The organism is Thermus oshimai DSM 12092, assembly GCF_000373145.1.
Classification (GTDB): Bacteria; Deinococcota; Deinococci; order Deinococcales; family Thermaceae; genus Thermus; species Thermus oshimai.
The window spans coordinates 127,982-182,573 of sequence record NZ_KB890619.1 but is presented as its reverse complement, the minus strand read 5'-3'; the positions used below and the strand labels follow the sequence as shown (position 1 = coordinate 182,573).

General features: G+C 68.3%; 53 protein-coding genes, 1 tRNA gene and 2 CRISPR repeat arrays (1 of these 56 only partly in view). Of the genes, 16 read left to right on the top strand and 38 right to left on the bottom strand.

Going from position 1 to position 54,592, the window contains the following annotated elements; translation table 11 throughout:
- From B043_RS0108345 to hpaI, 15 genes are all read right to left on the bottom strand, one after another.
- Positions 1–1,346 carry the 5' portion of an MDR family MFS transporter gene (locus B043_RS0108345; protein WP_018461645.1) on the bottom strand. 505 nt of this gene lie to the left of the window's left edge, so only the first 1,346 of its 1,851 coding nucleotides appear in the window; its start codon is at positions 1,344–1,346; its stop codon lies beyond the left edge, outside the window.
- Positions 1,343–1,747 (bottom strand): MarR family winged helix-turn-helix transcriptional regulator, encoded by a 405-nt coding sequence (locus tag B043_RS0108340; protein ID WP_018461644.1) that lies wholly within the window; start codon positions 1,745–1,747, stop codon positions 1,343–1,345. Before B043_RS0108340 ends, B043_RS0108345 begins: the two co-directional genes overlap by 4 nt.
- A gap of 77 nt (positions 1,748–1,824) precedes the next feature.
- Positions 1,825–2,247: a thioesterase family protein gene (locus tag B043_RS0108335; RefSeq protein WP_016329225.1), complete on the bottom strand. Its 423-nt coding sequence runs from the start codon at positions 2,245–2,247 to the stop codon at positions 1,825–1,827.
- A gap of 4 nt (positions 2,248–2,251) precedes the next feature.
- The gene (locus B043_RS0108330; protein ID WP_018461643.1) at positions 2,252–3,586 is read right to left on the bottom strand and encodes a phenylacetate--CoA ligase family protein; all 1,335 of its coding nucleotides are present in this window, start codon (positions 3,584–3,586) and stop codon (positions 2,252–2,254) included.
- On the bottom strand, positions 3,543–3,947 hold the full coding sequence (paaI, locus tag B043_RS0108325; RefSeq protein ID WP_018461642.1) for a hydroxyphenylacetyl-CoA thioesterase PaaI: 405 nt from the start codon (positions 3,945–3,947) through the stop codon (positions 3,543–3,545). Before paaI ends, B043_RS0108330 begins: the two co-directional genes overlap by 44 nt.
- Entirely contained in the window at positions 3,944–4,666 is a 723-nt protein-coding gene (locus B043_RS0108320; protein ID WP_018461641.1) for an ABC transporter ATP-binding protein, read from the bottom strand. Before B043_RS0108320 ends, paaI begins: the two co-directional genes overlap by 4 nt.
- Complete coding sequence (locus B043_RS0108315) at positions 4,667–6,409, bottom strand: branched-chain amino acid ABC transporter ATP-binding protein/permease (RefSeq protein ID WP_018461640.1); 1,743 nt, start codon at positions 6,407–6,409, stop codon at positions 4,667–4,669.
- The gene (locus tag B043_RS0108310) at positions 6,409–7,377 is read right to left on the bottom strand and encodes a branched-chain amino acid ABC transporter permease (RefSeq protein ID WP_018461639.1); all 969 of its coding nucleotides are present in this window, start codon (positions 7,375–7,377) and stop codon (positions 6,409–6,411) included. Before B043_RS0108310 ends, B043_RS0108315 begins: the two co-directional genes overlap by 1 nt.
- Positions 7,378–7,380: 3 nt before the next feature.
- Positions 7,381–8,553, bottom strand: coding sequence for an ABC transporter substrate-binding protein (locus tag B043_RS0108305; RefSeq protein WP_018461638.1), 1,173 nt, complete (start codon positions 8,551–8,553; stop codon positions 7,381–7,383).
- A 114-nt stretch (positions 8,554–8,667) separates the two neighbouring features.
- The gene (gene hpaD / locus B043_RS0108300) at positions 8,668–9,627 is read right to left on the bottom strand and encodes a 3,4-dihydroxyphenylacetate 2,3-dioxygenase (RefSeq protein WP_018461637.1); all 960 of its coding nucleotides are present in this window, start codon (positions 9,625–9,627) and stop codon (positions 8,668–8,670) included.
- A complete protein-coding gene (gene hpaC, locus B043_RS0108295) occupies positions 9,624–10,067 on the bottom strand; it encodes a 4-hydroxyphenylacetate 3-monooxygenase reductase subunit (protein WP_018461636.1) in 444 nt (147 codons plus the stop codon). Before hpaC ends, hpaD begins: the two co-directional genes overlap by 4 nt.
- A complete protein-coding gene (gene hpaB, locus B043_RS0108290; RefSeq protein ID WP_018461635.1) occupies positions 10,064–11,518 on the bottom strand; it encodes a 4-hydroxyphenylacetate 3-monooxygenase, oxygenase component in 1,455 nt (484 codons plus the stop codon). The genes hpaC and hpaB overlap by 4 nt, the downstream gene beginning before the upstream one ends.
- Before the next feature lie 2 nt (positions 11,519–11,520).
- Entirely contained in the window at positions 11,521–13,074 is a 1,554-nt protein-coding gene (gene hpaE, locus B043_RS0108285; RefSeq protein WP_018461634.1) for a 5-carboxymethyl-2-hydroxymuconate semialdehyde dehydrogenase, read from the bottom strand.
- Positions 13,071–13,811: a fumarylacetoacetate hydrolase family protein gene (locus tag B043_RS0108280; protein WP_018461633.1), complete on the bottom strand. Its 741-nt coding sequence runs from the start codon at positions 13,809–13,811 to the stop codon at positions 13,071–13,073. The genes hpaE and B043_RS0108280 overlap by 4 nt, the downstream gene beginning before the upstream one ends.
- Positions 13,808–14,698 carry a 2,4-dihydroxyhept-2-ene-1,7-dioic acid aldolase gene (gene hpaI, locus B043_RS0108275; RefSeq protein ID WP_018461632.1) on the bottom strand — a complete coding sequence of 297 codons (891 nt, stop codon included), beginning with the start codon at positions 14,696–14,698 and terminating at the stop codon, positions 13,808–13,810. Before hpaI ends, B043_RS0108280 begins: the two co-directional genes overlap by 4 nt.
- Before the next feature lie 146 nt (positions 14,699–14,844).
- Between hpaI and B043_RS0108270 the strand changes: the two genes are divergently transcribed.
- Entirely contained in the window at positions 14,845–16,230 is a 1,386-nt protein-coding gene (locus B043_RS0108270; RefSeq protein ID WP_018461631.1) for a PucR family transcriptional regulator, read from the top strand.
- Positions 16,231–16,282: 52 nt separating this feature from the next.
- Here B043_RS0108270 and B043_RS13335 read toward each other — a convergent pair whose 3' ends face one another.
- Genes B043_RS13335 through B043_RS0108240 form a run of 6 tightly spaced genes read right to left on the bottom strand, consistent with a single transcriptional unit; the run spans position 16,283 to position 21,289 of the window.
- Positions 16,283–17,056, bottom strand: a complete 774-nt coding sequence (locus B043_RS13335; protein ID WP_018461630.1) for a hypothetical protein — start codon at positions 17,054–17,056, stop codon at positions 16,283–16,285.
- Between the two features lie 10 nt (positions 17,057–17,066).
- Positions 17,067–17,750 (bottom strand): ABC transporter ATP-binding protein, encoded by a 684-nt coding sequence (locus B043_RS0108260; RefSeq protein WP_018461629.1) that lies wholly within the window; start codon positions 17,748–17,750, stop codon positions 17,067–17,069.
- Between the two features lie 12 nt (positions 17,751–17,762).
- A complete protein-coding gene (locus tag B043_RS0108255) occupies positions 17,763–18,959 on the bottom strand; it encodes an ABC transporter permease (protein ID WP_018461628.1) in 1,197 nt (398 codons plus the stop codon).
- On the bottom strand, positions 18,960–19,649 hold the full coding sequence (locus B043_RS0108250) for an outer membrane lipoprotein-sorting protein (RefSeq protein ID WP_018461627.1): 690 nt from the start codon (positions 19,647–19,649) through the stop codon (positions 18,960–18,962). It lies immediately after the preceding gene.
- A gap of 3 nt (positions 19,650–19,652) precedes the next feature.
- Positions 19,653–20,849: an FtsX-like permease family protein gene (locus B043_RS0108245; protein ID WP_018461626.1), complete on the bottom strand. Its 1,197-nt coding sequence runs from the start codon at positions 20,847–20,849 to the stop codon at positions 19,653–19,655.
- A complete protein-coding gene (locus tag B043_RS0108240; RefSeq protein ID WP_018461625.1) occupies positions 20,846–21,289 on the bottom strand; it encodes a GbsR/MarR family transcriptional regulator in 444 nt (147 codons plus the stop codon). Before B043_RS0108240 ends, B043_RS0108245 begins: the two co-directional genes overlap by 4 nt.
- 86 nt (positions 21,290–21,375) lie before the next feature.
- On the opposite strand from B043_RS0108240, the gene B043_RS0108235 reads away from it, so the two are divergent.
- Together B043_RS0108235 and B043_RS0108230 are read left to right on the top strand one after the other, a co-directional pair.
- Positions 21,376–21,777 (top strand): HEPN domain-containing protein, encoded by a 402-nt coding sequence (locus tag B043_RS0108235; RefSeq protein WP_018461624.1) that lies wholly within the window; start codon positions 21,376–21,378, stop codon positions 21,775–21,777.
- Positions 21,762–22,100: a nucleotidyltransferase domain-containing protein gene (locus B043_RS0108230; RefSeq protein WP_016329204.1), complete on the top strand. Its 339-nt coding sequence runs from the start codon at positions 21,762–21,764 to the stop codon at positions 22,098–22,100. The genes B043_RS0108235 and B043_RS0108230 overlap by 16 nt, the downstream gene beginning before the upstream one ends.
- Before the next feature lie 27 nt (positions 22,101–22,127).
- On the opposite strand, the gene serA is transcribed toward B043_RS0108230, so the two are convergent.
- Positions 22,128–23,693, bottom strand: coding sequence for a phosphoglycerate dehydrogenase (serA, locus tag B043_RS0108225; protein ID WP_026234193.1), 1,566 nt, complete (start codon positions 23,691–23,693; stop codon positions 22,128–22,130).
- Between the two features lie 97 nt (positions 23,694–23,790).
- On the opposite strand from serA, the gene B043_RS0108220 reads away from it, so the two are divergent.
- The 3 genes from B043_RS0108220 to dtd are packed head-to-tail and all read left to right on the top strand — an operon-like array spanning position 23,791 to position 25,921.
- Entirely contained in the window at positions 23,791–24,633 is an 843-nt protein-coding gene (locus tag B043_RS0108220) for a DegV family protein (RefSeq protein WP_016329202.1), read from the top strand.
- Positions 24,608–25,459: a DegV family protein gene (locus B043_RS0108215; RefSeq protein ID WP_038036985.1), complete on the top strand. Its 852-nt coding sequence runs from the start codon at positions 24,608–24,610 to the stop codon at positions 25,457–25,459. Before B043_RS0108220 ends, B043_RS0108215 begins: the two co-directional genes overlap by 26 nt.
- A 3-nt stretch (positions 25,460–25,462) precedes the next feature.
- Positions 25,463–25,921, top strand: a complete 459-nt coding sequence (gene dtd, locus B043_RS0108210) for a D-aminoacyl-tRNA deacylase (RefSeq protein WP_018461621.1) — start codon at positions 25,463–25,465, stop codon at positions 25,919–25,921.
- On the opposite strand, the gene B043_RS13330 is transcribed toward dtd, so the two are convergent.
- Positions 25,908–28,925, bottom strand: coding sequence for an EAL domain-containing protein (locus tag B043_RS13330; protein WP_018461620.1), 3,018 nt, complete (start codon positions 28,923–28,925; stop codon positions 25,908–25,910). The genes dtd and B043_RS13330 overlap by 14 nt on opposite strands.
- Before the next feature lie 109 nt (positions 28,926–29,034).
- Between B043_RS13330 and B043_RS0108200 the strand changes: the two genes are divergently transcribed.
- From B043_RS0108200 to B043_RS0108170, 7 genes are read left to right on the top strand one after another with little or no spacing between them, the layout of a single operon-like run.
- Positions 29,035–30,063 carry a fatty acid desaturase gene (locus B043_RS0108200; protein ID WP_018461619.1) on the top strand — a complete coding sequence of 343 codons (1,029 nt, stop codon included), beginning with the start codon at positions 29,035–29,037 and terminating at the stop codon, positions 30,061–30,063.
- Positions 30,064–30,075: 12 nt separating this feature from the next.
- Positions 30,076–30,828 carry a triose-phosphate isomerase gene (tpiA, locus tag B043_RS0108195; RefSeq protein ID WP_016329197.1) on the top strand — a complete coding sequence of 251 codons (753 nt, stop codon included), beginning with the start codon at positions 30,076–30,078 and terminating at the stop codon, positions 30,826–30,828.
- Between the two features lie 47 nt (positions 30,829–30,875).
- A complete protein-coding gene (locus B043_RS0108190; protein ID WP_018461618.1) occupies positions 30,876–31,091 on the top strand; it encodes a DUF433 domain-containing protein in 216 nt (71 codons plus the stop codon).
- A 31-nt stretch (positions 31,092–31,122) separates the two neighbouring features.
- Complete coding sequence (locus B043_RS13425; RefSeq protein WP_342664379.1) at positions 31,123–31,449, top strand: DUF5615 family PIN-like protein; 327 nt, start codon at positions 31,123–31,125, stop codon at positions 31,447–31,449.
- 46 nt (positions 31,450–31,495) lie between these two features.
- On the top strand, positions 31,496–32,617 hold the full coding sequence (locus B043_RS0108180; RefSeq protein ID WP_018461616.1) for a pyridoxal phosphate-dependent aminotransferase: 1,122 nt from the start codon (positions 31,496–31,498) through the stop codon (positions 32,615–32,617).
- Positions 32,614–33,654, top strand: a complete 1,041-nt coding sequence (pdhA, locus tag B043_RS0108175) for a pyruvate dehydrogenase (acetyl-transferring) E1 component subunit alpha (RefSeq protein WP_018461615.1) — start codon at positions 32,614–32,616, stop codon at positions 33,652–33,654. Before B043_RS0108180 ends, pdhA begins: the two co-directional genes overlap by 4 nt.
- Positions 33,648–34,643 (top strand): alpha-ketoacid dehydrogenase subunit beta, encoded by a 996-nt coding sequence (locus B043_RS0108170; RefSeq protein ID WP_016329192.1) that lies wholly within the window; start codon positions 33,648–33,650, stop codon positions 34,641–34,643. The genes pdhA and B043_RS0108170 overlap by 7 nt, the downstream gene beginning before the upstream one ends.
- A gap of 74 nt (positions 34,644–34,717) precedes the next feature.
- Here B043_RS0108170 and B043_RS0108165 read toward each other — a convergent pair whose 3' ends face one another.
- Positions 34,718–35,101 carry an HI0074 family nucleotidyltransferase substrate-binding subunit gene (locus tag B043_RS0108165; RefSeq protein WP_026234192.1) on the bottom strand — a complete coding sequence of 128 codons (384 nt, stop codon included), beginning with the start codon at positions 35,099–35,101 and terminating at the stop codon, positions 34,718–34,720.
- A 49-nt stretch (positions 35,102–35,150) separates the two neighbouring features.
- Between B043_RS0108165 and hemL the strand changes: the two genes are divergently transcribed.
- Genes hemL through B043_RS12360 form a run of 3 tightly spaced genes read left to right on the top strand, consistent with a single transcriptional unit; the run spans position 35,151 to position 37,960 of the window.
- Positions 35,151–36,425: a glutamate-1-semialdehyde 2,1-aminomutase gene (hemL, locus tag B043_RS0108160; protein WP_018461613.1), complete on the top strand. Its 1,275-nt coding sequence runs from the start codon at positions 35,151–35,153 to the stop codon at positions 36,423–36,425.
- The gene (gene mnmE / locus B043_RS0108155; protein WP_018461612.1) at positions 36,425–37,723 is read left to right on the top strand and encodes a tRNA uridine-5-carboxymethylaminomethyl(34) synthesis GTPase MnmE; all 1,299 of its coding nucleotides are present in this window, start codon (positions 36,425–36,427) and stop codon (positions 37,721–37,723) included. Before hemL ends, mnmE begins: the two co-directional genes overlap by 1 nt.
- 21 nt (positions 37,724–37,744) lie before the next feature.
- Positions 37,745–37,960, top strand: coding sequence for a hypothetical protein (locus tag B043_RS12360; protein ID WP_018461611.1), 216 nt, complete (start codon positions 37,745–37,747; stop codon positions 37,958–37,960).
- Here the strand turns inward: B043_RS12360 and purH are convergent.
- From purH to B043_RS0108080, 14 genes are all read right to left on the bottom strand, one after another.
- The gene (gene purH / locus B043_RS0108145; protein ID WP_018461610.1) at positions 37,950–39,440 is read right to left on the bottom strand and encodes a bifunctional phosphoribosylaminoimidazolecarboxamide formyltransferase/IMP cyclohydrolase; all 1,491 of its coding nucleotides are present in this window, start codon (positions 39,438–39,440) and stop codon (positions 37,950–37,952) included. The two genes, B043_RS12360 and purH, sit on opposite strands and share 11 nt — an antisense overlap.
- Positions 39,441–39,449: 9 nt before the next feature.
- Complete coding sequence (coaD, locus tag B043_RS0108140; RefSeq protein WP_016329187.1) at positions 39,450–39,932, bottom strand: pantetheine-phosphate adenylyltransferase; 483 nt, start codon at positions 39,930–39,932, stop codon at positions 39,450–39,452.
- On the bottom strand, positions 39,933–40,448 hold the full coding sequence (locus B043_RS0108135) for an RsmD family RNA methyltransferase (RefSeq protein WP_016329186.1): 516 nt from the start codon (positions 40,446–40,448) through the stop codon (positions 39,933–39,935). It abuts the gene before it with no gap.
- Positions 40,449–40,458: 10 nt separating this feature from the next.
- Complete coding sequence (locus B043_RS0108130) at positions 40,459–41,937, bottom strand: Na/Pi cotransporter family protein (RefSeq protein WP_018461609.1); 1,479 nt, start codon at positions 41,935–41,937, stop codon at positions 40,459–40,461.
- Positions 41,938–41,981: 44 nt separating this feature from the next.
- Positions 41,982–42,058: transfer RNA gene (locus B043_RS0108125), tRNA-Pro, on the bottom strand.
- 105 nt (positions 42,059–42,163) lie between these two features.
- Positions 42,164–44,083: direct repeats of the CRISPR family, unit length 29 nt; unit sequence CGGTCCATCCCCACGCGTGTGGGGACTAC.
- Between the two features lie 57 nt (positions 44,084–44,140).
- Positions 44,141–44,497 carry a type I-E CRISPR-associated endoribonuclease Cas2e gene (cas2e, locus tag B043_RS0108120; RefSeq protein ID WP_016329184.1) on the bottom strand — a complete coding sequence of 119 codons (357 nt, stop codon included), beginning with the start codon at positions 44,495–44,497 and terminating at the stop codon, positions 44,141–44,143.
- Positions 44,457–45,428 (bottom strand): type I-E CRISPR-associated endonuclease Cas1e, encoded by a 972-nt coding sequence (gene cas1e, locus B043_RS0108115; protein ID WP_018461607.1) that lies wholly within the window; start codon positions 45,426–45,428, stop codon positions 44,457–44,459. Before cas1e ends, cas2e begins: the two co-directional genes overlap by 41 nt.
- A gap of 3 nt (positions 45,429–45,431) precedes the next feature.
- The gene (gene cas6e, locus B043_RS0108110) at positions 45,432–46,049 is read right to left on the bottom strand and encodes a type I-E CRISPR-associated protein Cas6/Cse3/CasE (protein WP_018461606.1); all 618 of its coding nucleotides are present in this window, start codon (positions 46,047–46,049) and stop codon (positions 45,432–45,434) included.
- On the bottom strand, positions 46,024–46,710 hold the full coding sequence (cas5e, locus tag B043_RS0108105; protein ID WP_018461605.1) for a type I-E CRISPR-associated protein Cas5/CasD: 687 nt from the start codon (positions 46,708–46,710) through the stop codon (positions 46,024–46,026). The genes cas6e and cas5e overlap by 26 nt, the downstream gene beginning before the upstream one ends.
- Position 46,711: 1 nt before the next feature.
- Positions 46,712–47,836, bottom strand: a complete 1,125-nt coding sequence (cas7e, locus tag B043_RS0108100) for a type I-E CRISPR-associated protein Cas7/Cse4/CasC (protein ID WP_018461604.1) — start codon at positions 47,834–47,836, stop codon at positions 46,712–46,714.
- Positions 47,833–48,333, bottom strand: coding sequence for a type I-E CRISPR-associated protein Cse2/CasB (gene casB, locus B043_RS0108095; RefSeq protein ID WP_018461603.1), 501 nt, complete (start codon positions 48,331–48,333; stop codon positions 47,833–47,835). The genes cas7e and casB overlap by 4 nt, the downstream gene beginning before the upstream one ends.
- Positions 48,330–49,808: a type I-E CRISPR-associated protein Cse1/CasA gene (gene casA, locus B043_RS0108090; RefSeq protein ID WP_018461602.1), complete on the bottom strand. Its 1,479-nt coding sequence runs from the start codon at positions 49,806–49,808 to the stop codon at positions 48,330–48,332. Before casA ends, casB begins: the two co-directional genes overlap by 4 nt.
- Before the next feature lie 57 nt (positions 49,809–49,865).
- Entirely contained in the window at positions 49,866–52,616 is a 2,751-nt protein-coding gene (locus B043_RS0108085) for a CRISPR-associated helicase/endonuclease Cas3 (protein WP_018461601.1), read from the bottom strand.
- Positions 52,617–52,630: 14 nt separating this feature from the next.
- Positions 52,631–53,602 carry a helix-turn-helix transcriptional regulator gene (locus B043_RS0108080; RefSeq protein WP_018461600.1) on the bottom strand — a complete coding sequence of 324 codons (972 nt, stop codon included), beginning with the start codon at positions 53,600–53,602 and terminating at the stop codon, positions 52,631–52,633.
- 163 nt (positions 53,603–53,765) lie between these two features.
- Positions 53,766–54,587: direct repeats of the CRISPR family, unit length 29 nt; unit sequence GTAGTCCCCACGCCCGTGGGGATGGACCG.
- Between the last annotated feature and the right edge of the window lie 5 nt (positions 54,588–54,592).

Below are 54,592 nucleotides of genomic sequence, written 5' to 3'. Positions count from 1 at the left end.
TTGAGGTCCAGGGCCATCCCCTCCCCCACCTGGGCCGGCCGGCCCACCGAAGCCCCTTGGGGGAAGGCCTGGGCGAAGCTTTGGCTGAGGTGGGAGGAGAGCACCGTGCCCAGGAGGGCAACGCCCATGGTGGAGCCGATCTGGCGCACGAACTGGACCATGCTGGTGCCGCTCCCGATGCGGTTTGGGGGGAGGTCCGTCTGGGCCACCACGTTGAGGGCGCTCTGCGCGGGCCCAAGACCCAGGCCCAAGAGGAAGAAGAGGAGGACCGCGGCCCACAAGGGGGTGCCCACCTGGAGGAGGAAGTGGAGGGCGAGGAAAAGGCCAAGGAGGAAAAGGGTGCTTCCCAAAAGCAAGGGCTTGTACCGGCCGGTGCGGGCCAGAACCTGTCCACCCCCCACGCTCCCCAAGACCACCCCCAGGGTAAGGGGGAGGACGGTCACCCCGCTTTGGCTGGCGGAAACCCCCTTCACCACCTGAAGGTAAAGGGGCAGGAAGGCCACCGCCCCCAGGAAGGCGGGGCCGTAGAAGAAGGCCGCCACCGAGGAGAGGCGGAAGGTGGGAAGGGCGAAGACGGAGAGGTCAAAGAGGGGGTGGGGCATCCGCTGTTCCGCCCAGATCCATAGCCCCAGGGCCAAAAAGGCCAGGAGGAAAAGGCCCAGGATCTCCGGGCTCCCCCAGGGGTAGGTGCTCCCCCCAAAGGAGAAGGCCAGCATGAGGGGCACGGTCCAGAGGACGAGGAGGAAGGCCCCCAGGAAGTCAAAGGGCTCCCGCCGTTCCGGGCTTAGGCGGGGCATGTAGCGCAGGATGAACCAAAGGGCCACCGCCCCCACGGGCATGTTGATGTAGAAGACCCAGCGCCAGGAGAGGTGGTCGGTGAGGAGGCCCCCAAGCCAGGGCCCCACCGCGGAGGAGAGGCCGAAGATGGCCCCGAAGGCCCCCGCCAGCCGGCCCCGTTCCCGGGGGGGGAAGAAGACGGCGATGGTGGTGAGGGCCAGGGCAAAAAGGGCCCCACCCCCCACCCCCTGGAGCCCGCGGAAGAGGATGAGCTCAGGCATATTCCGGGCCTGGCCGGAGAGGGCCGAGCCCAGGAGGAAAAGGGCCACCGCCCAAAGGAGGACGGCCTTGCGGCTGAAAAGCTCCGTAAGCCGCCCGAAGATGACGGAGAAGACGGTGGAGGTGAGGAGGTAGCTGGTGGTGACCCAGGCGTAGTACCCGGCCCCCCTAAGCTCCCCCACGATGCGGGGCATGGCGGTGGAGACGATGGTCTGGTCCAAGGCGGCCAGGAAAAGGCCCAGGAAAATGCCGATCATGGTCAGGCGGACTTCCTTGGGGGTGGCGTTCATGCGTCCTCCAGCAGGCGGTCTAAGAGCTTCAGCAAAAGGGCTTCCTCTTCCCCATCCAGGCGCTTCAGGCGCCGCCTTAAGGCCTCGGCGAAAAGCCGCTCCGCCTCCTCCAGCGCCGCCTCCCCCTTGGGGGTTAGGAGGAGGCGATAGCGGCGGAGGTCCCCCTCCTCCCGGGCGCGGAGGAGGAGGCCTTGGGCCTCGAGGCGGCGCACCATGTGGCTCACCGTGGGCAGGGGCAGGCCCATGCGCCGGGCGGCCTCCGTGGGGTGGGGGTGGTGCTTCAGGACCCGGAGGAGCCAGGCCTCGAGGCCCGAGATCCCCCTCGCCTTCAGGCCCGCCTCCGCCTCCTCCTTAAGGAGGCGCTGGAGGCGCCAGATGCGGGCCAGGAGCTCCCAGACCATGGGGGGATTATACTTTCAAAAGAAACCTTTTGACTGTAAAGCAACCCACCAAAGGACCAGCAGGTCCCTTCGGGCGCCTAGCCTTCCCGCGCCGCCTGCCAGCGCGCCTTAAGCCGGGCGAAGAGGGCCTCCACCTTGGCCTTGGGGAGGATGACCTGCTCCGTCCGCCCCTCCCCGATGAGGTCCCCCAGCTCGTTGAAGGCCTGCATGGTGGCGTAGACCCGGTTGCCCACCGTCTTCTCGTGCCGGGCCACCACCCTAACCCGCATCCCCGGGAGGGCGGAGGCCAGGTGGCGCACCTCCACGTAGCTCCCGATCCCCTCCTCCCCCTCCTCCAGGAAGGGGAGGATGATCTTCCGCCCGGCCAGCTCCATGTGCTTGGCCATCCAGTAGGTGGCGTAGACGGGGTGGACGGGGCCCAGCTCCTCAAAGTTCACCGTCATCTCCTCGGTGACCACGGTCTCAAAGACCGCCTGGTAGCCTTCCGGGATGGGGCGCATGGGGCTATTTTCTGAGGTCCAGGACCCGCTTAAGCTTCCCCCCCTCGCTCCTCGGGGCCTCCCCGGGGGCGAGAAGGGTGACCCGCATGGTCACCCCGATGGTGTCCTTGATCTTGTGGGCCACCTTCTCCCTTAGGGCGTGGAGGCGGTGGTCCGCCTCTATGACCTCGTCGGACAGGGCCTTTTTGCCGATCTCCTGGAAGAAGGCCTCGGAGACCTCCACCTTGAGCTCGGCCTCGTCCAGGGTACCCTCCCGCCGGAGGACGATCTGGTAGTAGGGCTCCACCTCGGGGATGCCCAGGAGGACCGCCTCCACCTGGGTGGGGTAGACGTTCACCCCGCGGATGATGAGCATGTCGTCCGTGCGGCCCAGGATGGGCCCCATGCGCACATGGGTGCGGCCGCAGGTGCAGGGCTCGTAGGTGAGGAAGGTGAGATCCCCCGTCCAGTAGCGGAGGAGGGGCATGGCCTCCTTGGTGAGGGTGGTGAAGACCAAAACCCCCACCTGCCCCTCAGGGAGAGGCTCCCCCGTGTCCGGGTCCACTACCTCGGGGAGGAAGTGGTCCTCCCAGATGTGGCTCCCCCTTCGCTCCTCCACGCACTCGTTGGCCACCCCGGGGCCGATGATCTCGGAAAGGCCGTAGATGTTGGTGCTCCGCACCCCCAGCCCCTCGTCCACCTGCTTGCGGATGGCCTCCGTCCAGGGCTCGGCCCCCAGGACGGCGTACTCCAGGGAAAGGTCTTCCGGGCTCACCCCCCGCTTCCGGAACTCCTCCGCCAGGGTCTGGGCGTACGAGGGGGTGCAGGAGATGACCTCGGGGCGGAAGTCCTGGATGAGCATCACCTGGCGCTCGGTCATGCCCCCGGAAACGGGCACCACGGTCATGCCCAAGGCCTCCGCCCCCCCGTGGAGGCCCAGGCCCCCGGTGAAGAGGCCGTAGCCGTAGGCGTTGTGGAGCATCATCCCCGGCCTGGCCCCGGCCGCGGCCAGGGAGCGGGCCACCACCTCGGCGAAGATCTGGAGGTCCCTCTTGGTGTAGCCCACCACCGTGGGCTTCCCCGTGGTGCCGCTAGAGGCGTGGATCCGGGCCACCTCCTCCCGGGGCACGGCGAAGAGGCCGAAGGGGTAGTGGTCCCGGAGGTCGGTCTTTCGGGTAAAGGGGAGGCGGTGGAGGTCCTCCAGGCCCCGGAAGGCCTTGGGGTCCACCCCCGCCTCGTCCAGGGCCTTCCGGTAGAAGGGGACCCTTTCGTAAAGGTAGGCCACCACCCGCTTAAGCCGTTCGTCCTGCAAGGCCCTAAGCTTCTCCCTGGGTAGGGTTTCCAGTTCCGGCTGGTACATCCTCACCTCCTAAGCGAAACACGGTGCCCGTGAAGAGGGCCACCAGCTTGCCCAAAGCGCGCACCTCCACCCGGTAGGTGGCCGTGCGCCGGGAGAGGTGGACCTCCTCCGCCACCGCCTCCACCCTGGCCCCCAGGGGGACGGGGCGGAAGTAGTCCATGCGGCAGGAAAGGGCCACCGCCGGGCCCCGGCTGTTGGAGGCTAGGGCGAAGGCCGCGTCCGCCAGGGCGTAGAGGAAGCCCCCGTGGGCGGTGCCGTGGAGGTTCAGGTGCCCCTCCCCCACCACGCCCCCCACCGCCGCCTCTCCCGGGCCCTGGCGGAGCACCTGGAAACCGAGGGTGGTCATGAAGGGGTCCTTCACCCTTCCTCCACCTCCTTGAGGCCCAGGTAGGCCTCCACCACCTTGGGGTCCTGGGCCAGGGCCTTAGCCTCCCCCTCCAGGACCACCCGGCCGGCCTCCATCACGTAGGCCCGGTCGGCCAGGGCCAGGGCCACCTTGGCGTTTTGCTCCACCACGAGGAGGGAAACCCCCTCCGCCTTGAGCCTCGCCAGGATGCGGTAGATCTCCCGCACCATGAGGGGGGCGAGGCCCAAGGAGGGCTCGTCCAGGAGGAGGAGCTTGGGGCGGGCGAGGAGGGCCCGGCCGATGGCCAGCATCTGCTGCTCGCCCCCCGAGAGGGTACCCGCCCGCTGGCCCCGCCGTTCCTTAAGCCTGGGGAAGAGCTCGTACACCCTTTCCAGATCGGGCCTTAAGTCCTCCCGGCGGCGGAAGCGGAGGAAGCCCCCGAGGAGGAGGTTCTCCTCCACGGTAAGGCCCCCGAAGAGGGCCCGGCCTTCCGGGACGAGGACCACCCCCAAGGGGAGGAGGGCCTCGGGGCTCCTTTTGGGGCAGGGCCGCCCAAAGAAATGGACCTCCCCCTCCGCCCGGGCCAGGCCCAAAAGCCCCCTTAGCACGCTGGTCTTCCCCGCGCCGTTGGGGCCGATCAAGGCCACGGCCTCCCCTTCCTCCAGCCGGAGGCTTACCCCCTGCGCCGCCTCAAAGGCCCCGTAGCGCACGGAAAGGCCCTCGGTTCGGAGCATCTAGGCCACCTCCTCCCCCAGGTAGGCCGCCCGCACCAAGGGGTTTTTCTGGACCTCCTTGGGCGTGCCCTCGGCGATCTTCTCCCCGTAGTTCATCACCACCACCCGGTCCGCCAGGCCCATGACCAGGTCCATGTCGTGGTCCACCAGGAGGAGGGTGTACCCCTCCCGGGCAAGGCCCTTTAGGAGGTGGGCGAGCTCCCGCTTCTCCCCCGCCCTAAGCCCCGCCCCCGGCTCGTCCAGGAGGAGGATCTCCGCCCCAGAGGCGAGAAGGCGGGCGATCTCCAATAGGCGCTGCTGCCCCGCGGTGAGCCGGTCCGCCCGCTCCAGGGCGAGGCCCTCCAGGCCCACCCGCTTCAGGGCGTGGTAGGCGGTGGAAAGGGCCCTTTCCTCCTCCTTCCGGTAAAGGCCGAGGAGGACCTGGAGGAAGCCAGCCCGGGTGCGGGCGTAGGTGCCGAGGGCGGCGTTTTCCAGCACCGAAAGCTCGGGGAAAAGGTGGGGGTGCTGGAAGGTGCGCCCCAGGCCCAAGGGGTGGATGCGGTAGGGGGGGAGGCCCGTGACCTCCCGGCCGAAGAGGAAGACCCGGCCCCCATCGGGGGGGATGGCCCCGGTGACCAGGTTGAAGGTGGTGCTCTTCCCCGCCCCGTTGGGGCCGATCAAGGCCAGGATCTCCCCCCGCCGCAAGGCGAAGGACACCCCCGCCACCGCAAGGAGCCCCCCAAAGGCCTTCCTGAGGCCCTCCACCCTTAGGACCTCCTCCCCCCGCACCCCCGAGGGAGGCTTGAGGGGGAGGGGCTCCGCCTTGGGCAGGGCCCCTTTGCGGGCCGGGAGGGCCCTTTCCAAAAAGGCCCAGAGCCCCTTGGGGGCGAAGAGGAGGATGGCCGCCAGGATGAAGCCGTAGGCGATGGTCTCGTAGTTCCCCTCCCGCCCGAGGAGGAGGGGGAGGAGGTCTTTCAGCCAGTCCTCGAGACCCGTGAAAAGCCCGGCCCCCAGCAGCACCCCGGGGATGGACCCCACCCCCCCGGCCACGGCCATGACCAGGTACTTGATGGAGGCCTCCAGGGAGAAGGGGGTGGGGTTCACGAAGCGGAGGAAGTGGGCGTAGAGGAACCCCGCAAGCCCCGCGATGACCCCCGAGAGGAGGAAGGCCTTAAGGCGCAGGCGGGCGGGGTCCACCCCGAAGCTGGCCGCGGCCAAAGCGTCCCCCCTTAGGGCCAGGAGGGCCCGGCCCAGGCGGCTTGGCCTGAGGTTCCCCAGGGCCCCGATGAGGAGGAAGAGGAGGAAGAGGCTGAAAAGGGCGTAGGCGAAGCCCTCGAGGGGAAGGCCCAAGAGCCTTAGGGGGGGGAGATCCGTGAGGCCCGTGTGCCCCCCGGTGAGGCCCACCAGGTTCCCCGCCAGGATGTAAAGGGCCACCTGCCAGGCGATGGTGGCGAGGGGGAGGAAGTGCCCCTTAAGCCGCACGGTGAGGGCCCCGATGAGGAGGGCGAAGAGGAGGGAGAGCCCCAGACCCGCAAGGAGCCCAAGCCAAGGGGAGGCCCCAAGCCGCAGGGTGAGGAGGGCGGTGGCGTAGGCGGAAACCCCCATGAAGGCCGCCTGGGCGAAGCTGGTCATCCCCGCAAGGCCCGTGAGGACGTGGAGGGACAGGGCCACCATGGCCGAAAGGGCGAAGAAGGTGAGGAGGGTGAGGTAGTAGGGGAAGGGCAGGAAAAGGAAGGGGAGTAGGAGAAGCCAGGCGTAGCGCATCATTCCTCCACCGCGTGGGCCCTCAGGCTCTGGTAGAAGAGGGCGGGCAGAAGGAGGAGGAAGACCAGAGCCTCCTTGTAGGCGCTGGCAAAAAAGCTGGTGAAGCTCTCAAAAAGCCCCACCAGGAGGGCCCCTAGAAAGGCCACCGGGTAGCTCACCAAGCCCCCCAGGATGGCGGCCACGAACCCTTTAAGGCCCAGCATGAAGCCCATGAAGTAGGCGGCGTTGGTGATGGGGGCAAGGAGAAGCCCGGAAAGGCCCGCCATGAGCCCCGCGATGGCGAAGGCCACCATCCCCGCCTCCTCCGGCCGGATGCCGTAGAGCCTGGCCCCAAGCCGGTTCTCCGCCGCCGCGAGAAGGGCCTTCCCGTAGAGGGAAAGGCGGAAGAAGAGGTAAAGGGCGAGCACCGCCAGAAGGGCGTAGAGGAGGACCAAGACCCCCTGCCAGGAAAGCCCCACCAGGACCTCCCCCCTAAGGAGGGGCTCGGGCCGGTGCTGCTCGGGGCCGAAGAAGACCAGGCCCAACCCCTGGTAGGCCACGTGCAGCCCCACCGCGAGGATCAGGAGGGCGAGGACCGTGGCCTCCTTGAGGGGCTGGAAGAAGACCCGGTAGGTGGCGAGGCTTAAGTAGACCACCAGGAGGAGGGCCAAGGGGTAGGCGAGGGGAAGGAGGCCCCGGGCGGGCAGGGCCAGGAGGAAAAGCCCCCCGGCGAGGAGAAGGGGCCAGGGCCTACGGTCCAAGAGGCTCCAAAGGAGGCCCAAGGCCAGGGCCAGGGCCAGGGTGCCCGGGAGCTTTCCCGCCATGAGCCAGACCAGGGAAAGGGGGGCGAACATCATGAGCTCCCCGATGGGCACCAGGATGACCCGGGTCACGGCGAAGACCAGGACCATGGCCAGGGCCAGGAGGCCGTAGACCACCCCGCTTTGCACCCCGTCCAGGAGGAGAAGGCCGAGGATGGTGGCGTCCATGGCCTAACGGAAGGTGCGGATGAGCTTCCAGCGGCCCCCCTCCACCTGGACCATCACCGCGGCGTCCTCAAAGCGGAGGCCCAGGTGGTCTTCCTTGGAGAAGGTGAAGACCCCGTGGGTGGCCACGAGGCCCTTGGTGGCCTCGATCTCGTCCCGGAGGGCGGCGCGGAAGGCCGCGAGGTCCTTGTCGGGGTCCGCCTTCTTGAGGGCCCGCTCCAGGGCCGGCTTCAGGATGAGCCAGGCGTCCCAGGCGTGGGCCCCGAAGGTGGAGTAGCTCCCGATGCCGTGCTTGGCCTCGTAGCGCTGGATGTAGTCCAGGGCCACCCGCTTGCTGGGGAAGGCGGAGGGGAGCTGCTCCGCCACCAGGATGGGCCCCGCGGGGAGGAGGGTGCCCTCCACGTCCTTGCCGCCCACCCGGAGGAAGTCGGGGTTGGCCACCCCGTGGGTCTGGTAGATGAGGCCCCCGTAGCCCCGCTCGCGAAGCGTGCGCTGGGGAAGCACCGCGGGCGTGCCGCTTGCGCCCACCAGGACGGCCTCCGGCCGGCGGGCGATGATCCTTAAGGCCTGGCCGGTGACGGAGGTGTCCGTGCGGTTGTAGCGCTCGCTCACCACCACCTGCAGGCCCTTGGCCTTGGCCTCCGCCTCAAAGAAGCGGGCCCAGCCCTCCCCGTAGGCGTCGTTGAAGCCGATGTAGCCCACCGTCTTAATCCCCCTAGCCACCATGTCCGCCACGATGGCCCGGGCCATGAGCTCCTCCGTCTGGGGGGTCTTGAAGACCCAGAAGCGCTGGGCGTCCACCGGGTGGATGATGTCCTTGCTGGCCGCCAAGGAGATCTTGGGCACCTTGGCCTCCGCCACCACGGGGATCATGCCCAAGGAGGCGGGGGTGGTGGTGGTGCCGAGGATGGCCACCGCGCCCTCCTCCACCAGCCGCCTGGTGTTCCGCACCGCCTGGGTGGTGTCGGAGGCGTCGTCCAGGATGACGAACTGCACCTTCCGCCCCGCCACGCCCCCGGTGCGGTCCAGGATCTCCTGGATGAGGAGGAAGGTGTTCCGCTCGGGGATGCCCAAGGAGGCGGCGGGGCCGGTGGCCGAGACCACCACCCCCACCTTGAGCGTCCCCTGGGCCAGGGCCGAAAGGGCCAGGAAAAGGGCTGCCAAGATTAAGCGCTTCATCCCAAAACCTCCTTTTTCCCACGGGCCAAAGCCCGGCTGGGCCAAGCTAACGAACGTTTGGTCTAAGCATAGATAGGGACCTTTGTCCCGTCAACGGGGCGGGGGTGGGACCCGCTAGATCACGTGCTGGGGCATCCCCTCCAGGGAAGAGGCCCGCGTGGGAAGGGGGCGGTCCTCCAGGTCCAGGAAGGGGCTTCCCTCCAAAAACCAGCTCTTAGGGGTCCGGTGCCCCCAGAGGGTCTGGCGGCGGGGGTCGTTGAGGCTCCAGCGCAAGGGGGGGTGGTCGGGGTCCACGGTGAGGTAGTCCGAAGTGTAGAGCTCCATGCGGTGGCCGTCGGGGTCCCTTAGGTAGAGGAACATGGCGTTGGAGATCCCGTGCCGCCCGGGGCCCCGTTCGATCCGGTCCGTTTCCATGGCCCCCGCCAGGATGTCCGCGGCCCTCAGGATGCTTAGGGCATCGGGGAGCCAGTAGGCGAAGTGGTGGAGCCTAGGGCCCTCCCCGTTGGTGAAGGCCAGATCGTGGACGTTGCCCTTGCGGTGGAGCCAGGCGGCCCAAAGCCTCCCCTCCTCGTCCTCCGTGTACTCCGTGAGGCGGAAGGCCAGGGCCTCCCGGTAGAAGCGCACCGCCTCCGCCACCTCGGGGGAGAAGACGTTCAGGTGGTCGATGCGCAGGATCCCCGGCCCCCGGTGCTCGTGGTAGCGCTGGAGGACTCGAGGGAGCTTTTCCGCCTGGAAGTAGAAGGCAAGGGGGTAGCCGAAGGGGTCCTGGAGGCGGAGGATCCGGGGCCTGCCCCAGTCGGACTCCAGCGCGTGGGGAAGCCCCCTTTCCTCCGCGAAGGCCTTTAGGGCCGAAAGGTCCTCCTCCGAGGCCACCTTGAAGCCCAGGGCCCGCACCGCGGGGAAAGGGGCCTCCTTCAGCTTGAGGCTCCACTCCAGCTCCTCGTAGCCCCGGAGGTAGGCCACCCCGCCTTCCCGGCGCTCCAGGCGGAAGCCCAAAAGCCCCTGGTAGAAGGCCAGGCTCCGCTCCAGATCCCGCACCCAAAGCTCTATGAAGCCCACCCGCACCACGTTCATACCACCCTCCTGTACCCCCGGGCCCAGTACACCAGGGGGGGCCCGGGGGCAAAGAGCTCCACCCGCTCCACCCGCCCCACCACCAGGCGGTGGTCCCCGCCCTGGTGGAGGGCCTCGAGGCGGCACCACAAGGCGGCCAAGGCCCCCTCCACCCGGCCCTCCACCAGGGCCACCCCGGGGCTCGGGCGGCCCGCGAAGTGGTCGGCGATGGCCTCCTGCCCCTCCCGGAGGAGGCTTACGGTGAAGGCCCCGCTCCGTTCCAAAAGGGGCAGGAGCTTGGCCTTCTCGGAGATCCCCAGGGCCACCAAGGGAGGGTCCAGGGAAAGGGACATGAAGGCGGTGGCGGTCATGCCCCGCTCCTCTTCCCCCAGGCGGGCGGCCACCACCGTGACCCCGGCGGCGAAGCGGCTTAGGGCCTCCTTGAAGGCCTCCGCCGTCACGCCTCCACCTCCTCCCCCACCGCCTTCAGGGCCTCTTCCAGGTAGGCCCGGATGCGGGCCTTGTAGGGCTCCTTGTCGTAGACGCTGTAGAGGGTCTGGTACATGCGCACGGGGTCGCCGAAGAAGAAGCGCTCGTAGAGCTCCTGCCGGGCCCCGAAGCCCGAAAGGGTCATGTCCCAGGCCAGGCGGAAGAGGGCCACCCGCTCCCGGGCGTCCAGGGTGGCCCCCTGGAGGAACTTTTCCAAGAAAGGCGCCAAGGGCCCCTTGAAGTCCTTCTCCGAAGGCAGAGTGATGAGGCCGGAGGCCCCGATCTGCTCGATGATCTCCCGGATCCTGGGGTAAAGCCTCGGGTAGAGGTTCCGCGCCCCGTCCAAAGCCCCCCGGTCGGGGCAGAGGAGGCCGTAGGCGTTCTCCTTGGCCTCCTCCTCGGCCCGGGTCCAGAAGGCCCGCATGGCCTCGAGGTAGACGATGATCTCCGCGATCTTCTCCTGCACGTGGCCGTAGGCGTCGGCCCCGATGCCCTCGGCCATGAGGGCCGCCACCCCCAAGAAGGCCTCCGTCTTGGCGGTCTTCAGGGCCACCACCTGGTGGGCCATGTGGTGGAGGGCCCCGGTGGCCGCGTAGGCGTTGTTGCACCGCTCCACGTCCCCCAGGATGAAGACCCGCTCCCAGGGGACGAGGACGTCGTCAAAGACCACCAGGCAGTCCATCTCCTCCAGGCGGCTAGAAAGGGGGTAGTCAAAGGGGCTATCCCCCCCCACCAGGGCCTCCCGGCAGACGAAGTGGAGGCCGGGCGTGGAGGTGGGCAAGGCGAAGGCGATGGCGTACTTCTCCGCCCCGGGGCCCTCCTTGAGGAGGGTGGAGGGGAAGATGAGGACCTCGTCCGCCAGGGGGAAGGTGGCGGTCATCCGGGCCCCCCGCACCACCACGCCCTTCTCCGTCTGCCGCACCACCCCCACGGGGATGTAGGGGTCGGGCTGGGCGGAAGGGGGCCTGGCCCGGTTCACCTGGGGGTTGGTGAGGGCGTGGGTGGTGGCGAGGTCCTTGTCCCTGAGGAGCCGGTAGTAGGCCCGGACGTTCTCGGCGAACTCCCCGAAGAACTCGGCGCTCGCCGCGTAGGCCATGACCACCGCGTTCAGGTAGTCGGGGCTCCGGCCCATCATCCCCAGGTTCTGGTCCGCCCAGAGCTTGTAGGCCCGTCCCCGGCGCTTCAGGTCCTCCTTCGTCTTTGGGATGAGGAAGCTCATCCCGTGGCGGCGCCCCTCCTCCTCGTAGGTGAGGGCCTCCCGGTGGCGGGGGTCGTGCTGGAGGTCGTAGAGGGCGGCCATGGTGCGCACGATGCCCCGGAAGACCGGGTGGGTGGTGGGGTCCTCCACCTTTTCCCCCTTGTACCAGAGGTTGGGGGGGCGCTCCCTTAGGGCCTCGAGGTACTCCTGTCCCGTCCTGGCCATGCCTAGCCTCCTTTCCCGAACTTGGGCACGTGGGGGGGCCTTAGGGGAAGCCCCACGGCCTTGAGGTCGGTGTAGAACTCAAAGGCGTAGTGGCCGCCTTCCCGGCGGTCCCCGCTCCCCTTCACCCCGCCGAAGGGGGTGGGGAGGTGGCGGACGTTGTGGCTGTTGAGGTAGATGAGCCCGGCCTGGAGCTCCAGGGCCAGGCGGTGGGCCCGCTCCAGGTCCCGGGTGAAGACGTAGGCCGCAAGGCCGTACCTGGTGTCGTTGGCAAGCCTTAAGGCCTCCTCCTCGTCCCGGAAGGGGATGGCCACGAGGACGGGCCCGAAGATCTCCTCCTGGGCGATGCGCATGCGGTTCTCCCCCACGAAGAGGGTGGGGAGGAGGTAGTTGCCCCGGGAGAGGTCCTCCCCCCGGAAGGAGCGGAGGGCCCTTTCCCCGCCCACGAGGAGCTCCGCCCCCTCCTCGAGGCCCAGCCGGACGTAGCCCAAGACCCGTTCCAGGTGCTCGGGGTGGATGAGGGGGCCCACCTCCGTCTCCGGGTCCAGGGGGTGGCCCACGCGGATGGCCCGGGCGCGCTCCGCCACCTTCCCCACGAAGTCCTCAAAGATGGAGGCCTCCACGAGGAGGCGGGAGCTTGCCGTGCACCGCTCGCCGTTAAAGGAGTAGATCTGGAAGACCACCGCGTCCAAGGCCCGTTCCAGGTCCGCGTCGGCAAAGACCAGGGCCGGGCTTTTCCCCCCAAGCTCCAGGGAAAGCCGCTTGAGGTGGCGGGCGGCCTCCCGCATGACGATCTTCCCCGTCTCCGTCTCCCCCGTGAGGGTGATGAGGGGGACGAGGGGGTGGGCCACCAGCGCGGCCCCCGCCTCCTCCCCGAAGCCCTGGACCACGTTGAAGACCCCCGGGGGAAGGTCCGCCTCCTGGACGATCTCCGCAAGCTTGGAGGCGGTGAAGGGGCTCCACTCCGCGGGCTTCAAGACCACGGTGTCCCCCGCGGCCAGGGCGGGGGCGATGCGCCAGGTGGAGAGCATCAGGGGGGCGTTCCAGGGGGTGATGATGCCCACCGGCCCCGCGGGGACCCGAAGGGCGTAGTAGAGCCAGTCCCGGTCCACGGGGTAGGTGCGGTCCTCCATGGCGTGCTCGGCGTACTCCGCGTAGAAGGCGAAGTTCTCCGCCGCCCGGGCCACCTGGGCCCGGACGATCCTCAAGACCTGCCCCGCGTCCAGGCACTCCGTGACCGCAAGCTCGTCCGCCCGCTTCTCTATGAGCTCGGCGATCTTCAGGAGGTAGCGCTTCCTTTCCCGGGCCGGGGTGCGGCTCCAGCGCTGAAAGGCCTCGTGGGCCGCCCGGGCCGCCCGCTCCACCTCCTTTTCCCCACCCCGGGCCGCCTGGCCCAGGACCTCCCCCGTGGCGGGGTCTAAGGAGGGGAAGGTGGCCCCGTCCTCCGAAGGGGCGAAGGCACCGCCGATGAAGTGCAGGGCGGGCCTCTCCTTTAGGGCCTTCCGGATGGCCTCAATGGTCTCCCAAGGGATGCCCGCCACCTGGTCTGCGTACCTCATGCTCCCTCCACCACCGGGTTTTCCAAAGCCCCGAGCCCCTGGATCTCCAGGCGCATCACGTCGCCGGGGAGGACCCGGCTAATCCCCTTAGGGGTGCCCGTAAGGAGGACGTCGTAGGGCTCCAGGGTCATGAACTCCGTGATGTACTCCAAAAGCTCGGCCACGCTGAAGAGCATCCTCGAGGTGTGCCCCTCCTGCCTCAGCTCCCCGTTCACGTAGGCCCTGAGCCAGAGGTTCTGGGGGTCTTCCACCTCGCCCACCACCAAAAAAGGCCCCAAAGGGCCGAAGGTGTCCCGCCCCTTAGCCCGGATGGGGGGGCGGAAGGTGTTCGTCACGTGGTCCCGGGCCACCAGGTCGTTGGCGATGGTGTAGCCCAGGACGTAGTCCAAAGCGTCCTTCGCCCGGACGCGGCGCATAGGCCGGCCCACCACCACCGCCAGCTCCACCTCGTAGTGGACGAACCCCACCCCCCTGGGGTAGCGCACGGCCCCCTTGTGGGGGAGGAGGCTGCTATTCGGCTTCCAGAAGAGGGCGGGCTCCTCGGGGCGCCCTAAGCCCAGCTCCTCCGCGTGGTCCGCGTAGTTCAGGGCCACCCCGATGACCTTCCCCGGGCTGAAGGGGAGGAGCCAGGTGACCCCCTCGGGGTCGTGGGCCTCCCCCGCCTCGTCCAGGAGGAGGCCCTCCCGGTAGACCCCGTGGTGCACCCGGCCCTGGGCGATGAAACGGCAAAGCTTCACGCCCGCACCTCCAAAAGCCCGTAGCGCTCGGCCATGGCCCTAAGGCGGGCCTCGATCTCCGGGGTGGTGGGGCCCAAGGGCAGGCGCCACTCCTTCTCAATAAGGCCCATCCAGGCCAGGACGGTCTTCAGGGGGATGGGGTTCGTGTCCCAGAAGATGGCCTCGTTGGCCTCGAGGAGGTGGTAGTGGAGCCTTCTTGCCCCCGCGTAGTCCCCGGAAAGGGCCTTCTCGCAGAGGAGGGCCACCTCCTTGGGGAGCCAGTTGGCGGTGGCGGCGATGGTGCCCACCGCCCCCAGGCTCATCATGGGGAGGGTGAGGCTTTCTAGGCCGCAGAAGACGAGGAAGTCCTCCCCCGCCTCTTGGAGGAGGTGGGAAACGTACTCCAGGTCCTTGGAGGAGTGCTTGAGGCCCACGATGTTGGGGAAGTCCCGCCGCAGGCGGGCCACGGTGGCGGGGGCGATCTCCACCCCCGCGCGGCCCGGGATGTTGTAGATCACCAGGGGGAAGTCCGGCACCGCCCGCGCCACCTCGGCGAAGTAGCGGTAAAGGCCCTCCTGGTTGGGCTTCACGTAGTAGGGGACGATGACCATGGCCCCGTCCGCCCCCACCGCCTTGGCGTAGCGGGTGAGCTCCAGGGTCTCCTCCAGCCGCAAGGCCCCGGTCCCCGCCAGGACCGGCACCCGCCCCGCCACCTCCTCCACCGCGATCCGGATCACCCGCTTCCTTTCCTCCAGGGTCTGGGTGCCGGGCTCGCCCGTGGTGCCGCCCACGCTCACCCCGTGGGAGCCCGCCTCCACCACCCGGCGGATGAGCCGCCTTAGGGCCGCCTCGTCGATCTCCCCGTTGCGGAAAGGGGTCACCAGAGGGGGGATGGACCCGCGAAACATGCGCCTCCTTTCGCCCCTCAGTCTTGGGGCGTGGAGCAGGGGGAGCAAGTGTAGGTATAGACGAAGAAAGGGGAAGTTTTTGTCTCAACGAACAAGAGAAGGGGGCTTTCCCTCTTCTTTCCCGAAGGGTATGGTGAGAATAAACAATGAAGGCGGGAGAATTTGTACCCCCAGACCTATCCTTCAGCGCCCTGGTGGGAGACCTGGGCCTCCCCCTCCTCCACCCCTCGGACCGGCCGGTGCTCCACCTTCTGGAGGCCCCAAGGCCCGTGCCCGTGGAAGGGGCCTTGGTCCTCTTCCCGCCCCCAAGCCTCTACCCCTACCGGGGGGCGAGCGGTTTCCTGGTGCGGGAACCCACGGAGGCCCTTCTGGCCTTTGCCCAAAAGGAGGGCCTAGGGGTGGCGGCCTACCCCCCCTGGCTGGCCCAGGAGGAGCTGGAGAAGGCCATCCGGCAGAGGCTTTTCCAGAAGGCGGGGGGGATGGCCCTGGCGGGGCTTTTGGACCTCTTCCTGAAGCTTCCCGACCGGGCCCTTCTGGAGGTCCTTCACCAGGCCACGGGGCTGGCCCTGGCCCGGGTGGCCCCCTGGGGGGAGGTGCTGGGCTTCGCGGGGCCCGTGCCCCCCAGGCACCCCCAGGAGGCGGGGGCGGGGCCGGGGTGGCTGGCCCTGGAGGCGGGGGAGGGGCTCCTTGTGGCCTACGGGGAGGAGGCCCTTCTGGGAAGGGCCCGGGGGCTTTTGGAGGTGGCCTCGAGGCTCCTCAGGCTCCGGGGCCTAGAGCGGAGCCTGGAAAGGATGCAGGAAGAAAGCCTGGGGGCGGCCCTTCTGGAGGGCCTCATCCTGGGGGAGGCGGAACCGGAGCGCCTTTTCGCCTTCGGCTTCGCGGAAGGGGTGGAGTGGGTCCTGGCCCTGGCCGAGCCCCCGCCCGTCCCCGGGCGGCACCGCCTGGCGGAGGAAAGGCGGCGGGAGGCCACCTTGGAGCTCAGAAGGCGGGCCGGGGCCTTCCTGGACCGGCTGGGCGTCCCCTACCTCCTCGCCCCCCGGGGGAACCGGGTGGTGGCCCTGTGGCAGGTGCACCACCCGGGGAGGGAGGCGGAGGGGCTCCTAAAGACCCTCCTTCCCGGAAGCCGCCTGGGCTACTCCGCGGTGCACGCGGGGGCCGAGGTGGAGGAGGCCTACCGGGAGGCCCTGATCGCCCTCAAGGCCGCCCGGAGCGGGGAGGCCCTGGCCTTCACCGCCTTGGACCCCGTGGCCTTCGTCCTCCTGCAGCAGTCCCCGGAGGACCTCAAGGCCCTGGTGGAGCGCTACCTGCCCCTCCCCCCCAAGCTCCTCAAGACCCTCGAGGTCTACCTGGACACCGCCGCCACCTCCCGGAAGGAGCACCTCCTGGAGGCCGCGGAAAAGCTCCACATCCATCCCAACACCCTCCGCTACCGCCTAAAGCGGATAGAAGCCCTCCTCGGGCCCCTCACCCGCCCCGAGACCCTGGCCCGGGTGCACCTGGCCCTTAGGGCCCGGGACCTGCTGGCGGGGTAGACCCTGGGGCTGGCCCTTCTTGTGTTTTTCTTCACGATTTTTCCAGCTCGTGCTAAAAGTCTCCCCTATAGCTCACCCACCCCAGGAAGCGCCCTCCCACCCCGCTCAGGCCCAGGCTCCAGGCCTCCCACCGGAGGGTAAGCCCCCCGAAGAGGCCCTGGCGCACCCCAAGAAGGCCCTGGAGGGCCAGCCCCTCCCCCTCCCAGGCCAGGGCCAAGGCCGCCCCCAAAGGGTAGACCCCTTCCAGGGTAAGGAGCCAGGGCCCCCAAAACGCGGTGTAGCCGAGAAGCCCCCGGGGGCCATCTTGGGTCCAGAAGGCCTCCCCGTACCCCACCCCCTCCCCCAGGGGCCAGCTCCCAAGGAGCCCCGCCCCCTCCCGGAAGAGGAAAAGCCGCCCCTCCTTCAGGGCCAGCTCGGCGAAGGGGCCCTTTTCGGTAAGGCCCAGGCGCAGGCGGTGCTCCGGGCCGTAGTGGGTGAGGAGGCCTCCCAAGACCCCGGTGCTTCCTCCCAAGGGGTTGGGGGCGTTCCAGGTGTAGGGGAAAAGCCGCCCCTCCCCCGGGGTGAGGGGCAGGCGGCCCAGGGTGAGGGCCCAGTCCCCCTCCTGGGCCTCCAAGAAGGCCCGCTCCAGGAGAAACTCGCCTTTCCCCCCGGGCAGGAGGAGGTAGGGGGCCAGGGCAAGGCCCAGGCGCACCCCCTCCAGGGTCCAGACCCCCTCCAGGCGCAGGTAGGCCACCCCCACCCCCCCTCCGCCCCTCAGGCCCACCTCCAGCCCCTGGCCCAAGGCCAGGCCCAGGAGGAGCCCCAAAACCCCCAAAGCCCTCCCCATGGCCAGGCCCCTAGCGGCGCTCCTCCCCCACGATCCGCCCGTCCTCGAGGCGCACCACCCGGCCCACGTGGGCGAGAAGCCGGGGGTCGTGGGTGGAGAAGAGGAAGGTCACCCCCCGCTCCCGGTTCAGGGCCTTCATGCGCTCAATGAGGGCCAGGCCGTTCTGGGAGTCCAGGTTGGCCGTGGGCTCGTCCGCCAGGACCAAGAGGGGCTCCGCGGCCAGGGCCCGGGCCACGGCCACCCGCTGCTGCTCCCCCCCGGAAAGCTGGTGGGGGCGGCGGTGGGCCTTGTCCTTGAGGCCCAAGGCCTCCAGGGCCCAAAGGGCCTTCTCCTCCCGCACCCTTCTCGGGACTCCTCTGAGCTCCAGGATGAAGCCCGCGTTTTCCAGCGCGGTGAGGACGGGGAGGAGGTTGTAGGCCTGGAAGACGAGTCCCACCCGCCCTAGGCGGAAGCGGGCCCTTTCCGCACGGGAGAGCCGGTCCAGGCGCACCCCCCCCACCCAGACCTCCCCCTCGGTGGGCAGGTCCAGCCCCGCGAGGAGGTGGAGGAGGGTGCTTTTCCCCGAACCGGAAGGCCCCACCAAGGCGGTGAACTCCCCCGCCTCCACCTGGAGGTCCACCCCCCTCAGGGCCCAGGTCTCCACCCCGTCCCCCCGGTACACCTTGGTCACGCCCTTGGCCTCTATGATGGGCACCGCATCACCTCCTTACGGCACGTAGCGCATGGCCTCCACCGGCTCCAGCCTCGAGGCCAGGTAGGCGGGCCACAAGGCGGCCAGGACGGCCACCCCCACCGCGTAGCCCAGGGTGAGGAGGAGGTCCTTGGGCGAAAGCCTACCGTAGAGCACCTCGGGGAGGCCGAACTCCCGGTACTGCTCCAAAAGGGCCTGGGGGAGGGGAAGCCGGAAACCGTCCGCCAGCGTAAGGTGCACCCCAAGCCCCAGAAGAAGCCCCACCCCCGCCCCCACCCCCACCAGGAGGAGGCTTTCCCAAAGGACCAGGGCCATGACCCGCCGGCCCGTAAGCCCCAAGGCGGCCAGGAGGCCGAACTCCCGGATGCGCTCCACCAGGCTGAGGTAGAGGGCGTTTAGGAGGATGAGCCCCGCCAGCGCGAAGAAGATCCCCACGTACACCCCCATGACCACGTCGTAAAGGGGCAGGAGGGCCGCGTAGAGGGGGTTGGCCTCCAGCCAGGTTTCCACGCTGAGGCCGGGGAGCCTGGGGCTGAGCTCCCCCTTCAGGGCCTCCAGGGGGGCCATCTCGTAAAGCCCCACCCCGGGAAGCCAAACCCTGAGGAGGGTCACCCGGCCCGGGGCCAGGAGGAGCTGGGCGTCCTCCAGGGGCACCAGGAGGGTGCGGGCCTCCAGCTGGGTTTCCGGCAGGTCCAAAAGCCCCACCACCCGGAAGGGGTACACCCCCAGGCCCAAGCCCCCGGGAGCGTAGGCCACCACCTCGTCCCCGAGGCCCACCCTAAGGGCCCGGGCCAAAGCCTCCCCCAGAAGGGCCTCCCCGGGGGCCTCGGGCAGGCGGCCCGCGGAGAGGGCCCGCTTCTCCCGGCGGAAGGCCTCCGGCTCCAGGCCCGTGAGGCTCACCGCCCGGCTCCGCTCCCCGGCGATGAGGAGGGCCGCCCCCTCCAGGGCCCCCTCGAGGGTGGCCCCAGGGGGCAGGTCCAGGGGGGGTGGGGTGAAGGCCAGGCTCTCCAGGTCCTCCTTCTCCCGGTAGCCCTCCACCCGCACCACCAGGTGGCCCGTGCGCTCCAGGATGAGACGCAAAAAGGCGTCAAAGGCCCCGGCGTAGACGGAGAGGAAAAGGAGGGAGAGGAAGACCACCAGGGCCACCACCCCCAAGGTGGTGAGGCTCCGGCCCGGGGTCCTCAGGAGGTTGCGCCAGGCCAGGCGGAACACCTAGCACCCCCTTTCCAGGGCCAGGGGGTTGAAGCAGGCGGGCGGCACCGGCCCTACCTTGACCTCACCGATCTCCACCACCGTGCGGTAGCCCGGGCGCAGGAGGTCCAGGAGCTCCATCCGCCCAGGGAGGACCGTGCCGGAAAAGCGCTGGTAGGCCGAAAGGCGAAGCTCGCGCACCGCCTGGCCCCGCTGGTCGTAGTAGAGGATGCGCTCGGGAAGGTCCTCCTTGAGGTAAACCTCCACCCGGCCGTAGGGCGTGGGGGCCTGGGGCTTGGGGAGGAGGACCAGGACCCCCTTCTCCTCGCTCACGGTGAAGAGCTCCTCCAGGTCCCGGCCCATGAGGTCCTGGTAGGTGAGGTCGGAGCCCAGAAAGCGCTCGCTCCGGCCCGTGGGGGGGAGGCGGAGGGTGCGGCCTAAGCGGGGGTCGTAAAGGTAAAGCTCCGCGCCCAGGGAAAGGAAGGCCTGCCCAGCCTCCGAGCGGGGCTCCAGCACCCGGAGGTGGGCCCTTTGGCCGTCGGTGTACACCTTGAGGCGGTAGACCCTTTCGGATTGGGGCCGGACCACCTTGAGGACATAGACCGCCTGGTGCTCCGGGCCCCTTAAGCGGTCCAAGACCGCCCTGAGCTTCTCCGCGGGGCTTTGGGCCAGAGCCAGGGCTAAGAGGAGGAGCCAGGAAAGGCGCCGCATCCTTCACTCTCCTTTCAGGTACCGGGGCAGGGAAAGCCCGAGGACAAGCCGCCCCGGGAAGAGGAGGGCCAGGAGGCCGGAGAAGACCACCACCGCCCCCGCGTAGAAGGCGTAAACGGGCCGCACGGCGGTGTAAAGGGCTTCGGAGAGGCCGGACTCCGGCAAAAGCTCCATGGAAAGCCGCATGAGGGGGCCGAAGACGTTGTGGGTGGAGGTGTAGGCGAGAAGGCCATAGCCCAGCAGGAGGCCTAGGGCCAGGCCCACCAGGCTGGCCAGGGCGGCCTCCAGGGCCACCAGCCCCGCAAGGCCCCAAGGGGTGAGGCCCAGGCTTTCCACCACCGCAAACTCCCTAAGCCGCTCCCGCACGGAAACGTAGGTGGTGCTCACCACCGCCACCGCCGCCAGGAGCATGAAAAGGAGGAGGAGGGGGATGTAGAAGAGGCGGCTGCCCTCGTAGTCCGCCCGGATGGGCCCCATGAGGTCCCAAACCCCCTTGGCCAGGAGGTCTTCCGGGAGGAGGGCGTTGAGCTCCGCGGCCACCTGGGCCTCCCTCCCCCGGGGCACCTTCAGGGCCAGGTGGGTGGCCAGGGCCCCGGTGAGGGCCCGGGCGTCCTCCAGGTGCACGTACACCCCGCCGTAGTCCACGTTGGACACCCCCGCCCGCAGGATCCCCACCACGGCGAGGCCCAGGGCCTGGGGGCCCTTTAGGGCGCTCGCCTCCACCACCAGCCGCTCCCCCAGGCGGACGTCCAGGCGCTCGGCGAGCTTGGCCCCCAAGACCACCTCCCCGGGGGCGGAAAGCCAGCGCCCCTCCGCCACCTTATAGGGCACCCGAGAAAGGGCCTTCTCCCCTTCCGGGTCCACCCCCAGGACCACGCCCCCCTCGAGGCGGTAGGGGGAGCGGAGGAGGGCGTAGAAGGCGAGCCTCGGGGTCGCGGCCTGCACCAGGGGGTGGGCCAGGGCGGGCAGGGCCGAAAACCCCTGGTTTGGGTCCGGGTCCTCCCAGTAGGCCCGGCGGGCCACCTCCACCGGGGCCTCCACATAGGCCCCGTAGGCCTCCACCAGGCTCTCCCCGTAGCCGTCCAGGAAGCCGAACATGAAGAGGACGGCCACGGTTACGTAGATCACCACCAAGGAGAGAAGGCCGGTGCGCCGCTTCTGCCTCAGGAGGTTGCGCCAGGCGAGCCTTAAGAGGGTCATCCCTCCTCCTCGTAGCGCCTTAAGAGCTCCGGAAGGGCCCGCTCAAAAAAGGCGTATAGGCGGTGCATCTCCCTTAGCCGCTCCCCCTTTTCGGGAGGGAGGAGGGCCAGGCCCCGCTCCGCGGCCTCCCGGTATAGGCTTAGGGCCCGGGCCTTTTCCAAAAGGAGCCTCCGCCAGGCCCCGGGCCGGACGGTGTACCGGTCCGCCCGCTCCCCCGGCCGCCTGAGCTTCTCCACCAGGCCGAGGCGGGTGAGGAGGTGGAGGGCGGGGCTTAAGGCCCCCTTGCTCACCGAGAGGGCCTCCCCCATCTCCCTGGCCGTCTGCTCCGGAGGGTCGGCCACCAGGAGCCAGGCCAGCACCCGGCCCGCCATCCGGGGCAGGCCCGCCCCTTCAAAGAGGAGGGCGGTCTCCTCCACCCAGGCCTTCAGGGGGGCTTCCACGGGGTTAGGCTACTGGAGTCTGAAAGTTCTGTCAACCCCAAACTTTTCAAACCTCAAAGACCCTCAGCAAGGCCTAAACTGAGACTGTGGACCGGGAAGAGTACGAGCGCTGGCTAGCCCAAGCCAAGCACACCCTGGCCTCCGCGGAGCGGGACGCGGAGGAAGGGGACTACGACTGGGCCTCTTTCAAGGCCCAACAGGCGGGGGAGTACGCCCTCAAAGGGCTCCTTAGAGGCCTAGGCCAAGCGGCCCATGGACACAGCCTCAAGCGGCTCCTGAGCGTCCTAGAAGGGGCAGGGGTAGCCATACCCCCTGAGCTACTGGAATCCGCCCAGGAGCTGGACATCCACTACGTGCCCGCCCGCTACCCGGACGCCTACCCGGAAGGAAGCCCCTTTGAGTTCTACAACGCCAAAAGGGCCCGGGAAGCCCTGGAGGCCGCCCGGCGGATCCTCACCTGGGTGGAGGACGCATGGCGGGCCCTCTAGCCAAGGCCTTGGCCCAGCGGCAGAGGGCACGGGAAGCCCTCCTGGAGGAAGCCCGGGCCTACGCGAAAAGGGTCCGGGAAGCCCTGGGGGAAGCGGAGGTCTACCTTTTCGGCTCCGTGGCCCGGGGGGATTTCAACCTGGAAAGCGACCTGGACCTCCTGGTGGTCTCCCCCGCCCTGCCCCAAGACCCCCTGGAGCGGGCCCGGCTCCTCTTCGCCCTGCGCCAGGGGCGGGAAGAGCCCAGGGGCCTCCTCCCGGAGGAGTTCGCCCGCCTTAGGGCCAAGGGAGGGCTATGGTTTTTGGAAGGGGCCCTTAGGCTCTAGGGCCCCGCTTTTGCTTCGGCGGGGTACTTAAAGCTCCACCAGGTCCACCCGCTCCAGCACAGGGAGGCCCCTCAGGGCCTCCAGCACCTCGGGGCTGGGCTTCTGGTCCACGGTGAGGACGAAAAGGGCCCGCCCCCCGGGCACGTCCCGCCCAAGCTGCATCCCGGCGATGTTCACCCCGGCCTCGCCGAGGAGGGTCCCCACCTGGCCCACCACCCCGGGGCGGTCGTAGTTCACGCAGACCAGCATGTACCCCTCGGGGACCACCTCCAGGGCGTAGTCGTCTATACCCACCAGCCGGGGCCTCCCCGCGATGACCACCCCCCGGGCCCGGCGCTCCTCCTGGTCCGTGGCCAGGCGCACCTCCACGAGGCGGGTGTACTCCCCCGCTTCCTCCTGCCTGCGGGTTATGAGCCGCACCCCCCGGTCCTTGAGGAGGGGCCTGGCGGAGACCAGGTTCACCGCCTCCTCTCCCAAAACCCGGGCCAAGAACCCCTTGGCCACCGCGCTGGCGATGGGCTCGGGGTCCTTCTCAAACTGCCCCAGGAAGCTCACCTCCAGGACCTCCGGCCGCCCCCGGGTGATCTGGGCGAGGAGCTTGCCCAAGGCCTCCCCCAGGGGCAAAAACCCCTTCAGGGCCTGGAGGGCCTCGGGGTCAAAGCCGGTGTTTAAGGCGTAGGAGAGGTCCCCTTCCAGGGTGCGCACCACCCGTTCCAACACCGCCTCCCCCACCCGGTCCTGGGCCTCCAAGGTGTTGGCCCCCAGGTGGGCGGTGAGGACCACCTTGGGGTGCTGGAGAAGGGGGTGGTCCTTAGGGGGGGGCTCCTCCGCGAACACGTCCAGGCCCGCGGCGAAGAGGTGGCCCTCCTCCAGGACCTCAAGAAGGGCCTTTTCGTCCACAATCCCGCCCCGGGCGGCGTTCACCACCACCGCCCCCCGGGGGAGGAGGTAGAGTTCCCGGCGGCCGATCATCCCCCGGGTCTCCTCCGTAAGGGGGGTGTGGACGGTGAGGAAGTGGCTCTGGCGGAGCATGTCCGAAAGGTCTTCCAGAAGCTCCACCCCCAGGCTTTCCGCCCGGGTCTTGGGGATGTAGGGGTCGTAGGCCAGGACCCGCATCTCAAACCCCTTGGCGAAGCGGGCCACCTGGCCGCCGATCCGCCCCAGGCCCACGATGCCCAGGGTCTTGCCCTTGAGCTCCAGGCCCAAGAACTTCCGGTCCCACTCCCCCGCGCGGATCTTGCGGTCGGAAAGGGCGATGCCCCGGGCGGCGGCCAGGAGGAGGCCGAAGGCGAGCTCGGCGGCGGAGCGGGTGTTGGCCTCGGGGACGTTCACCACCAGGATGCCCAGGCGGCTTGCGGCCTCGAGATCCACGTTGTCCACCCCCACCCCGCCCCGGCCCACCACCTTAAGCCGCTTGCCCCGCCGTAGGAGCTCCGCATCCACCTGGGTGCGGCTTCGGGTGATGAGGGCGTCGTAAGCGGGGATGACCTCCAAAAGCTCCTCCCGGCCGATCCCGGGCCGGTAGTCCAGAAGGACCCCGGGGTAGCGCACCTCCCCCAGGCGCATGTCGTCCGAGACCAGGACCCTCCACATAAGGCCAAAGCTAGCACCCGGAAGGCCCCCCGGCAAGGGAGGGCCTACACTACACCATAAGGGCTATGGTATCCTGGCCGGGACCAAAAGGAGGGGTATGAAGGTAGCCCTGGTAACCGACTCCACCGCCGACCTACCCAAAGCCCTTAGGGACGAGCTAGGCATCCAGGCCGTGCCCCTGTACGTGAACCTGGGGGGCCGGGTCTATAGGGATTGGGAGGAGATCACGCCCAACGAGGTCTTCCAGAAGGTGCGGGCCGGGGAGGCCTTCCCCACCACCAGCCAGCCCTCCCCCGAGGACTTCGTCCGCGCCTACGAAAAGGCCCTGGAAGGAGCGGACCACGTGCTTTCCATCCACATCTCCGCCCGGCTTTCCGGCACGGTGCAGTCTGCGGAGCTCGCCGCGCAAAACTTTCCAGGCCGGGTCACGGTCTTTGACAGCCAAGGAGCCTCCTTGGGGATCGGGATGATGGTCCTAAGGGCCCACGAGCTCCTCTCGGAAGGGGCGGGCCTCGAGGCCGTTTTGGAAGAGCTCAAGCGCCTCCGCGCCGACCACTTCGTGCGCTTCAGCGTGGCCACCCTGGAGTTCCTAAAACGGGGGGGGCGGATCGGGGGGGCCCAGGCCCTTCTCGGCACCCTTCTCGGCATCAAGCCCATCCTCACCCTCAAGGAGGGCCGGGTGGAGGCCGCGGGCCGGGCCCGGGGGGAGCGGAAGGCCAAGGAGGAGATCCTCAAGGACTTTAGGGCCTGGGGGGAGGGCCGGAAGCGGATCCGCGCCTTCTTCCTCTACGGGGGGGAGGAAGGGGCGGTGGAGGAGCTTAAGGCCATGGTCCTGCAAAGCGGCCTGCCCGTGGAGGAGGTCCTCACGGGGGAGCTTGGGGCGGTGATCTCCAGCCACACGGGGCCGGGAACCTATGGGTTTTACGCCTACAGCCTCTAAGGTGGCCTTCGTGGCCGACAGCACCCTGGGCCTTTCCCCGGAAGAGGCCCTGAAAGAGGGCATCCACCTGGTCCCCCAGCAGGTGATCCATGGGGGCCGGGCCTACCGGGACCTGGTGGAGATCCGCCCCGAGGAGGTCTTGCGCCTCCTGGAAAAGGGGGAGCGCCTCACCACCAGCCAGGTGGCCCCGGAGGACCTAAGGGAAACCTACGAGAGGCTCCTTAAGACCCACGACCGGGTGCTTTCCGTCCACGTCTCCGGGAAGCTTTCGGGCACGGTGGCCACCGCGGAGAGCGTAGCCCGGGCTTTCGGAGGCCGGGTTTTGGTCCTGGACTCCTGGTCCCTCAACGGGGGGCTCAGGCTGGTCCTGGAGGAGGCCCGCCGCCTCCTCAGGGCCGGGGTGGCCTGGGAGGGGCTGGAAGGGGCCCTGGCCCCTTTCCGGGCCCGGGTGCGGGGGTATGTCCTCCCCAAGACCCTCACCTACCTCCACCGCTCGGGGCGGATCAGCGGCCTGCAGCACTTCGTGGGGGGGCTTCTTCGCATCCTCCCCGTGTTGGAAATCCGGGAGGGCGGGGTCTTCCCCGGCCCCCGGGTGCGGGGCTTCGGGGAGGGGCTTAGGAAGGTGGCCGAGCTCTTCCGGCGGGACTTCCCGGAAGGGGCCCAGGCCTACCTGGCCCACGCGGGGAACGAGGAAGGGGCCAGGGCCTTGGGGGCGGCCATCCGCCAGGAAGGGGTGGAGGTCCTGGGGGTGCTCCCCGCGGGGGCGGCGGTGAGCGTCCACACCGGCCCCGGCACCGTGGCCCTCTTCGCCGGGCCCAGGGGGTGAAGGGTGCGGGCGGTGGTGCAGCGGGTCTCCGAGGCCCGGGTGGAGGTGGAGGGGGAGGTGGTGGGGGCCATCGGGGTGGGGCTCCTCGTCCTCCTCGGGGTGGCGCGGGAGGACAATAAGGAAGACGCCCTTTACCTGGCCCGCAAGATCGTGGCCCTGCGCGTCTTCCCCGACCTCGAGGGCAAGATGAACCTCTCCCTCAAGGAGGTGGGGGGGGAGGTGCTCCTGGTGAGCCAGTTCACCCTCTACGCCGACACCCGCAAGGGGAACCGGCCCTCGTTTCTAGAGGCCGCGCCCCCTGAGGTGGGGCGGAGGCTTTTTGAGGCGGCCCTCGAGGCCTTCTTGGAGCAGGGGGTGCACGTGGAAACCGGGGTCTTCGGGGCCCACATGCGGGTCCACCTGGTGAACGACGGCCCCGTGACCCTCATCCTGGACTCCAAGGACCGGCTCAAACCGCGCTAGGCCGCCCCAAGAGGTAGCCCTGGCCCAGGCGGTACCCCACCTGGAGGAGCCAGCGCCGCTGCTCCTCCGTCTCCACCCCCTCGGCCACGGCCTGAAGGCCCAGGGTGCGGGCGAGGTCCAACGCCGCCCGGAGCACCGCCTCGGCCTTGGGGTTCTGGCCGATGCCCCAGGTGAAGGCCCGGTCCACCTTGAGGGCATCAAAGGGGTTCTCCACCAGGGCGTTCATGGAGGCGTACCCCTGGCCGAAGTCGTCCAGGGCCAGGCCGAAACCCAAGCCCTTCAGGGCCTTTAGGACCTCCCCGACCCCCGGCTGGGCCAGGCTGTACTCCGTGACCTCCACCTCCAGAGGGCGCCCCCTTAGAAGGGCCGCGGTCTCCAGAAGCCGGGGGTCGGCGAGGGTTTTGGGGGAGAGGTTCAGGTGGAGGGGAAGCCCAAGGTCCAGCTCCCGAAGCCTGTTCAGAAGCCAAAGGTCCATCTCCACGATGAGGCCGGTCTCCTCCGCCAGGGGGATAAAGGTTCCGGCGGACACCAGGCGGCCTTCCACCTCCAGGCGGAGGAGGAGCTCCAGGGCCACGGGCTTCCCGCTTTCCAGCTCGGCGATGGGCTGGGCGTGGATGCGAAACCCCTCCCCCTCCAGGGCGGCCGACAGGAGGGCCAGGGTGTCCTGCCGCTCCCGGTGGGCCCGGGCCAGCTCCGGGTTGAAGAAGGCCAGCCCCCCCTCCTTCCGGGCCTCGGCCAGGGCCAGATCGGCGTGCCGGAGGAGCTCCCCTAGGCTGGCCCCGTCCTCCGGGAAAAGGGCCACCCCCAGGGCCACCCGCAACCAGGCGGCCCCGCCCGGGGGCAGGGGAAGCCCCTTTAGGGCCCGCTCCAAGCAGCCCTCCACCCGCAAGGCCGCCTCCTTGCCCCCCTGGAGGAGGAGGGCGAAGCTCCCGGGGCCAAGCTGGTAGAGGCGGTCCGGGAACTCCAGGCAGGACCTTAAGGCCGCCAGGAGGGCTCGAGCCAGGGAAAAGTGGGCCTGCCAAGCCTCCCCTTGGAGCCCCTGCCACTCCATGAGCCCCAGGGCCCAGGAGCCCTCCTTGAGCAGGGCCGGGGCCTCCTCCTCCAGGAGGAGGCGGTTGGGGAGGTGGGTCTGGGGGTCGTGGTAGGTGAAGAAGGCGGTCCTCTTGCGCTCTTCCTCCGTGGCCAGGACCATCTCCAGGCCCGAAGCCAAAAGCCGGAAGGCCTCCTCCACCTCCGGCCCCAGGGGGGCCTGGGCCCGGGCCAGGAGAAGCCCTAAGGCCTCCCCGCCCGCCCCGCCCGCCTCCAGGCGGGCGTAGAGCCCCTCTCCCTGTAAAAGGCCCTGGACCTCCGGGGGCAGGCCCTCCCAAAGCGCCCGGTGGGCCTCCCCCTCCAGGCGCCCCTGGGAAGCGGGGAGGGCCAGGGGGTAAAGCTCCGCGGCGGGGAAGGCCCGGCCCCGCCAGGGGGCGAGGTCCAGGCCGCTTGCCGCCACCATGGAGTAACGCCCGTCCAGGCCCTTTAGGAAAAGGACCAATCCCCCCACCCCCAGCAAACCCTCCCGGGCCTCCTGAAGGAGGGCCAGCGCCAGGCCCGGGGAAAACCCCTCCCGCAGGAAGCGTTGGTTGAAGTGGAGGAGGGCGGCCTGAACCCGGCTCAAGGCGTACTCCCGGGTCACCAGGCGGGAGGTGGCCAGGTAGCCTTCCAGCTTCCTTCCGGGGCCGTAAAGGGGCGCCAGGATCTTTTGCTCGGCGATGAGCCGCCCGTCCTTCCGGCGGTTGAGGAAAAGGGCCTGGAAGGCGCCTCCCCCTTCCAGGGTCCGCCAGAGGCTCTGATAAAACTCCGGGGGATGGAGGCCGGACTTGAAAACCCGGGGCGTGGCCCCTAGGAGCTCCTCCGGCCTATAGCCGGTGACGGCCTCCAGGGCGGGGTTGGCGTAGAAGATGCGCCCCTGGCGGTCCGTGAGGAGGATGCTCTCCGGCACCTGCTCCACCACCTGGGCCAGTTGGTAGGCCCGGGCGTAGGACCGGATCCGCTCCATGGCCTGGCCCGCCAGGCCGGCCAGGTCCTCCAGGAGGGCCACCTCCTCCGCGTCAAAGGCGTCGGGCTCCGCGGCGTACACGTTCAGGGCCCCCCAGACCTCACCCTCCACCCAAAGGGGAAAGGCCGCGCTGGAGGCGAAGCCAAAGGCCTGGGCCCGGAGGCGCCAGGGGCCGTAGCGGGGGTCTGCCCCCACGTCCCGGAGCACCTGGGGCCGGCCCTCGCGGATGGCCCGGCCCGTGGGGCCCTGGCCCTCGGGGGTCTCGTCGTGGCGGACCGCGAGCCCCTCCAGGTAGCCCACCGCCCCGGCCGCCTCCCGGGGCACCACCCGGCCCCCGGGCCCCTTCTCCCCCACCCAGGCCAGGAGGTACCCCTCCTCCACCAAGAGGGCGCAAAGCCCCTTCAGGTAGGCCGAGGCCGCCTGGTCCAGGTGGCTTGGCGCCTCCAAGGCCAAGCGGGCCCCCCGGTGGAGCACCCGGGCGGCCCGCTCCGCCCGCTCCCGCAACACCGCCAGGGCCAGAAGCCCCGCCGCCTCCTCCAAGGCCAGGCGCGCCTCCGGGGAAAGCGCCTGGCCCGGGGCCAGGTAGAGGTTTAAAACCCCCAGCACCCGCTGCCCCGCGGCGATGGGGAAGATGGCGTGGCCATGGGGGGGCATACCGGGGTAGCGGGTGGTGTGGGCCTCCGTCACCCCCGAAAGCTCCAGGGGCGCCCCTTCCTGGGCCACCCGGCCGCACAGGCACTGCCCTAAAGGCACCTGGGCGCACAGGCGCTGGAGGGGCTCGTCCAGGTTGCGCTGGGCCACCAGCTGAAGCCGCCCCCCCTTCATGAGGAAGAGGGCGCCTTTGGCCTCGAGGGTCAGCCAGGGTTCCCGAAGAAGGGAGTCCAGGGCCAGCTGGAGGCGCTCTTCCAAAGGAAGGGGGCGGAGAAGGGTTTGGGCCAGGTCAAGGGTGAGCCTGAGGCGCTCCGGCATGTCTTTAGATTCATTTTCACAGAGCAAGGTGAGACGAACCTTAAGATGGTCCTCTCATCCCCCTCACAGGGTACAGAGTAAACTGAAGGCACTCCCTAGAAGGAGTGCTATGGACAAGCCCAAACCCCAAGACTGGATCCCCCTCATCAAGCCCTACGCCAAGCCGGACACCCTAAGAAGCCTCCGCCAGGTGGCGGACACCCTCCTCCCCCTCCTCCTCCTCTTCTTCCTGGCCCACAAGGCCCTCTCCGTCTCCCTTCTCCTCACCCTGGCCCTGGATATGGTGGCCGCCCTTTTCCTGGTGCGGCTTTTCATCCTCCAGCACGACGCGGGCCACGGCTCCTTCTTCCCCAAGAGGTGGATGAACGACCTCCTGGGCTTCTTCACCGGGGTGCTCACCCTGGTGCCCTACCACCACTGGCAGCTCTCCCACGCCCGCCACCACGCCACCAGCGGCAACCTGGACAAGCGGGGCGTGGGGGACATCTACACCATGACCCTGGAGGAGTACCTGAAGGCCACCCCCTGGGAGCGCCTGAAGTACCGGGTCTACCGGAACCCTTTCGTGATGTTCTTCATCGGGCCGGTGTACGTCTTCATGCTCTCCTACCGCCTGCCCCTGGGGTACGGATCGGACAAGCCCTCGGTGAGGAACAGCGTGGCCCTCACCAACCTTTTCCTCACCCTCCTCCTCGCGGGCATCGTCCTCCTCTTCGGCGTGAAGACCCTCCTTTTCGTCTACCTCCCCATCCAGTACCTGGCGGGCATGGTGGGGATCTTTCTCTTTTATGTCCAGCACCAGTTTGAGGACGCCTACTGGGAGCACGACCCCCGCTGGGAGCACCTGAAGGCGGCCATGGAGGGGAGCACCTACCTGAAGCTCCCCAAGGTCCTAGAGTGGCTCACGGGGAACATCGGCTTCCACCACATCCACCACCTGGCCCCCAAGATCCCCAACTACCACCTGCCCAAGGTCCAGGAGGAGGTGGACCTGGTGAAGGTGGCCCCCACGGTGACCCTAAAGGATGCCTTCCAGATCGCCTTCGCGGACCTGCACCTCCACGACGAGGAAAAAAGGAAGCTGGTGGGGTTTAAGGAAGCCCACCGCCGCCTGAGGCAAAAGCCGGCCAGGGCCTGATAAGATGGCCCCATGCGCCGGGTGCTGGTGGCAGGCAACTGGAAAATGCACAAGGTACCCTCGGAGGCCCGGGTCTGGCTTGCGGAGCTGAAACGGCTCCTCCCCCCCTTGGATTCCGAAGCGGCGGTCCTCCCCGCCTTCCCCATCCTCCCCGTGGCCAAGGAGGTCCTGGGGGGGAGCCAGGTGGCCTACGGGGCCCAGGACGTCTCCGCCCACCGGGAGGGGGCCTACACCGGGGAGGTGTCCGCACGGATGCTGAAAGACCTCGGCTGCCGCTACGCCATCGTGGGCCACTCGGAGCGCCGCCGCTACCACGGGGAAACCGACGCCCTGGTGGCGGAGAAGGCGAAAAGGCTTCTAGAGGAGGGGATCACCCCCATCCTCTGCGTGGGGGAGCCCCTGGAGGTCAGGGAGCGGGGCGAGGCCGTGCCCTACACCCTGAACCAGCTCCTGGAAAGCCTCCGGGGCGTGGAGCCCCCTGCCCCCGAGGCCCTGGTGGTGGCCTACGAGCCCGTCTGGGCCATCGGCACCGGGAAAAACGCCACCCCCTCCGACGCCGAGGCCATGCACCGGGCCCTCCGCCAGGCCCTCTCCGAGCGGTACGGGGCGGGCTTTGGGGAACGGGTGCGCATCCTCTATGGGGGGAGCGTGAACCCCAAGAACTTCGCCGACCTCCTCTCCCAGCCCAACGTGGACGGGGGCCTGGTGGGGGGGGCGAGCCTGGAGCTGGAAAGCTTCCTGGCCCTTCTCCGCATCGCGGGGTAGAGGTTTGCCCGTCCCCCAGCCTAGGGAAAAGCACCTACAATGAAAGCATGGGCTGGGAAGAACGGATCACCGTTGACCCTAAGGTGATGGGCGGCAAACCCTGTATCCGGGGCATGCGCATCACCGTGGGTACCCTTCTGACCCTCCTTAGGCACCAAACCCCGGAGGAGATCCTCCAGGACTACCCGTATTTGGAGCCTGAGGACATAGACGCCGCCTTAGCCTACGCTGCCCACCTTGCAGACCAGGAGGTAAGGGCCTGAAGATTCTGGTGGATGTCAACCTTACCCCCAGGTGGGTCGGGTTTCTGGGGGAGCATGGCCTCATCGCTGTCCATTGGTCCTCTTTAGAAGCCCTCAACGCCAAGACGAGGAGCTACTTGAAGCCGCAATCCGGGGAGAATACGTGCTCCTCACCCATGACCAGGACATGGGAACCCTCCTTGCGCTCAAGCAGACCACCCAGCCCAGCGTGGTGTTGCTCCGCACCAGCGACCTAAGGCCTGGGGTGGTAGGCCCGAAGCTGGTAAGTATCCTGAACGACCTACGGGAAGATCTGCAGGCAGGCGCCTTGGTGGTGGTAGAGGACGAGCGGATCCGCCTGCGTCGGTTACCCATCTAAGGCCCAACCCTCCCAATGCGCACGCCCAAGGTCTAGACTTAAGATCATGCGCCTCCACCCCCGGACCCAAGCCGCCAAGGAGAGCATCTTCCCCAAGATGAGCGCCCTGGCCGCGAGGCTCGGGGCGGTGAACCTGGGCCAGGGCTTCCCCTCCACCCCCCCGCCCGCCTTCCTCCTCGAGGCCGTGGGGCGGGCCCTGGGCCGCTACGACCAGTACGCCCCCCCGGCGGGCCTGCCCCTTTTGCGGGAGGCCTTGGCCGAGGAGTTCGGGGTGGAGCCCGAGGGCGTGGTGGTCACCTCAGGGGCCACGGAGGCCCTTTACGTCCTCCTGCAAAGCCTGGTGGGCCCCGGGGACGAGGTGGTGGTCCTGGAGCCCTTCTTTGACGTGTACCTGCCGGACGCCTTCCTGGCGGGGGCCGAGGCCAGGCTGGTCCGGGTGGACCTCGGGGAAGAGGGCTTCCGGCTGGACCTAAAGGCCCTGGAAGGGGCGGTCTCGGAAAGGACCCGGGCCCTCCTCCTCAACGCCCCCATGAACCCCACGGGCCTGGTCTTCCGGGAGGATGAGCTTAAGGCCGTGGCCGAGCTTGCCCGGCGGAAGGGCCTCTTCCTCATCTCCGACGAGGTCTACGACGAGCTCTACTACACCCCCTCGCCCCCACCCCGCCTAAAGGACCTCGCCCCGGAGCGGACCTTCACCGTGGGGAGCGCGGGGAAGCGCCTCGAGGCCACCGGCTACCGGGTGGGCTGGATCGTGGGGCCGAAGGACTACATGGGGACCCTGGCGGGGATGCGCCAGTGGACGAGCTTCTCCGCCCCAAGCCCCCTGCAGGCCGGGGTGGCGGAGGCCTTAAGGGTGGCGCGGCGGGAGGGGTTTTACGAGGCCCTGCGGGAGGGCTACCGGAGAAGGCGGGACCTCCTCTACGAAGGCCTAAAGGCCCTGGGCCTCAAAGCCTTCCTCCCCCAGGGGACCTACTTCCTCATGGCCGAGCTTCCGGGGTGGGAGGCCTTCCGCCTCTTGGAAAGGGCGCGGGTGGCCCTCATCCCGGGGGAGGCCTTCTACCGGGAAAACCCGCCCCAAGGGCTTTTCCGCTTCGCCTTCTGCAAGAAGGAGGAGGAGCTGGAGCTCGCATTGGAGCGCCTTGGGGCTGTGGTAAACTCCCAGGCGTGAAGCTAAAGCCAGTGGGGTACCTGGAAAGAGGCGAGCTTCCCCTAGAAAAGGGGGAAGCCTTGAGGCTGTACCGGGCCATGCGGCGGGCCCGGTTTTTTGATGAGAAGGCCATGACCCTCCAGCGCCAGGGGCGGCTTGGGGTCTACGCCCCCTTCATGGGGCAGGAGGCGGCCCAGGTGGGGGTGGGCCTGGCCCTGGGGGAGGGGGACTGGGTGGTGCCCTCCTACCGGGAGACGGCCCTCCTCCTCACCCGGGGGGTGCCCATCCACGTCCTCCTCCTCTACTGGCGGGCCCACCCCGCGGGCTGGGGCTTCCCCGAGGGGGTGCGGGCGGTAAACCCCTACATCCCCATCGCCACCCAGATCCCCCAGGCGGTGGGCCTGGCCCTGGCCGGGCGCCACCGGGGGGAAGGGTGGGTGGTGGCCACCAGCATTGGGGACGGGGGGACCAGCGAAGGGGACTTCCACGAAGGGCTCAACTTCGCCGCGGTCTTCCAGGCCCCGGTGATCTTCCTGGTGCAGAACAACGGCTACGCCATCAGCGTGCCCCGGCATAGGCAGATGCGGGTGGACTACATCGCCCGAAAGGCGGAGGGGTACGGGATGCCGGGGGTGGTGGTGGACGGGAACGACGCCGTGGCGGTGTACCTCGAGGCCAAGAAGGCCGTGGAAAGGGCCCGCAAGGGGGAGGGCCCCACCCTCCTGGAGGCCCTCACCTACCGTCTGGCCCCCCACACCACCTCCGACGACCCCTCCCGCTACCGCACCCGGGAGGAGGAGGAGGCCTGGCGGAAGAAGGACCCCGTCCTCCGCTTCCGCAAGGCCCTGGAGGAGGGGGGGCTTTGGGGGGAGGAGGAGGAAAGGGCCCTCCTAGGGGAGCTGGAAGAGGAGTTCGCCCGGGAGCTCGCCCTTGCGGACAGCGCCCCCGAGCCCCGCCCCGAGGAGATCGTGGAGCACGTGTACAAGGAGATGGGCCCCGACCAAAGGCGGGCCTTTGAGGCCTTGAGGCAGGGCCTTCACCTGGAGGAGGTATGGTGAAGGAAAAGACGCGGGTCCTGAACATGGTCCAGGCCATCAACGAGGCCCTGGACCTGGCCCTGGCGCAGGACCCCAGGGTCCTCGTCTTCGGGGAGGACGTGGGGCGGCTTGGGGGGGTCTTCCGGGTCACGGAGGGGCTCCAGGCCAAGCACGGGGAGGCGCGGGTCTTTGACACCCCCCTGGCGGAAAGCGGCATCCTGGGGCTGGCCATCGGCCTGGCCATGGGGGGGATGCGGCCCGTGGCCGAGATCCAGTTCGCGGGCTTCCTGTACCCCGCCCTGGACCAGATCCTCTCCCACCTGGGCCGCTGGCGGCACCGCTCCCGGGGGCGGGTGGGGCTTCCCGTGGTGGTGCGGGCCCCTTACGGGGGCGGGGTCCACACCCCGGAGCAGCACGCGGACTCCCCCGAGGCCATCCTCTGCCACACCCCGGGGGTGAAGGTGGTGATCCCCTCTAGCCCCGAAAGGGCCAAGGGCCTCCTCCTCGCGGCCATTGAGGACGAGGACCCGGTCTTCTTCCTGGAGGCCATCAAGCTCTACCGGGGGGCGCGGGCCGAGGTTCCGGAGGGCTACTACACCCTCCCTCTGGGGAAGGCCAGGGTCTTAAGGGAAGGGAAGGCCGCCACCCTCATCGGCTACGGGGGGATGGTGGAGGTGATGCTGGAGGCGGCGGAGGTGGCAGGGCGGGAAGGGGTGGAGGTCACGGTGGTGGACCTGGAAACCCTGGTGCCGCTGGACGAGGAGACGGTCCTCGAGGCCGTGCGGGCCACGGGGCGGGCCATCGTGGTCTACGAGGCCATGCGCACCGGCGGCTTCGGGGCGGAGGTGGCGGCCAGGATCGCGGAAGGGGCCCTGGACTACCTCCAAGCCCCCGTCCTCCGGGTGGCGGGGTACGATGCCCCCTACCCCCCCTTTAGCGCCATCGAGCACCTCTACCGCCCGAACGCCCGGAGGGTCCTCGCCGCCCTGAGGAAGGCCCTGAGCTACTAGGCCCCCCGCCCAAGCGAAAGCTTGGGCGGGGGGTCCAAAAAAAGCCAGGCCCGGGCTTTGGCGGACCCAGCCCATCAGCGCTCCTCGCGGGCCAGCTCGGCTTCGAGGCGCTCAAGGAGGGCTTTAAGAAGGCTTAGGGCCTGGGGAAGCTCGCTGTAGACCCGCTCGGCCAAAGCCTCATCGTAGGTGTGGCTGGTTAGGTTGCGGAGTTCCAAAAGCCCAAGCCACGGACCCTCCTCCACCAAGCCCACCTCGTAGGCCAGCCGGAGGGCCATCCGGGGCGAGCGGGCCTCGAGGCCCTGGACCTCCAAGTAAGCCTTGAGGGCCTTCCAAGCCAGTTCAAAGCAGAACTCAAACCGCTGGATAGCGGAGTCGCGAACGAACTCGTCTTTAGGATGAGCCAAGGCCGCCTCCAAGCGGGCCACCGCCCGCCCCAAGGCCTCCGTCTCTTCCGTCAAGGTGGCCGGGGCCCACGCCTCGAGGGCGGGGGGCGGTAAAGTAAAGGGGATGGACCGCACGCGTTCCGAAGCGCTCTTCCAAGAGGCCCAAAGGCACATCCCGGGCGGGGTATCCAGCCCCGTGCGCGCCTTCCGCGCCGTGGGGGGCACCCCCCCTTACCTGGTCCGGGGGGAAGGGGCCTACGTGTACGACCTGGACGGGAACCGCTACCTGGACTACGTCCTGAGCTGGGGGCCCCTCATCCTGGGCCACGCCCACCCCGAGGTCCTGAGGCGGGTGCAAAAGACCATGGAAGGGGGCCTCACCTTCGGGGCCCCGCACCCCTTGGAGGTGGAGCTCGCCAAGAAGGTGAAGCAGGCCTACCCCTGGGTGGACCTGGTGCGCTTCGTGAGCTCGGGGACTGAGGCCACCATGAGCGCCTTGAGGCTCGCCCGGGGCTACACGGGGCGCGACCTTATCGTGAAGTTCCGGGGGAACTACCACGGCCACGCGGACGGCCTCCTGGTGGAGGCGGGAAGCGGGGCCCTCACCTTCGGGGTGCCCACGAGCGCCGGGGTCCCCGAGGCCTACGCCCGGCTCACCCTGGTCCTGGAGTACAACGACGCAGAAAGCCTCCGGGAAGTCCTAAGGACGCGCGGGGAGGAGATCGCGGCCATCATCTTTGAGCCCGTGGTGGGGAACGCCGGGGTCCTCGTCCCCACGGAGGCGTTCCTACAAGCGCTCCACGAGGCCAAGGAATACGGGGTCCTCCTCATCGCCGACGAGGTCATGACCGGCTTCCGCCTGGCCTTTGGCGGGGCCACGGAGCTCTTTGGCCTCAAGCCCGACCTGGTCACCCTGGGCAAGGTCCTGGGCGGGGGCCTCCCCGCCGCGGCCTACGCGGGAAGGCGGGAGGTCATGGAGAAGGTGGCCCCCCTAGGCCCCGTCTACCAGGCGGGGACCCTCTCCGGGAACCCCCTGGCCATGGCCTCGGGGCTCGCCACCCTGGAGCTCCTGGAGGCAAACCCGGGGCACTACGCCTACCTGGAGGATCTGGGAAAGCGGCTGGAGGAGGGCTTAAGCGCGGTCCTCACGGAGAAGGGCATCCCCCACACGGTGAACCGGGTGGGGTCCATGCTCACCGTGTTCTTCACCGAAGGCCCGGTGCGCACCTTCGCCGAGGCCAAAAGGACGGACACGGAGCTTTTCAAGCGCTTCTTCCACGGGCTTCTGGACCGGGGCGTCTACTGGCCCCCTTCCAACTTTGAGGCGGCCTTCCTCTCTGTGGCCCACACGGAAGAGGACCTGGACCAGACCCTGGAAGCCCTACGCCACGCCCTCTGATGCACCTCAAAGACCCCATCTGCGCCGTGGCCACGCCCCCGGGGAAGGGGGCCATCGGGGTGGTGCGCCTTTCGGGGAAGGGCGCTTTGGAGATCGGGGCCCGGGTCTTCCGGGGCAAAGACCCCAGGGGGATGAAGGGGGGGCGGTTCACCCTGGGCCACCTGGTGGACCCGAGGACCGGGGAAGCCATAGACCAAGCCCTCCTCCTCGTCTTCCGCGCCCCCCGGTCCTACACCGGGGAGGACCTCCTGGAGTTCCACCTCCACGGCTCCCCCGCGGTCCTCCGCCGGGCGGTGGAGGCCCTCCTCGCGGCGGGGGCCCGGATGGCGGGGCCGGGGGAGTTCACCTTGAGGGCCTACCTCAACGGGAAGATGGACCTGGCCCAGGCGGAAGCCGTCCTGGCCCTCATAGAGGCGGAAGGGGAGCTTGCCCGGCGGCAGGCCCTGCGGGGCCTCGAGGGGGCCCTCTCCCGGCGGATAGAGGCCCTACAGGGTAAGCTCCTGGACCTCCTGGCCCACGTCCAGGCCCTCCTGGACTACCCCGAGGAGGGGGTGGAGCCCCACGAGGCGGCAACGGTCATCCGGGAGGCCCTTGGGGAGGTGGAGGGCCTTCTCGCCCAGGCCCGGGCCTCGGCCCTGGCCCAAAGGGGGGCCCGCCTGGCCCTCATCGGGGCTCCGAACGCGGGGAAGAGCAGCCTCCTGAACGCCCTCCTCGGCTACGAACGGGCCCTCGTCTCCCCCATCCCCGGCACCACCCGGGACTACCTCGAGGCCCCCCTGGAGCTCTTCGGCATCCCCCTCGTGGCCGTGGACACCGCGGGGGTGCGGGAGACGGAAGACCCCATTGAGCGGGCCGGGGTGGAAAGGGCCCTGAGGATCGCGGAGGAGGCGGACCTGGTGCTGTACCTAGCGGACAGCAGCGCCCCCAGGCCTACCCCGCCCCCCCTTCCCCCGAGGACGATCTACGTGGCCACCAAGGCCGACCTCCCGCCCCTTTGGGAAGACCCCCGGTACCTCCGGGTTTCCAGCCTCACGGGGGAGGGGCTTCTGGCCCTAAAGGCGCGCATCCGCGAGGCCCTCCTGGGGGAGGGGGGGGAAGGCGGGGTCTTCCTCAGCGGCCGGCAGAAGGAGGCCCTCCTCCGGGCCAAGGAGCGGCTGGAGGAGGCCCTCACCCTCCCCGAGGACCTCATGGGCCTGGCCCTGGAGGAGGCGGTGCGGGCCCTGAACGCCCTTCTCGGGCGGGACGTGACGGAAGAGGTGGTGGACCGGGTCTTCCGCAACTTCTGCGTGGGCAAGTGAGGGCCCGGCTATAGTAAGGGTATGCCCGCCCTCTACCTGCGGGAAGAGCTTTACCGCCTGGCCCAGGCCAAGGCAGAGGCAGAGGGGCGCACCCTGGAAGAGCTTTTGGAAGAGGCCCTAAGGGAGAAGCTCCTAAAGGAGCGTACCAGGAAACCCCTTCCCACCTACCGGGGAACGGAACCCTTTGACCTCACTCCTGAGGTCATCAAGGTTCTTTGGAAGAGGTCTAGTGTTTAAAATGCCGCACCCCGGTGAAGACCATGGCGATCCCGAGCTCGTCCGCGGCCCGGATGGAGTCCTCGTCCCGCACGCTGCCCCCAGGCTGGATGATGGCGGAAACCCCGTACTGGCCCGCCAGGCGCACCACGTCGTCAAAGGGGAAGAAGGCATCGGAGGCGAGCACCGCGCCCTTCGCCCCTTCCCCGGCGGCCTCGAGGGCGTGCCGGGCCGCCTGGAGGCGGTTCGTCTGCCCCACCCCGATCCCCAGGGTCACCCCCCCCTTGGCCACCACGATGGCGTTGGAGCGCACGTGCTTCACCACCTTCCAGGCGAAAAGGAGGTCCTGCCACTCCGCCTCGGAAGGGGCCTTGGCTGTAACCACCTTGGGGGCCATGGGGTCTTCCGTGTCCGCGTCCTGGAGGAGCACCCCGCCCCGGAGGCGGCGGAGGTCCAGGTAGGGCCCTTGGGCCAAGGACGGGACCTTAAGGAGGCGGAGGTTCTTTTTCTTAGAAAAGACGGCCAGGGCCTCTTCCGAAAAGCCAGGGGCGAGGACCACCTCCAAAAAGACCTCCCCCATGGCCCTCGCCGTGGCCCCGTCCACCTCCCGGTTGAAGGCCACAATCCCGCCGAAGATGGACACGGGGTCCGCGGCGTAGGCCCTTTGGTAGGCCTCGAGGGGGCCTTCCCCCAGGGCCACCCCGCAGGGGTTCTGGTGCTTCACCGCCACGCAGGCCGGGGCCTCAAACTCCGAGACCAGGTTCCAGGCGGCCTCCGCGTCCAGGTAGTTGTTGAAGCTCATGGCCTTGCCCTGAAGGACCTGGGCCTGGAGAAGGGGCCCCTCCTCCCCCTCCACCCGGTAAAGGGCCGCCTCCTGGTGGGGGTTTTCCCCGTAGCGCAGGGGGGAAACCCTTTTCAGAACGAAAAACTTCTCCTCAGGGAACTTCTCCCCGGCAAGCCATTCCGCAATGGCCGCGTCGTAGGCCGCGGTGTGGGCGAAGGCCTTGCGGGCGAGCGCGCGCCGGAACTCCGGGGTGGGGCCCTCCCTTAGGGCCTCTAGCACCGCGGGGTAGTCCTCGGGGTCGCAGACGGGGAGGACCGCCCGGTGGTTCTTGGCCGCGGCCCGGAGCATGGCCGGGCCCCCGATGTCGATCTGCTCCAGGGCCTCCTCAAAGGAAGCCCCCCGGGCCACGGTCTCCCGGAAGGGGTAGAGGTTCACCGCAAGGAGGGCGATGCGCTCAAAGCCAAGGGCCTTCAGCTCCTCCTCCTGGTCGGGCCGGGCGAGAAGCCCCGCGTGCACCTTGGGGTGGAGGGTCTTGACCCGGCCCTCCAGGACCTCGGGGAAGCCGGTGAAGTCGGAGATGTAGGTGACGGGAAGGCCGGCTTCCTTAAGGGCCCGGTAAGTCCCCCCCGTGGCGAGAAGGCCAAAGCCGAGCTCCAAAAGCCCCCGGGCGAAGTCCACCAGGCCCCGCTTGTCCGAAACGGAAAGGAGCGCCTTCATAAGGGGATTTTACCGGCCGAACTTGGCCTTTAGGGCCCTTAGGGTGGCCGGGGGGACCAGCTTGGACACGTCCCCCCCATAGCGGGCGATCTCCTTCACCATGGTGCTGGACACGAAGGAGTAGCGGGTGGCGGAGAGGATGAAGAGGGTTTCCAAGCCCGGCAGGAGTTGCCGGTTCAGGTGGGCCATCTGGAGCTCGTACTCGTAGTCGGAAACCGCCCTCAGCCCCTTCACGATGGCCTGGGCCCCCACCCGCTTCACGAAGTCCACCAACAGGCCGCTAAAGGTGTGGGCCTCCACGTTGGGGAGGTGTTGGGTGGCCTCCCGGACGATGGCGAGGCGCTCTTCCGCGCTGAAGAGGTACTGGCCCCGCTTGTTGGGGTTTTCCAGGATGGCCACCGTAACCTTTTGGAAAAGGCGGCTCGCCCGCTGGATCACGTCCAGGTGGCCGTTGGTGAGGGGGTCAAAGCTTCCCGGATAGACCACGTGCATCTAGACCTCCACCAGGGTAAGGGCGTTCTCCCCGTAGACCCGGCGCTCCCCCAAGGGGAGGTGCAGGCCCTTGGGGTGCTGGAGGATGTAAAGCCCCCCCGGCTCCACCAGGCCGCTTTCCAGGAGGAGGGCGAAGGCCTGGGCCAGGTCCATGGGGTAGGGCGGGGCCATGAAGGCCACGGTGTACCGCTCCCCCCGGGCTTTGGCCTCGGGGAGGAAGACCTCCACGGGCAGGGGAACGAGGCGCACGGGAAGGCCGGTGCGGCGGATGTTCTCCTTTAAGAGGCGGATGGCCTCGGGGTCCTTCTCCACCAGGGTGGCCTGGAAGCCCTCGCTGGCCGCCTCGAGGCCCACCGCCCCGCTCCCCGCGTAGAGGTCCAGGAAGGCCCCCCGCCTGGGGTAGCGGAGGCGCAGGTAGTCAAAGAGGGCCTTTCTGAGCCTCACGGGCGAAGGCCGGGCAGAAGGGGGCACCAGGAGGGGCACGCCCTTGGCCTTCCCACCTAGAATCCGCACCACGCCCCCTAGCTTATCCCGAAAGGAGGAGTTCGCAAAGCCGCACCACCCCCTGATCCAGCTCGTCCAGGGTGATGAGGAGGTCCAGGTGGGCCAGGGTGGAGGCCCGGGTCTCGGGGCGGGCCCCTTCCAGCCGTTGCAGGTGGGCCCGGCGCAGGCGGTCCAGGAAAAGGGCCATCTCCTCCCGCCCCCGCGCCACCTCCTCCGCCAAGGCCTTCTCCCCCGTGGCCAGGGCGGCGGCCATGCGCTCCAGCCGCCCCAGGACCCGGCTTGCCGCCTCCAAAAGCTCCTCCTTCCCCTCGGGGCTGAAGGTGAGGCCCTGGGCCCAGAGCTTTTCCACCTGCCGCACCACCCGGCGCACCAAATCCCCCAGGTGCTCCAGCTCGCTGGCCATCACCAAAAACCGCACCGCCCGCTCCTCCCCTGTGCGGGCGGAAAGCTCCGCGGTGTAGAGGACCACCTCCCGGGTCAAGCGGTCCACCTTGGCCTCGAGCTCCTCCAGGCTCCCCTCCCCTCCCTCCTCCTGGGCCAGGATGCGCACCGCCAAAAGGAGCATGCCCCGCACCGCATCGGCGATGCGGGCGATCTCCCGCTGGGCCAGGGCGTAGGCCAGGGTGGGGGTTTCCAGGGCCTCCCGGGAGAGGTACTTGGGGGCCACCTGGGGCCTGGGAAAAAGCCCTTCCGCCAGGGCCTCATACCGCCGCCCAAGGGGCAGGAAAAGGAGGGCGTAGAGGAGATGGCTAAACCCGTGGAAGGCCACCGCCCCATAGGGCCAGAGGAAGAGGAGGGGGACGAGGCCAAGGGAAAGGACCAGGCGGTGGAGGAGGAGGACCGTCCCCAGGCGGTAGGCCTCCTTCCGGCCCCCTAGGCCCGCCAGGAAAAGGGCCCCCGTGGCCCCCACCCCACCCCCCAGGGTGAGGGCCAAAACCCCCTCCGGGGCTAAGGCCGCCCCCAGGGCCAGGGCCAAGGCGGCCACCGCGTTGGCGGAGCCCAAGAGGAAGGCCAAGAGGAAGCCCGAAAGGTAGTACCCCCAAAGGGGCAAAGGGAAGGCCTTGAGGACCTCCCCCGCCTCCCCCACCGCCTGGGCCATGTGGGAAAAGCCCAGGAAAAGGAGCCCAAGCCCCAGGAGGAAAAGGCCAAAGCGCCTCAAAGGGGGGACGAGGAAGGGAAAAAGCCCGAGAAGGAGGAACACCCCCCCAAGCCCTCCAGGCAGGAGCAGAAGCCCCACCCAAAAGGCCGCCCCCGCGGTGGCCCCCAAGGCGAGAAGGGCCGCCCCCCCAAGGCCCACCACCCCCCCTTCCAGAAGCCCCAGGGCCAGGAGGCCCACCCCGGTGCCGCTTCCCGAAAGGGCCCCTAAAAGGACCCCCGCCCCGAGGGCCCGCCCCCCCAGGGCCTGGGCCAGGAGGTGGCGGCGCCCCTTCAGCCCCGCAAGCCCCTCGGCGAGGAGGTGGAACCCCAAAAGGAGAAGGGCAAGGCCGGGGAAAAAGCCCATGGGGGGCAGTATACCCAACAAAAAACCGGCCCGGAGGCCGGCTTTGGTCGGGGAGACTGGATTTGAACCAGCGACCCCCTCGTCCCGAACGAGGTGCGCTACCGGGCTGCGCTACTCCCCGTAGCGTCCACCAGTATAGGGAGAAGGGGCGGGTTTGTCTACAGGGTACTCTTCCCCACGCGTGTGGGGACTACATGTAGGGAAGGTCCAGATTTTGGCGAACCTGCGGTCCATCCCCACGCGTGTGGGGACTACCAACCGTTGCCGTAGACCTGAGCCTCGTAGACCGGTCCATCCCCACGCGTGTGGGGACTACGTGGGGGTCATAAGCGCTACTCAACGCCCCTACGGTCCATCCCCACGCGTGTGGGGACTACACGGAGGCTAGGCCCGGTAACCGGAACAATGCCGGTCCATCCCCACGCGTGTGGGGACTACATAATATCGTCCTGGACCAGGCGTACGATAGCCGGTCCATCCCCACGCGTGGGGGGACTACGGCTGGGGGGAGAGGAGGAGCTGCGCTACATCCGGTCCATCCCCACGCGTGTGGGGACTACACGATTCTGACGGAAGCCGAGCATTGGTTTGTCGGTCCATCCCCACGCGTGTGGGGACTACGCGGCCCGTCCCTCAATAGCGCCTAGAATCCCGGTCCATCCCCACGCGTGTGGGGACTACTGGGAAAAAACTACCGGGGAGAGGATTTCTCCCGGTCCATCCCCACGCGTGTGGGGACTACGTGGGGCTCACCACGGGGGTGGCCCTGGCCTACGGTCCATCCCCACGCGTGTGGGGACTACCCGATGGTATCGGGCTCGGGTTTCAGGATAAACGGTCCATCCCCACGCGTGTGGGGACTACCCCATGCGAGGCGGGTTTTCCAGTAACCGTACCGGTCCATCCCCACGCGTGTGGGGACTACGCCTTAGCCTTAGCCTCTGAAGCCGCCTTAACCGGTCCATCCCCACGCGTGTGGGGACTACCCCATGCGAGGCGGGTTTTCCAGTAACCGTACCGGTCCATCCCCACGCGTGTGGGGACTACGCCTTAGCCTTAGCCTCTGAAGCCGCCTTAACCGGTCCATCCCCACGCGTGTGGGGACTACAAGGGCCCTCTATCGGTAATATTCGCTAAAACCGGTCCATCCCCACGCGTGTGGGGACTACCCCGTACTCCTGGCGGAACGCCGCCCGAACCTCGGTCCATCCCCACGCGTGTGGGGACTACAGGTGGCCCGGAACCCGGCCCGGTTCCGGGTCCGGTCCATCCCCACGCGTGTGGGGACTACTTTCAACCTTTTCCCCCAGGGGGCGAGGAGCGCGGTCCATCCCCACGCGTGTGGGGACTACCTCTTCCAGCGCCTTCTAAACCGCACGGAGCGCGGTCCATCCCCACGCGTGTGGGGACTACGCTTGTCCTCCGGGCCCAGGACCCGGACGGGGCCGGTCCATCCCCACGCGTGTGGGGACTACTCGAGGTGGACATCGGGTTCGCGAACCCGGCCCGGTCCATCCCCACGCGTGTGGGGACTACGAGGCCGGTATCCCCTACGCCGAATGGGCGGCCGGTCCATCCCCACGCGTGTGGGGACTACCTCGCCAGGCTCTCCACGCTCCCGATGTCCACCGGTCCATCCCCACGCGTGTGGGGACTACCCGTAGGCCCGTTTGGCATGGCCGCGGCCGCTCGGTCCATCCCCACGCGTGTGGGGACTACTGGTGGGCTTTCGCCGGGGGCGGCGGGTAAACCGGTCCATCCCCACGCGTGTGGGGACTACGGCATGGGGGCGGGCTTGAAGCTGGGGTCACCCGGTCCATCCCCACGCGTGTGGGGACTACGAGGCCCGGGAGTACCGCTACTTCAGCCCCGCCGGTCCATCCCCACGCGTGTGGGGACTACGAGGGGATTCCCGCGGCCACCGTGGTCCGGGACGGTCCATCCCCACGCGTGTGGGGACTACGGCGGGGGGATGGCCGCCCAGTCCCGTTCCATCGGTCCATCCCCACGCGTGTGGGGACTACGTGGCCCTCATCCGCAAACACGCCTGGAAGAGCGGTCCATCCCCACGCGTGTGGGGACTACCTTGGCTAGGCCGCCGTTAGCGGATAGCAGCCCGGTCCATCCCCACGCGTGTGGGGACTACACTTGACCAGGACGGCAAGAGCCCGAACTTACCCCCTGCTATGTGTCTTAAGAGGAGTTAGTCCAGGTTTTTCTTGTCAAGATCCCCGCGCAACTTGGGTTGGGTCCGCTTTAGCTTTTCAGCTTTGCGGACGGCTTCCGCGTTGCGCACCGCCACCAACACTATACCATCAAAGTCCCTCAAGGCCCGGTCTTGATAACCGTGAAGCCTAAGGGAAAAGCCCTGCTCGTTGTTGGTGCGCCAGGCCATGGCGCACCGCCCATCACCGGCTTTCTCCACAACCTTGGCCCAAAGGAGGTCGCGCACGGTGGCGCTTACGCGGCCTACAAACACTCCTGTATCCAGCTCCAGAAGCCAGCGGGTGAGTTCACCCCTAAGACTCTTCGGTACCTTCTCCAGGATCATCACCACCATAGGCCACGCCCCCTTCCACCTCGCCTTCGGGGTCCCATAGGCCCCCGGGGCGGGTGGGATCTTCCTCTATGGGGTCTTCTTCCTCCGGCAAGCCAAGGCTAGAAAAGAGGTCCAGGAGGTCGTCCACCATGCGCTCCAGGAGTTTTCCTGCCTCTATCCGTTCCCTCAGGGCCCTCCGCACCCGCCGCTCCACCTCTAGATCGGACTCGGCCACGGTAAGAAAGGCAGCGGGGATGAGGTACTCCGTTTTGTAGAGGTCGGCAAGGTCGTAGACGAAGGAAAGGAGCTTACCAGTGTGGATGAAGCCCAAGGAAGGGCTAAACCCGGCGCTGACGATGGCCGCGTGGGCTAGGCCATAAAGGTAAGCGGCCCCCGCGGAAAGGGCCCGATTGACCGGGTCGGAGGCCGCCCAGTTGCGGCGGTCGTAGCTCCGGCCGTGCCAGGGCACCCCGGTTTCCTGGCTCCAGCGGGTGTAGGCGCTCCGGACCCGGACCCCCTCGAGGCCCCGCACCTGCTCCAGGCTCAGGTCCCGGGGGAGGGGATCGGAGAAGCGCTTGGCGTATAGGCGGTACACCACCTCCAAGTGCAGCCTGGGGTCGGCCCAGGCCCGGGCCTGGCGCTGGAGCCGAAGGGCGCTCCGGGTATCCCCGAGGCCTTGGGCGTAGAACCGAGCCAATCCCTCTCCCACCCAGCACACCGTGCACCCGTTCCCGGCAAGGGCCCGCACCGCCGCGTGGGTGATGCGGGTGCCCGGGCCCAGGAAGAGAACCCCCAAGGCCGCCACCGGCACCAGGGTGAGCCCCTCGCGGTCATAGACACCGATGCCCTGGGCCTCCTGTTCTATGAAGGCGTGCTCCACATAGAGGTAGGAAAGGCCATCCCGGAACTTGGGGAGCTCCTTCAGGTTGCGGGTGTTGGGCACCGGGGGCATGGTCTAGCGGGCCAAGGAAAGAAGGCCCAGGCCCAAGGCCTTGCCGGGACCAATCCCCCGGGCCAGGGTGGCTTTGGCCTTTTCCGGATCCTGCACCTCCAGGCGCCCCTCAAACAGCACCACCTGGACCTGGACCTGCCCTTCCTTCCGTCGTACCTCCCAGAAGGTGTCCTGGAGGATGCGCACCGCAGGGCCTTCTTCCCCCTCAAGAAGGCGGAAGCCCCCCTCCTGAAGGCGCCGTTCCAGCCAGCCCACCTTTTCCAGCCAGGTTTTCAGAGCTATCCGCTTACCCGTGGCCGCAAGCCGCTTGCTGGGGTTGGCCTTGAGGCGGAAGCGAAAGACCTGCCCGGGCTGGAAGGTTGGTTCAAAGGCCTTGGGAGGGAAGATCTCGGCGTAATCCTCTTCCAGAACGCTCCAGTCCGGCTCGGTGAGGGTTTGGACCAGGACCACGGGGAGCTCTGTGGTCCGGGAAGGCTCCTGGCGCCAAAGAAGCCTTTCCCGGCCTTCCTTAAGGGCCTCGGAAACCGCCCGGGAAAGGGTGCGGTGCATCTCGTAGGGGTTAGCGAGGTCCCGCCGGGCGGCCCGGGAGCGGGGGTTAAGCACCAGCTTGCTGATCCACATCCGCCACCTCCCAGGTAGGGGGTCCCTCCGGCACCTCTTCCTTGGGGAGGAGCCGCTCCTCCACGTAGCGGGCGGCAAAGCGGCGCTCGGAAAAGGGCCCCACCGGCTGGTCGTACACCAGGCGACCGGTTCGGGCCTCGAGGGCCAACAAAAACCCACCCTCGGGCTTTTTGGGGACCAGACAGGGGTAGGCCTTTAGAGCCTCCTCCAGCCCTTCTTGGCGAAGGCCATCGGGAAGATAAGGAGGGGGGCTTGGGACATACCCCTTCCGCCCCAGGTAGAGGGGAAAGTAGGGGTTTTTCAGCGCCTGGTGGAGTTCCTTAAGAAGATCCTCTTCCCCCTCCACCCCTACCAAAAAAGCCGCATCTGAAAGGTAATAGCGCCAGCTCTGAACATTTTTCATGCCCCCAAGGTCCGCCGTCAAAACCCCTTGGGCCGTCTGGTAGTCCACCTTCAGCACCCCCTTCCGGTCCACCCGCACCCCTAGCCGAAAAGCGGCCAGGTCGGAGATGTCCTCCTTCCGATCCCGGCCCAAAGCGGCGGCCAGGAGCCCCACCACCCCGCTTTTGGTGGGGTAGGGCCAGGTGTCCCGGTAATCAAAGCGGCTCCGCACGCCCCAAGACTGCATGGGGCCCCGGAGCTGGAGGAGAAGGGTGGGCATCCTAGCCTCCCAAAAAGGCTTCCAGGGCCTCTTCCGCTTTCTCCTTAAGCATGCCGAAGGAGTCCACCACCGGGAATCCATCCACTTTGGCCTCGGTGAGGTTCACCCCGGCCTTCCACTCGGGGCTAAGGGGCCCGTACACCCGGTCAAACTTGGCCCACTCCCTAAGGAGGGCCTCCACGGAAAGCTCCGAAAGGGCCCGGTCCTCCCTCGGGCGGATGGGCTTTTCAAAGGCGGTAGCCAGGTTCCGGGGCAGGCCCTCCCCGGTCCGGAAGGCCACAAAGAGGGGCGGGTTATGGGCGGCGAAGCTGTTTTGCTTGCCCGAAGGCAGGGTAAGGGCAAAGGCTTCCAGGAAGGCCAAGACCCCCTTCCGGACCAGTTCCCGATCGTTTTGCAGGTTTTGCAGAAGCTTTTCCAGATCCACCACTGCGTAGCGGTAAAGGGTGGCGGAGTAGAACTCCACGTCTCCCATCATCCCGGCCCCGGTGTCTTCCTTAGGGTTTAGGTCGTCCACGGCGGTGTAGAAATCAAACTCTCGGTCCACCTTGTGGGTGGAAAGAGCGTGGGCCACCTGGGCCGCGGCGTCCACCCCAAGCTCTGGCCGGTCGGCCAGCATGCGACCGAAAAGGGCCAGGTCCACAGCCCTACCGCCGTCAAAGATACCCTCCAAGGCCTTTTTCACCTCGGCGCTGACCTCGCTCTTCTTCTTCCCTTTAGCCTCGCCTGCGGCCAGGGCCTCTAGGTGGGCTCCGATGGCCTGCGCCAATCGGTCTAGTTCCATTTCTCCAAGGAAAAGAAGGTACTCCGTCTGGCCTTCCTTTACCCCAAGGCCCACGGCGTTAAGGGCGTTTTCCACCGCCAGCGCCGCCTTTTCCCGGGGGTGCCCCTGGGCCTCGAGGCGCCTCAAAAGCTCCGCCACCACCCGCTTGGTGCGGATGGCCCGTTCGACCTCGTCCAAGAGCCCATATTCTTTAAACGCCACCCGCACCGCCCGCTTCTGCGCCTGGCTGGAGATGCGGGCCCGGCGCACCCCGCCAAAGAGGGCGTCCTTGGGGCTTCCCGTGTCGTCCCGGTTCAGGTTGCTGGGGGCCACCGTCTGCAGGATGTGCACTTCAAAAAGCTTCATGCCTTCACCTCCTCCTTCTCCTCTTCCTTCACGCCGTAAAACTCCCTCGCCCAACGGGCCTGCACCCTCCGGTCCGGGCTAAACCAGGCCAATAGGTCTTCCAAAAGCCGCGCGAAGTCCAAACCCCCTTCTACCAGGACCACGCTTTGCCTTAGCCGGAAGGCGATCTGGTCCCGGTCCGCATCCAAAAGGGCCAGAAACCGATGCTCCACACTGGCGGAATCCCCTGCCTTTTCCCGTAGGGCCTGGGCCAGGGTACGCCCTTCCCGGTGCTCCCCGTCCTTGAGGGCGTAGAGGGCCGCCACCAGGTAGTAGGCCTCCCGGATCCATCCCTCCGCTTCCCCGGGTAGAAGGGGCTCCACCATCCCAATGGCCGGGGGATAGGTCCCGGGCTCAAAGGCCAGGCTCCGCCTCAGGGCGGCCCGGGCCGGGGTCCAGGTCTTGCGCCCTTTAAGGTCCTCAAGCCGCGCCAGAAAAACCCTTGCTCCTTCCTTCACCGCTTCACCTCCTCCTTTTCCGCCAGCAGGGAAAGCAACAAGGCTTCGCCCTTGGCCAAGGCTTTTAGGTGCCGGGCCCCGGTGCCCAGGGCGACGCGCGTGGCCGCCCAGGCCTCCAGGGCCGCCCGCCTAAGGGCCTCCTCCCAAAAGGCCCTATCCCCCTCCTTACCCAGGCGCTCCAGGAGAGCAGGGAAACTACCGTCCAGGGCATGCCAGTACAGGCGCTCCAAAGGCAGGGAGGCGGCAAAGGCCGATAGTTCCCCCGGCTCGCCACTTCCCAAAACTTCCCGGGCCATGAGGAAGGCCAGCCCCCTTAGACCCCGCCCCAACGCCTCCGCCCTTTCCAGGGCTGGACCCAGGTTCAGCTCGGCCTTGACGGAGAGGACCTTAGGGGGCAGGGGGTAGACCTCCCGGCGCATGTCCAGGATCTTGGCCTGATCGGAAACCTGGCCCAGGACGCGCAGGCCTCGGGTTGGAAGGGGGTCTAGCCCCTCTTCCTCCAGGTAGCCCAAAAGCTCGTCGGCGGCGTTCACGGTGGAAGGCGGAGCCCCCTCCACTTGGGGGAGCATAGCCCCAAAATCCCGCCAGAAGGCCTTTTCCACACTGAGCCGCAAGGGAAGGAGGTTGCCTTTGGCGTCCTTCCGGTAAGCCACCATGGGGTCACGGAAGGCCACATCCAGCGGCTCTACCCCAGGGCCATAGGCCATAAAGCGCACCCCGTCCCCCTCGTCCAGAAGCCGCACCCCCCGGCTGGGCCAGGTGTAGACCCGGGTTACTCCGGAAAGGGGCCACTTGGTCTTGTGGCCCTCGAGGTCCTCTAGGCGCAACGGAGGGACCTCCCAAAGGGGTGCGTCCTCCCCCTTTTGGTAAGGGACCAGGTTGAAAAGGAGGGTTTCAAATAGGTTTGTCCCCGTGGGCAAGAAGGCCGCCGCCCCGGCCAAGGGGGCTCCGTTGGCCGAGGGAACCCCATGGCGGCGCAGGAGTCCGCCGGGAGTGAAGGTCTGGTGGACTAGGAGGGCCCGGGCCGCCTGGGCGTAGCCCACCTGGGGAAGGTTCTCCTCCGTGGTGTGGTCAAAAAGGGTGGGGTTGTTGCCGCTGGCCAGCTCAGGTAGAAGCTTGCTCCAGGGAAGGGGATCCTTCTCGGGCAGGTCGGCCACCTGGAAGAAGGGGGCCTCCTCGTGGAAGAGGTAAAAGCGCGCCCGGTAGCGGTCCAGGTATTCCCGGATGGGCTCCAAGGGAAAGTGGCCCTCCTGCCACCAAGCCCCCACCTCCTCCACCCGGGAAGGCCCCCCAAGGGCCCGGTGCAAGACAGCCAAGAGGAGACGGTGCAGGGCAGCCTCTTCCAGGGGGGAGGGGGTTTCTATGCGAGCGATCTCCGGCGCCTTTAGAAGGGCTTCCTCGAGGCCCACCTCCTCCACCCGCCCCCCTCGGAGGACGGGGATCCAGGGCTCTTCCAGAAGGTTGAACTTGGCCACGGTGCGCTCCTCCTTGTTCAGAACGTTACCACCCCAACCCGACAACCCCTGTCGGATTCAACCCCGGAGGTAGACCACCCCCAGCTCCGGGTCCAGCTCCACCCGGAAGGTGCCCTTGCCTTCCCCGAAGGTCCGCCCCACCTCCAAGGGCCGAAGGCCCCGCAGAAGGCCCACCTTCTTCCAGGCGGAAGGGGGCTCTTCCCGGGAGAGGTCCCGGGGGATGGGAAAGCGGGAAAGCCGCACCGCCCGCCGGAAGAGGGCCTCCGCCTCTTCCCGGCCGATCTCGCCCCTAAGGCGTACAGGGTGCCGCCCTTCCCGGTCCAGGAAGAGCCCTTCCCCCACCCGGAAGAGAGGCACCACCGCCACGCTGGGGTCGCCCAGCCGGGTTAGGAGGCGCTGGGTTTCGGGTTTTTCCTCGTCGTCTTCCAATCCTAGTTCCGCCGCCATCCCCGCGCTGTCCCCCAAGGCCAGGAGCTTTTCCAGCTGGGAAAGGGAGAGGTTGCGGGCGGTTTCCTCCTCCTTCTTGCGGCGTTCTTCCAGACGACGGAACCCCTCCTCAGCCCGTTTCCTAAGGGGTTCGGGGAAGCCCTCAGGGCCTGCCTCGTACACGGCCTCCAGAAGGGCCTCGAGGTCCTCAGGGATGCGCAAGGTGGCGCGGCCCTCCAGGGCCTTCCCGGTGGCGAGGAGGATGAAGTCTTCGTACACCCGGCTCCAGTAAAGGGGTTCCCCAAAGGAAAGCCCCTCCGGCACCCCCAAAAGGAGCCGGGGGTGGGCGTGGGCTTCTGGGCGTCCGCGCTCATGGCGGTGGAGCCTCCCTGCCCGCTGGAAGACGAGGTCCACCGGGGCCAGGTCGGTGTAGAGCAGGTCAAAGTCCAGGTCTAGGCTCTGCTCGGCCACCTGGGTGGCCACCAGGATGGCCCGCTCCGGCCTAGGACCCCCTTTGCCGAAAAGGGCCAGGGCCACGCTCTCCCTCAGGGCCCTTTCCTCCGCGGGGAAACGGGCATGGAGGAGAAGGACCAGAGTGCCGTCTTGGAGCTCCTTCCCTACCACCCAGTGGGCCTTCTCCGCTTTGGCCTCCAAGACCTCCTGCCAAGGGCCCTGCCCCCCGGAGCCCAAACGCTCCACCAACCCCTCCAGGGTGAGGGGCCGGCCCTGGCCTAGGGCCTGGTAGAGCCTTTGGGCCCGGTCCACGGTGTTCACCACCGCCCCCAAGGCCCCCGGCAGGGAGGCCAAAAGGCGGGCCGCCAGGGCCTCTTCCTCCACGGGAACCCGCTCCAGGGCCACTTCCACCCTCCGGGCGGGGGGAAGGGCCTCCACCCTCAGCCCCCCAGCTCCCAGAAGGGCCACCCGGGGGTAAGAACCGAGGGCCGCCACCTCCTTTGCCCCCCAGGCGGAAAGGAGGGCCTTCCTACGGGAGGGGGGCAGGGTGGCGGTCATGACGATGGCGCTGGAGCCCAGGGCCCGAAGCCAGCGGAGGAGGGCTTCCAGAAGGCCTGAGGTGTAGACGTCATAAGCGTGGACTTCATCCAAAACCACCACCCGGTTCATGAGGCCCCAAAGCCGGATGAAGTGGTGCTTCACCCGCAGAACCCCCAAGAGGGCCTGGTCCAGGGTGCCCACCCCATGGGGGGAGAGCATGGCCCGCTTCCGGGCGGAGAACCAGGCGGAGGCCACCACCCCTTCCTCTTCCCCTTCGCCTACCCTTTCTGGATGGATCTTCTCCAGTAAATCCCCATACTCGGGGTTCAGGAGGGCAGATCCGTGCTGGAGCTGTAGCTCCACCGCTCCTGCCGAAGCCCTTTCCAAAAAGGCCCGCACCCGCGGAAAAAGCCCGTTGCCCGTGGCCTGGGTGGGCAGGGCCACGTAAAGGCCCCGGTGGTCTAGGGCCCGCTGTAAAAGGTGGTGGGCGTATAGGGCGGCCTCGGTCTTCCCCATGCCCATGGGGGCCTCCACCAGGAGGAGCACCGGCTCCTCCACCCCCTGAAGGAGGGCCGGGACCGCCTCCTGCAAGGGGTTGGGCCTGGGAATATAGGGAAAGAGCTCCTGGAAGCCCTTGGCCTCGGGGGGCCTGTAGGGGCGCCAGCCAAGCCTATCCAGCCCCTTTTGGGCCAGCTCCAACGCCTCCGGCCAGTAGGTGGGGGTTAAGGGATCTCGTCCATAGGGGAAAAGGGCCGGGTCGGAGGCCACCCAGTCCGCAAAGGAGGCCAGGGCCATCACCCTGAGGATGGCCTCTGGGCGGGCGTTTTCCACCTTGGGGTAGACCACCCCTAAAGTGCGGGCCACCTCGTCCAGAAGCCAGGCGCGTACCTCCCACCAGGGACCGGCCTCGAGGCGAAGGTGAAGCCTTCCCTGCTTTTTCTCCTCGGCGGTGGCGGGAAAACCGTGGTGGGCCCCCAAAGCCGTGGCCAGATCCCCAGCCACCACCTTGGAAAGCCCCCTTTCCCCCAAAAGCCTTCTTAGGAAAAGATCGGTAAAGACTCCGTGGGCTACCCAATGCGCTTTCAGGTCCTCGTCCCACTCAAGCCCTGCTCCCCGTACCCGCCTGGCGCCCTCTTCCCAGGCCAGCTGGAAGATGGGACTGGCCTTGCCCAGGTCGTGCAGGCCCACCAGGAAAGAGGCCCAGGATAGGGCCTCCTCCTCGGAAAGACCCCAATCCTGGGCGTATAGATAAAGGGTTCGTGAGGGCTCGCGGCGGAGGATCGCCCAGGCCACCGCCGCCGTGTCCAGCATGTGGGCCAGGAGGGGATGGTAAGGGGTTCCGCTTTTCGCCCAAAGGGCCAGGGCCGCTTCGGGAATGGTCCCGTTCACGCGCCCAGCTTACCTTAGACTGCCGACATTTCCTGTCGGGTTCCATACTGTTCCCACACCTTACGGGCCTCCTCCAGCCAAAGGGAGCGAAACTCCGGGGGAGACAGCACCTCCACCCGGGGGCCGAAGCTCTGGATCCAGGCCAACACCTCCCAAGGCACCCCGCCCTTAAAGGGCACTGCGGGAAGGCGGGCCAAAAGCCCCCCATCGGGAAGCTCGGCTTCCACCTCGAGCCCGGGGTAATCCCCTTCCAAAACCCGCCAGGCTGCCTCAGGGCTAAAGCGAAGCCGCACCTCCACCGCGCCTTCCCGTGCCCCCACCACCCCCCAGGCCTGGCGCAGATAGGCGCTTGGGTCAAAGTCCGGGGGGAACTCGTAGGTGTCTTCCAGAAGGCGGGTGTTGCGCATACGGGAGAGCTTAAACGTGAGAATGCTTTTGTGATAGGTTCTCTCGTACCCGATGGCGTATAGGCCCAGGTTGGTGCGGTTGGCCTCCAGGAAATACACCTGAAGCTCCTTGGGCCGCCAGTTTTTGGAGCCGCCCGAGCGGTATTCAAAGGCCAAGACCCGCCTTTCCAAAAGCGCCCGGGCCACCATCTCCAAGGTGCGGGAGTCTCCGGCTTTGGCCTCGAGGCCTTTCGTGCTTTGCAGGAGAAGTTCCCGTAAGGGGTTTGGAAGCATACGGGCTAGCTTTTCTAAGGCGCTCCCGTACTGCTTTGTCGGGGCTTGGTGGTAGAGAAGCCTTCCCGCAGCGAAGAGGGCCAACGCCTCTACAGGGTGAAGGGGAGGAGAGGAAGCCCGAAGGGCATACTGCCCCCGGCCCACCCGTTCCACGGCGTAGCCCTGCTCCCGGAGGGCCTCGAGGTCGCGCTCCACCGTGCGCTCCGTGACCCCATAGCGGCGGGCCAACTCCCCAACCCCATGAGGGCGGAGGGCTAAGCGATCCACCAGGTCCATCAGCCGGGCGGTTTTGTTTTTCCGCTCCATGTTCTTCTCCAAGATACCGCTAGGCTATGCTAAGCTATGGGGGATAGCCTCCTTCTTCTCTCCGCCCCTTCCTCGAGGCTATGGGCACCTTGAAAAGTTGTCCTGGATCCTAAAAAGACACATAGAGGGGGTCCAGGGGTGTTTTTTGCCGTCCTGGTCAAGTGTAGTCCCCACGCCCGTGGGGATGGACCGGCCTCCAGGTCCCGGATGTCCCAGCCGTGGATGTAGTCCCCACGCCCGTGGGGATGGACCGAGCCTCCAGAAAAGCCCTTGCCGCGTCCAAAGGTAGTCCCCACGCCCGTGGGGATGGACCGATGGCCATGTTTCCCTCCTAGATGGTGGAGTTGTAGTCCCCACGCCCGTGGGGATGGACCGGCGTCTTCGGCCTTGGCGCCCTCCTGGAGGCCGTAGTCCCCACGCCCGTGGGGATGGACCGGCGGCGTTTGAGGCGGAGCGGGAGCGCATCCTGTAGTCCCCACGCCCGTGGGGATGGACCGCCCAAACCATCGCCATCGGCCCGGACGGGGAGGTAGTCCCCACGCCCGTGGGGATGGACCGGCGGCGTTTGAGGCGGAGCGGGAGCGCATCCTGTAGTCCCCACGCCCGTGGGGATGGACCGCCCAAACCATCGCCATCGGCCCGGACGGGGAGGTAGTCCCCACGCCCGTGGGGATGGACCGGCGGCGTTTGAGGCGGAGCGGGAGCGCATCCTGTAGTCCCCACGCCCGTGGGGATGGACCGGAGGTGGTAGCGTGGGCGTTCGCGGGGACTTTGTAGTCCCCACGCCCGTGGGGATGGACCGCTGGACCCGCCCCTCTCCCAGGCGAGGAGGTTCGTAGTCCCCACGCCCGTGGGGATGGACCGAGATGGCGTCCTCATAACGGAGGCGGATGTGCGTAGTCCCCACGCCCGTGGGGATGGACCGGGCGGTGGCGGGGGTGGGGCTCCTGCCCCTAGTAGTCCCCACGCCCGTGGGGATGGACCGGCACG

What these genes read in the sequence shown, in the direction of transcription:
- B043_RS0108170 (WP_016329192.1), top strand. Translation starts at nt 33,648, where the DNA reads ATGGTGAAGGAAAAGACGCGGGTCCTGAACATGGTCCAGGCCATCAAC.
- B043_RS0108270 (WP_018461631.1), top strand. Translation starts at nt 14,845, where the DNA reads ATGAAGGCGGGAGAATTTGTACCCCCAGACCTATCCTTCAGCGCCCTG.
- B043_RS0108200 (WP_018461619.1), top strand. Translation starts at nt 29,035, where the DNA reads ATGGACAAGCCCAAACCCCAAGACTGGATCCCCCTCATCAAGCCCTAC.
- B043_RS0108330 (WP_018461643.1), bottom strand. Translation starts at nt 3,586, where the DNA reads ATGTACCAGCCGGAACTGGAAACCCTACCCAGGGAGAAGCTTAGGGCC.
- cas1e (WP_018461607.1), bottom strand. Translation starts at nt 45,428, where the DNA reads ATGCCCCCGGTGCCCAACACCCGCAACCTGAAGGAGCTCCCCAAGTTC.
- B043_RS0108340 (WP_018461644.1), bottom strand. Translation starts at nt 1,747, where the DNA reads ATGGTCTGGGAGCTCCTGGCCCGCATCTGGCGCCTCCAGCGCCTCCTT.
- B043_RS0108310 (WP_018461639.1), bottom strand. Translation starts at nt 7,377, where the DNA reads ATGGACGCCACCATCCTCGGCCTTCTCCTCCTGGACGGGGTGCAAAGC.
- B043_RS0108335 (WP_016329225.1), bottom strand. Translation starts at nt 2,247, where the DNA reads ATGCGCCCCATCCCGGAAGGCTACCAGGCGGTCTTTGAGACCGTGGTC.
- B043_RS0108215 (WP_038036985.1), top strand. Translation starts at nt 24,608, where the DNA reads ATGGGTTTTACGCCTACAGCCTCTAAGGTGGCCTTCGTGGCCGACAGC.
- cas6e (WP_018461606.1), bottom strand. Translation starts at nt 46,049, where the DNA reads ATGTGGATCAGCAAGCTGGTGCTTAACCCCCGCTCCCGGGCCGCCCGG.
- B043_RS12360 (WP_018461611.1), top strand. Translation starts at nt 37,745, where the DNA reads ATGCCCGCCCTCTACCTGCGGGAAGAGCTTTACCGCCTGGCCCAGGCC.
- serA (WP_026234193.1), bottom strand. Translation starts at nt 23,693, where the DNA reads ATGTGGAGGGTCCTGGTCTCGGACGACATGCGCCTGGGGGAGGTGCGC.
- B043_RS13330 (WP_018461620.1), bottom strand. Translation starts at nt 28,925, where the DNA reads ATGCCGGAGCGCCTCAGGCTCACCCTTGACCTGGCCCAAACCCTTCTC.
- purH (WP_018461610.1), bottom strand. Translation starts at nt 39,440, where the DNA reads ATGAAGGCGCTCCTTTCCGTTTCGGACAAGCGGGGCCTGGTGGACTTC.
- B043_RS0108190 (WP_018461618.1), top strand. Translation starts at nt 30,876, where the DNA reads ATGGGCTGGGAAGAACGGATCACCGTTGACCCTAAGGTGATGGGCGGC.
- cas2e (WP_016329184.1), bottom strand. Translation starts at nt 44,497, where the DNA reads ATGGTGGTGATGATCCTGGAGAAGGTACCGAAGAGTCTTAGGGGTGAA.
- hpaE (WP_018461634.1), bottom strand. Translation starts at nt 13,074, where the DNA reads ATGAGGTACGCAGACCAGGTGGCGGGCATCCCTTGGGAGACCATTGAG.
- tpiA (WP_016329197.1), top strand. Translation starts at nt 30,076, where the DNA reads ATGCGCCGGGTGCTGGTGGCAGGCAACTGGAAAATGCACAAGGTACCC.
- hemL (WP_018461613.1), top strand. Translation starts at nt 35,151, where the DNA reads ATGGACCGCACGCGTTCCGAAGCGCTCTTCCAAGAGGCCCAAAGGCAC.
- mnmE (WP_018461612.1), top strand. Translation starts at nt 36,425, where the DNA reads ATGCACCTCAAAGACCCCATCTGCGCCGTGGCCACGCCCCCGGGGAAG.
- B043_RS0108220 (WP_016329202.1), top strand. Translation starts at nt 23,791, where the DNA reads ATGAAGGTAGCCCTGGTAACCGACTCCACCGCCGACCTACCCAAAGCC.
- B043_RS0108245 (WP_018461626.1), bottom strand. Translation starts at nt 20,849, where the DNA reads ATGACCCTCTTAAGGCTCGCCTGGCGCAACCTCCTGAGGCAGAAGCGG.
- B043_RS0108180 (WP_018461616.1), top strand. Translation starts at nt 31,496, where the DNA reads ATGCGCCTCCACCCCCGGACCCAAGCCGCCAAGGAGAGCATCTTCCCC.
- B043_RS0108250 (WP_018461627.1), bottom strand. Translation starts at nt 19,649, where the DNA reads ATGCGGCGCCTTTCCTGGCTCCTCCTCTTAGCCCTGGCTCTGGCCCAA.
- B043_RS0108130 (WP_018461609.1), bottom strand. Translation starts at nt 41,937, where the DNA reads ATGGGCTTTTTCCCCGGCCTTGCCCTTCTCCTTTTGGGGTTCCACCTC.
- coaD (WP_016329187.1), bottom strand. Translation starts at nt 39,932, where the DNA reads ATGCACGTGGTCTATCCGGGAAGCTTTGACCCCCTCACCAACGGCCAC.
- B043_RS0108080 (WP_018461600.1), bottom strand. Translation starts at nt 53,602, where the DNA reads ATGGAGCGGAAAAACAAAACCGCCCGGCTGATGGACCTGGTGGATCGC.
- cas7e (WP_018461604.1), bottom strand. Translation starts at nt 47,836, where the DNA reads ATGAAGCTTTTTGAAGTGCACATCCTGCAGACGGTGGCCCCCAGCAAC.
- hpaD (WP_018461637.1), bottom strand. Translation starts at nt 9,627, where the DNA reads ATGAACGTGGTGCGGGTGGGCTTCATAGAGCTTTGGGTGCGGGATCTG.
- B043_RS0108315 (WP_018461640.1), bottom strand. Translation starts at nt 6,409, where the DNA reads ATGCGCTACGCCTGGCTTCTCCTACTCCCCTTCCTTTTCCTGCCCTTC.
- B043_RS0108230 (WP_016329204.1), top strand. Translation starts at nt 21,762, where the DNA reads ATGGCGGGCCCTCTAGCCAAGGCCTTGGCCCAGCGGCAGAGGGCACGG.
- B043_RS13335 (WP_018461630.1), bottom strand. Translation starts at nt 17,056, where the DNA reads ATGGGGAGGGCTTTGGGGGTTTTGGGGCTCCTCCTGGGCCTGGCCTTG.
- hpaI (WP_018461632.1), bottom strand. Translation starts at nt 14,698, where the DNA reads ATGTTTCGCGGGTCCATCCCCCCTCTGGTGACCCCTTTCCGCAACGGG.
- cas5e (WP_018461605.1), bottom strand. Translation starts at nt 46,710, where the DNA reads ATGCCCACCCTTCTCCTCCAGCTCCGGGGCCCCATGCAGTCTTGGGGC.
- B043_RS0108320 (WP_018461641.1), bottom strand. Translation starts at nt 4,666, where the DNA reads ATGCTCCGAACCGAGGGCCTTTCCGTGCGCTACGGGGCCTTTGAGGCG.
- B043_RS0108305 (WP_018461638.1), bottom strand. Translation starts at nt 8,553, where the DNA reads ATGAAGCGCTTAATCTTGGCAGCCCTTTTCCTGGCCCTTTCGGCCCTG.
- hpaB (WP_018461635.1), bottom strand. Translation starts at nt 11,518, where the DNA reads ATGGCCAGGACGGGACAGGAGTACCTCGAGGCCCTAAGGGAGCGCCCC.